The following is a 57,671-nucleotide window of genomic DNA, read 5'->3' as shown; positions in this document are numbered from 1 at the left end:
CAATCAGGCGGAACGACTCCGTCCGCATAATATCCAGCAAGAGATCATGAATCTCCGCATAATTTACCGTTAACGTCAAGTCATCCGTCTTCGCAGCTTTGCTCAAATCCATCTCCAGCTCCAGATCCACATAGAATCGTTGACCCAGCTTGCGCTCTTCCTCAAACACACCGTGGTAGCCGTAGTATTCCATGCGGCTCAGTATCATTTTATCCATCTCGTACTCCGCCCTTCCATCCTTTGTCCCGAAAAAAATTATATACGTGTAAGCTCCGTTGAAGCGTAAGTCATGGCATCACACATCTTCGCTGTCCGTTTCATATGCAACACGTCATGCACACGAACGATCTGGCAACCTTGCGCAATCCCGTAAGCCACCGTGGCGGCCGTTCCTTCCAGCACATCCTGTGCCGGGGCGCCAAGTGCGGTCTGGATAAACCTTTTGCGGGAGGTAGCCAGCAGCACCGGAAACCCAAGCCCTACAAGCTGATCGAGGGAGGCCATCACTTTCATGTTCTCGTCATAGTCCTTGGCAAACCCGATACCCGGGTCGAGCAAAATATGCTGATCCTGCACACCTGCAGCCCTTGCAATTTCGACACTTTCCAGCAAATCGCGCTTTACGTCCTCGATGAGATTGATGTAATTCCGATCGCGGCGATTGTGCATCAAAATCACGGGGCATCCGAGCTCTGCCGCTGTCTTGGGCATATCCGCATCGTCTTTAAAGCCCCAAATATCATTTATGATATGAGCGCCCGCTCCAATAGCCTGACGCGCAACTTCCGCTTTATACGTGTCAATTGATAATGGAATATGCGGCGCATGCCGATGGATGGCTTCTATAACCGGGATAACGCGGGCGAGCTCCTCTTCAGCTCCAACCGGCTCATGGCCTGGACGCGTCGATTCTCCGCCGATATCGATGATGTCAGCTCCCTCTTCCACCAGCTGAAGCGCGTGCTTGACCGCCCGCTCCATGTCGTGATAACGACCTCCGTCGGAGAACGAATCCGGCGTCACATTCAATATGCCCATAATGAGCGTGGATTGACCGAGCTTTAACACAGCATCCTTGCTCAGCCGATATTCACGTTCGTAAATCGTTGTTTTCATGCCTTTTGCCCTGCTTTCCTTCTATATGCGCTCAGTAATGTACGGGTTATCGGACCGACCAATCCTTGTCCAATGACTAGACTCTCACCTTCAGCTCCAATCAACGTCGTAACCGGAACAATCTCCTGTACAGAACCGGTCGTAAATATTTCATCCGCTCCAGTGAAAAACTCCCAGCTGTAACGGCCTTCTTCGACTTCCATCCCAAGATCGGCAGCCAATTCCAGCACCACGGCCCGGGTAATCCCCGGCAAAATGCCCGTACTTACGTCAGGCGTATATAAACGACCCGCTTTGACAAAAAAGACATTGCTGACAATGCCCTCTGCCACTTCCCCGGCCGCCGTTAGCATCAGCCCCTCTGTCGGACCGTCCGAGTGGCTGGGGTATTCGGCCAATTCCCGCTTTGCGAGTATATTGTTCATATAATGCAGAGATTTCAGCCGAACCGAGGATTCCGGCGTGTTCCGCGGAAGGGACAGCCGCCGCATGGCTCTGCCTTTCTCGTAGAGCATTTCGTTTGCGGCCGGAAGCTCTTTGGCGAATAAAATCTCGGAAGGCCTCAAATAATCGCCAGCAGGCAGACCGAGTAATCCCTCTCCTGCCGTTACGGTATATCGAATATAAGCATCCTGGAGACCATTGGCCTCCATCAGTTCCGTTATCCAGCGGCTGATCCTCTCAGCATCCGCCCTGTGGACGATCCCGAGCTCCCGGCAGCTGTCCATGAGCCGGCTCAAGTGCCGCTCTAATAAAAAAGGCTTCCCCTTATAAGTGCGGAAGGTCTCGAATAACCCCATTCCGTACAGAAGACCGTGATCCATTACAGGTATGACAGCCTCGGCAGCTTCAACGATGCCGCCGTTCATGCCAATATATTTCATGCTTTGGTGCCAGCTGTACGCTTCAAGAAATTGCGCAGCATTTGATGGCCATGGTCCGTAATGATGGATTCCGGATGGAACTGCACCCCTTCTATGGGATATTGTTTATGCCGAAGCCCCATGATTTCGCCCTCTTCGGTCCAGGCGGTAATCTCCAGCTCATCCGGCAAAGTTTCCTTCTCAACGATCAGCGAGTGATAGCGCGTTGCGGTGAACGGAACCGGTAAGCCTTCGAAGACCGAGCCGCCCGTATGCTGGATCGCGGATGTTTTCCCGTGCATAAGGCGCTCCGCACGAATCACGTTGCCGCCAAAGGCTTGCCCGATCGCCTGATGGCCGAGGCAGACGCCAAAGATCGGAATCACACCCTTGAAATGCGAAATAACATCCAGACTGATGCCGGCTTCATTCGGCGTGCACGGTCCCGGAGATATCAGGATATGGTCCGGGGCCAATGCCTCGATACCAGCGATGTCGATCTCATCATTCCGGTAAACCTTCACTTCTTCGCCGAGCTCACCCAAATATTGAACCAGGTTATACGTAAACGAATCATAATTATCGATGACAAGTATCATATTATTTCCCCCCTATATTCGCGGATACCACTGCCGCTTCTTCTTCACTGCATATCAGAGCGGCAATCAAAGCCTTTGCCTTGTTATGACACTCCCTGTATTCCCGGTACGGATCGGAGTCAATGACAATCCCCGCGCCCGTCTGGATGTAGCCGACCCCATCCTTCACGGCGAGGGTCCGAATAATAATGTTGAGCTCCATATCACCATTATAATCGATCCAGCCCATGGAGCCGGTATAGGGTCCCCGCGTCACGGGCTCCAGCTCTTCGATGATCTCCATGGTCCGGATTTTGGGTGCGCCTGTAATGGTGCCGCCGGGGAACGCTGCCGCAATGACATCATACGCATGTTTGCCCTCTGAAATCCGCCCTTCCACTTGCGACACCAGATGCATCACGTGAGAGTACCTTTCGACGGTCATCAGCTCCGGAACATGCACGGTCCCGTATGCGGCAATGCGGCCAATGTCATTACGCTCCAAATCGACCAGCATAATATGCTCCGCCCGTTCTTTCTCGCTGCCAAGCAGTTCTGCTTCCATTGCCGCATCCTCTTCCGGATTGCTTCCCCGGCGCCGAGTTCCCGCAATCGGTCGTGCAGATACGACATCGCCATCCAGCTTCACCAGCAATTCCGGTGAGCCGCTAGCCAAGCTGAAGCCCGGCGAGGATAAATACCCCATATACGGCGACGGATTCAGGATACGCAGCCACTCATAAATATCCGCGGGGTCCGCATGCAGCTGCAAATGACGGCGCAGAGACAAATTGACCTGAAATACATCACCCTGCCGAATATACTCTTGAATCGAGCGTACCGCCTGCTCGAACGCTTCCTGCGTAAAATCAATCTCCAGCCGATCCCAAATCTCGACATTCGGCCCGGACAGCTCCTGCGCTTTCTTCCATCGTTCCTGCCGCACGTGCTCATCTTCGGACTCCGAGCCGTTCCCTAAGACTGTTCCGAACATTTGATTCCATTGGGACAGCATCGATTCAGCCCTTACGACAGCCCGATCATATAACTCCTGCAATAGCTTCTCTTGATCGATTGAAAGCACCGAACCTCTGGATGCATCAACAGAAGCACCGGATACCGTCTTTTCCTCCGAAACTTCCCCGGTCCCGAATGCCCAAGGCAGAGGGACATGCACCGAGCAGTAGACGCTGTCATCTGCATGATCATAGATCCAGATCTCTTCTATGCGCATCCACATATAATCCAGGAACCCCGGCTCATCTTTGGCTATTTTTGGGAGCTGCTCAATCGATCGGATCACATCGTAGCTTAGAAAACCGGCGTAGCCACCGCGAAAGTCCGGCCATCCCGGTACACGGGGAGCCCGCCATTCTTTCATCCACTGCTCTAACAGATGCAGCGGCTTTCCCGTTACCTGCGTTCGCGAATCCCCCGACAGCTCAATGATCTCTCCATGGCTCCCCTTCCCCTGCAGAATGGACACCGGCCGCAATCCAAGATACGTATAGCGTCCACCCTTACCACTCTCCAGCACAAAGGCATACGGCGATGCCGCTTTCCATGCATGTCTCCATGACAGGGGTAACCCTCTTGTTGCTCCTTTATATTGAACCAGATAGGGAACGACGGACCAGCCCTCTTTAGCCCATGCCTGCCACTGGGCCAGCTCCACTCTTCTCTCCATGCCGATCCTCCCTTAGTCATCAAAAGCCTTACTGTTGCCTGTCAGTATACTGTATCCCGCTTCTCTTGAAAACCCTAAATAGAAGCTCGTCCAACAATAATTTTTGGAGCGGTCATCCCGTGGATTCCAATAAAGCGTTATCTTTGGGACTAGTATACGCAAAAAGCCCTCAATGCTATAAAAACACATTGAGGGCCCCTTCCTTGTCACGCATTATCTCACCCAGATGAGGTGAGACCATGCGCGCATATTACAATATCATCTTACTCGTTACTCGAAGTTATAGAGCGGCGTGCTCAGGTAACGTTCTCCGTTACTTGGGATCACGGCTACCACCCGCTTGCCTTTACCAAGCTCTTTGGCAACCTTCAATGCCGCGTATACAGCCGCACCGGAAGAAATGCCGCCAAGAACGCCTTCTTCCTTCGCCACACGGCGGGAGGTTTCAAAGGCATCGTCATTCTCGACATGAACGATTTCATCGTAGACTTCTTGGTTCAAAATTTCAGGAATGAAGTTTGCGCCAATACCCTGGATTTTGTGAGGACCTGGTTTGCCTCCGGCAAGGATTGGCGATGCAGCAGGCTCAACTGCAATGACCTTAATATCAGGGAATTGCTCTTTCAGCACTTCGCCCGCCCCTGTAATCGTTCCGCCTGTTCCGATACCTGCCACGAACGCATCCAAGGAACCGCCGATGGATTGGATCGCTTCAACGATTTCCGGACCTGTTGTTTCACGGTGGATTTTCACGTTGGCTTGGTTATTGAATTGATCGGCCATAAAGAATCCCGCATTTTCCTTCAGAATTTCTTCCGCCTTCTTAACCGCACCGTTCATTCCTTCCGATCCCGGTGTCAGTACCAGTTCCGCGCCATAGGCACGCAGCAGGTTGCGGCGCTCCAAGCTCATGGTTTCAGGCATAACGATAACCGCTTTGTAGCCTTTGGCAGCTGCCACCATAGCTAGACCAATACCGGTATTACCGCTTGTTGCTTCAATAATGGTATCGCCCGGCTTCAAACGTCCGTCCTTCTCCGCTTCTTCCACAATGCTGATCGCGATCCGGTCTTTAACGCTTGCACCCGGGTTCTGGTATTCCAGCTTCAGATAAATCTCTGCGCTATCCTCCGGTACGATCCGATTCAAACGGACGAGTGGAGTTCCACCGATTAATTCTGTCACATTGTTTACGACTTTTGCCATGAATGAAGCCCTCCTCTAAATATGAATCTGGATAAACTAGTAAATCCATAATGGTGTTATACATTCTAATGTCGAATCATTAAATTTGTGGTGTCTGGATGTTGAAAGAAAAGCAGAGCCAGCATATAGACTCTAATTCTTGATAATTGAGGTTGCTGATATCCGAGTAAAAAGGTAGGTTTTTATACCTTCATCTTATCAACGTTACGTGTCATTGTCAATATCCCACATCTCGAAAATCAACATTTCTAGGTGGATTTTCCTGCGCCTCCCGAACGAGGAAAAGCGATTTCGCCTCTAGTCATGCACGCTATGAAACCCACCATTCCCATTAATAAAACCTTTTGCAACCTTCAACGCAAAAAAAGCTCCTGCAGCCACATCTTACTCCGCCACAGCAGCTTTCTTCATGTTCTTCTTCTATTTACAACGTGACCGTACCAGCGCTAATCCGGGCCTCGTATTTCTCGCGAAGCTGACGCTCCAGTTCGGATAAAGACACCGACTGCTCTAGGGCCAGTTGCTTACGAACCGCCTCGCGGACACTTTCCTCGCTCGGGGCCTGAGGCTCGATAATTTCCTTCACATAAACAATGGCATAGGTGTCTGTGAGCGAGATCGGCCCCGCAATATCCCCGGGCTCAAGCGTTGAAGCTGCATTCAGCAGTGCCGGCGGCAAGAAGGGATCATCCTCCTCGACCAAGCCGATCTGCCCGCCGTCTTCGCGAGTATACTCATCGAGAGATACCTGAGCCGCGAGATCCGCAAAAGCTTCTCCATTCTCCAGCCGATCCATGACCCGTTCTGCCTCATCTTCCGAAGCGACCTCGATCATGGATAAATTCAACTGTTTCTTGGGGCGAAATTGGTCAGGGTACTGTTCCAGATACGAATCGATCTGCTGCTCTTCGATGTGTACGTCGGAAGTCGCAATTTTCTCAAGCAGCAGCCGATACATCGTCTCTGTCTTTAATTCACTCTCCGTAATGCCAAGCTGATCTTCCATTTCCGATAAGAAACGTTCCTTAGAACCGTAGCTGTGGCTCATGACTTCGATTTCTGCATCGACTTCCGCCGGCATAACATCAATATCCTTCGCTTTGGCCTCCAGAGCCACGGCGTGCCGATTCAGCATGGTCATCAGCATTTCGCGGCCATAACGCTTCTTTAGCTCGTCAACCCACTCGTCTTCGGTAATCGCCCTGTCCTGGATGGATGCAACTGGTTGGGAGCCATCTTTCCAAGGTGGTGAAGCCTCTTGCGATAAATTCCCGGAAAACAGCATCCAGCCGCCCATACCCAATACGCATGCTGTCAAGACAATGACGGTCGCCCACAATCCCTTCTCTTGTCTCGTCATCACGGTCGCTCATCCCAACGTTAAGATTTGGCCCGCTCTAGCACGGATTTTAGCTGTTCTCTATCGAACGTATATTTTTCATTGCAAAAATGACAAGAAACTTCGGCCTTGCCATCCTCTTCGATCATCTGCTCAAGCTCTGCCTGTCCCAAGCTGATCAAAGCCCGCTCCACCCGCTCATGCGAGCAGTCACAGCTGAAGTACACGTCCATTTCCTCCAAAATGGTCACATCCGGAACTACTCGTTTCAGGATGTCTTCCAGTTCCAGTCCTTCTTCCAGCATCTCGGTGATCGGTGGAATCTTGCTCAGCGCAAGCTCAAGCTCCGTAATCTCATCCTCGGTAACGCCAGGGAGAAGCTGAACGATGAAGCCGCCCGCATTTGCCACGGAATAATCCGGTGAAACCAGCACACCTAGGCTTACCGCCGAGTTGGTCTGTTCGGATACGGCAAAATAGTATGTGAAGTCTTCAGCGAGCTCGCCCGAAATAATCGGTACACTGCCACGGTAAGGCTCCTTCAACCCGAAATCCTTGATCACATCAATATGGCCGGTGGTCCCTACAGCAGCGGCAACATCCATCTTACCCGGACGGATATTCGTCAGCTCCACATGCGGATTTTTGACATATCCGCGGACCTCGCCGTTGGCATTACTCTCCGCCGCAATCAAACCGATCGGTCCGTCGCCTCGCACTTGAATGCTAAGACGCTCGTCTCCTTTCAGCATAGCTCCCATCATCGCTGCTGCTGACACGGTGCGGCCCAAAGCGGCTGTGACGACAGGAAACGTATCATGTCTTTGGCGAAGCTCTTCAACCAAATCGGCTGTCCGAACGGCAAATGTCCGTACTTTCCCGTTTAATGCTGTTCCCCGCAGCAAACGGTCTTTTTGATTACCCATCTTGAGGCCTCCTTGTCTTTCTAGTTGTTTGTAATATCTAACGGTTTTATAGCGGTTCTAGTTACGCTCATAAATAATACGCAAGCCTTCTAATGTCAGAAGAGGAGAAATCTCTTCAATGGACTCCGTTTCGCTGGCAATCAGCTCGGCCATTCCCCCGGTAGCGATAACCTTAACATTGTCCGTACCCATCTCGGCTTTTATACGCTTGACCAGGCCATCAACTTGTCCCGCATAACCAAAAACGATGCCGGCCTGCATGGCATGTACGGTATTGCGCCCAATTACTTTTTTCGGCTTTTCGAGCTCTACGCGAGGAAGCTTGGAAGCACGCTGTACCAGAGCCTCAGTAGCAATGCCAATACCAGGCACAATCACTCCGCCAAGATAATTGCCTGCCTCATCAATGCAATCAAACGTCGTCGCCGTACCGAAATCCACCACAATCAGCGGCCCCCCGTACTGCTCGACGGCTGCTACTGCATTCACGATCCGGTCAGCGCCAACCTCGCGCGGATTCTCATACCGCAGATTCAGTCCTGTTTTGATCCCCGGTCCTACGATCAGGGGCGCCTTGCCAATATATTTATTGCACATCTCCTCGACAACACGTACAAGAGGAGGAACTACGGAAGAAACAATTACGCCTTCTATTTGGCTTACCAATATATTGGACATTTGAAACAAATTGTGAATCAACACACCGTATTCATCCACGGTGGACTGACGCGATGTACTGATTCGAAAATCATGCAGCAGCTTCTTCCCCTGATACACACCCAGTACAATGTTGGTATTCCCTACATCCACAACTAGAATCAACCTTCTGTCCCTCCTTTCTTCGCATTCAGATCCAGACTGATATCGAGACTATGGAAAGAATAAGTCAGCCGTCCAACGGATATCACGTCGACCCCGGTCTCGGCAATCCCGCGCACGGTCTCCAGCGTCACGTTCCCCGATGCTTCGACGCGAACATGAGGAGCCTTGGCCTTGATTCTTCGAACAGACTCCGCCATCATGTCATGACTCATGTTATCCAGCATAATAATATCTGCGCCTGCAGCCAGTGCTTCCTCCACCTGCGCCAAGCTCTCGGTTTCAACTTCTATCGTCATGGTATGTGGAATATGGGCTCTTGCCCGGCTGACCGCTTGCGCGATTCCTCCTGCACCCTTAATGTGATTATCCTTAATCATAACGGCATCGTACAGACCGAAACGATGGTTCGCGCCGCCGCCAACCCGAACGGCATACTTCTCAAGCATTCGGTGGCCGGGTGTCGTTTTGCGGGTGTCCACCAATCTTGTCGGCAATCCCTCAAGTACATCAACAAAAGAACGTGTTCTTGTTGCAATACCCGACAGCCGCTGAAGCAAATTCAAAGCGAGGCGCTCGCCTGTCAAAATACGGTGAGTGCTTCCTTCCACTTCGGCGAGAACCGTCCCTTTTTCAACCTCGTCCCCATCCCGAACCAATGCCGTAAAAGTTAGCGACGGATCAACCGTTTCGAATACCAGCTCTGCTACCGGCATACCTGCCACGATTCCAGCCTCCTTGGCATGGATAACGCCCTTGGATTCATGACCCGGCTCAATGGTGGTGAGAGTCGTAATGTCCCCCGACCCAATATCCTCCTGCAGCCAAGTCCGTATACTTTGGAGAAGGCCATCGTTGTATCCGTTAAACATCATCGCTTAATTCCTCCGTCATTTCTTGATCCCGTGTATGGACAATATGTTTCTGCCATACGCTGTCATTCCGCTCCGGGAAATCCTCACGGTAGTGGGCTCCCCGGCTTTCTTCACGACCCAGCGCACCCTGCACCACGAGTAAGGATGCTGTGAGCATGTTGGCAAACTCGTATTCCTCACGCTTGGAGAGCATCGATTGGAACAATGGCAGCTGACGGCTGAGCTCTTCTGCTGCTCTTAATAGAGTATCCCTATTTCTCCGAAGTCCTGCATAACGTACCATCACCTTCTGAAGCTTCAAGCGCTTTTCCACCATCGCTTGGGACGGAGCGTCCTTGCGACCGAGATGGAATGATACATGAAGTGGATCTCCTGAGGGTTCCGGCAGACTCTTAATGCGCTCGACAATACGACTGCCGTACACAATCGCCTCCGACAGCGAATTGCTGGCCAAACGGTTCGCCCCGTGAACACCGGTAGACGATACCTCTCCGCAAGCAAATAAACGCTTCACGCTGCTCTCGCCATGCAGATTGGTTTTGATGCCCCCCATCATATAATGCGCAGCCGGGGAGACCGGAATCCAATCTGACGATAAATCGAGTCCATATTGCATGCAGGTTTCATAAATCGTTGGGAATCGATGTTTGACCATCTCCGGCAACTCATGGGTAATATCCAGATAAACAAAGGTAGACCCCGTTGCTTCCATCTCACTGACAATGGCCCGCGCTACAATATCCCGCGGCGCCAGCTCCTGCAAATCATGGTATTTGGGCATGAACCGTTCCCCTCGTATATTCCGAAGAACAGCCCCTTCACCGCGAACCGCCTCTGATATAAGGAATCGGGGCGCCCCCGGATAACTAAGCGCCGTCGGGTGGAACTGTATAAACTCCATATCCCGAATTTCTGCGCCTGCCCGATAAGCCATGGCAACGCCATCCGCTGTGGCAACCTCCGGATTGGTCGTATACCGGTACAATTGACCGGCGCCGCCGGAACACATCACCGTCGCCCGTCCACGTACGAATACCCGTTTGCCGTCCGGCATCTGTACTAAAACGCCATGGCACTCTCCCTGCTCGGTAATCAGGTCAATGACAAAATGATCGTCCCACACCTCTACATTGTGAAGCATTTCAACCTGAATGGAAAGGGCACGCACGATTTCATATCCGGTAGCATCCCCGTTGGCATGAAGGATCCGGCGATGACTGTGCGCGCCTTCTTGGGTCAGTGCGAGCTCGCCATTCTCCACATCAAACATCGTACCGAGCCGAATCAGCTCTTGAACACCAACCGGACCCTCGTTGACAAGCACATCCACCGCGGCAGAAGAACATAGGCCCGCCCCTGCCAGGAGGGTGTCCTGCCGGTGGTAGGCCGGAGAGTCATCCTCGGCTGTTACGGCTGCAATCCCCCCCTGTGCATAACGCGTGTTGCTTTCGAGCAGCGATTTCTTCGTAATCAATAGCACATTCTGAGTCGCGCTTGCCATGATCGCCGTATATAAACCCGCAATGCCTGAACCGATCACGATGACATCCGTCTCAATGACCGGAAGATCGTTCAGCTCAAAATCAATTAAATACTGCGGTATCACGATGCCTCACCTGTCTTTTCACGAAAGAGTAGCGCATGCTACTTAACTTGTAACATGCGCTCTAATGAAGTTCTGGCTTTCTCTGCAACGACCGGCGGCACATAAATTTGCGGCTTCATCGTTTCCAACGCTTTAACCAGCTTTTTGAGGTTATTCACTTTCATATTCGGACACACCAGGAACTTCGTAGCGAAGTGGAACGATTTATCCGGGCTATCCAATCGAAGCTGATATCCGGTTCCATCCTCGGTGCCCACGATAAACTCCTTGGCAGATGAATTTTTGCAATACTCCAGGATAGCGGTGGTACTCCCTACAAAATCGCCCATCGCAACAACCTCTGGACGGCATTCCGGATGCACCACAAATTCCGCATGAGGATATTTGGCCTTCATCTCGACAACATCCTTAACCGTCAGCATGTCATGCGTGTTGCAATACCCTTCCCAGATAATGAGCTTCTTGTCGGTATGCTGCTGAACATAATGTCCCAGGTTTTTATCAGGCACCCATATAATTTCATCCGAATCCACCGACTGAATCACTTTCACGGCATTGGATGACGTACAGCAGATATCCGTTTCGGCTTTGATCTCAGCTGATGAATTGATGTATGTGACCACTTTCGCATTCGGATGCTGCGCTTTCAGCTTCCGCAGTCCGTCAACGTTCACCATATCCGCCATAGGGCAGCCAGCCCGCTCATCAGGTATAAGAACCGTCTTGCCCGGTGCCAGAATTTTAGCGCTCTCGCCCATAAAATGCACACCGCAAAATACGATGACCTCAGCATCGGTTTGTGCTGCCTTCTGCGCGAGAAGGAAGGAATCCCCCCGGAAATCAGCGACCTCTTGTATTTCGTCCCGTTGATAATAATGAGCCAAAATGATTGCATTACGTTCCTTCTTCAATTGCATTAACCGCTCACGCAGTTCACGGTTCTGTTCTGCCTTACGCTCCAGTGCCAAAGCTTCCATGATCGACCCTCTCCCTTTATGTAGTCCGGCGGTTCGCCGCTGATGACCATGTGACTTTCAGGATGGTTTCCACCTTTGTGAAAGGATGCGCATCCTTATTTAACAACTAATGTACACGTTCGTTCTGCCCCCTGTCAATGTGATAGAAAGCACAAAAAGAACCGGAAAACGAATTATCGTTCTCCGGTTCTTCAATTTTATTCGGTATTCGATGTTTTATCAGCGAATATTACGTTAAGCTGCTGTTACCGTTGTCCGATCCGCCTGGAGGATCCTTGCGCTCGGAATCTTTGCGCTCCGGCCCTGGATCATTCGAATCCATCGGGTTGTTCGGAATTTCTTCCGTGGAAGTCGGCTGCTCGCCGTCTTCTTTCCCTTGGATACGAACTTTCACGTCGCCAATGTTATCGATGATCGGTTCACCATTCTCGGTAGAACCTTCTCCTTCACCGTCGCCACTGCCGTTGCCTTCAGCTGATCCGGTCTCAATGAGATTCTTGATTTGCTCAAGCTCCAGCGTTTCCATCTCGAGGAGCGTGTTCGCAATCAGGTGAACCTCTTTAGCATGCTTATTCAGGATCTCTTTACATTTCTCATAGCAATCATTAATGAATCGCTGCATTTCCTGATCGATCTCATAAGCAATTCGATCACTATAGTTCTGCTCATGTCCGATATCACGTCCAAGGAACACTTGTCCTTGGGATGTACCGAACTGCATCGGTCCGAGCTTCTCACTCATACCGTATTCCACAACCATGCTGCGGATAATGCCTGTCGCTTGTTGGAAGTCACTGTATGCTCCGGTTCCGATTTCACCGATGAACAGCTCCTCAGCAACACGGCCGCCAAGCAAACCAGTTACGCGATCCAGCAATTCCTGCTTCGTCACGAGCATCCGATCTTCCTTCGGCATCATGATGACATACCCACCGGCACGGCCACGAGGAATAATTGTTACCTTATGCACCGTATCCGCATGCTCGAGGAAGTAACCCACAATGGTGTGACCTGCTTCATGGTAAGCTACGATACGTTTCTCACGGTCACTGATCACGCGGCTGCGTTTCTCCGTACCGACGATAACACGGTCAATCGCCTCATCCACTTCTCGCATGGAGATATCTTTACGGTTGCGGCGAGCCGCAAGCAAGGCAGCCTCGTTCAGGAGATTCTCCAGATCGGCGCCTGTAAAACCGGTTGTACGTTTGGCGATGATGTCAAGTTTAACATCCTTCGTCAATGGTTTGTTGCGTGCATGCACCTTCAGTACGGCTTCACGGCCCTTCACATCCGGGCGATCTACGGTAATCTGACGGTCAAAACGTCCCGGACGAAGAAGCGCCGGGTCCAAAATGTCCGGGCGGTTGGTCGCAGCAACGATGATAATGCCTTCGTTCGCTCCGAAACCGTCCATTTCAACCAGCAACTGGTTGAGTGTCTGCTCACGCTCGTCATGACCGCCGCCAAGTCCGGCGCCACGCTGACGACCCACAGCATCAATCTCATCAATGAAGATGATACATGGTGCATTCTTCTTCGCGTTCTCGAACAAGTCTCGTACACGAGAAGCACCGACACCGACAAACATCTCAACAAAGTCGGAACCGGAAATACTAAAGAATGGCACTCCTGCTTCACCAGCAACGGCACGAGCCAGGAGCGTCTTACCCGTTCCCGGAGGACCGACAAGCAGAACGCCCTTCGGAATGCGAGCGCCAACCGTGTTAAACTTGCGCGGATCTTTCAAGAAGTCAACAACTTCAACAAGTTCCTGCTTCTCTTCATCTGCTCCGGCTACATCTTCAAATGTAATCCGTTTCTTCTCTTCATTATATAAGCGGGCTTTGCTCTTACCAAAGTTCATCACTTTGCCGCCGCCGCCTTGGGCCTGATTAAACAGGAAGAAGAACAGAACAAACATAATGATGAGCGGAATAAAGGATGAAAGCAATGTCAGCCAAATGCTTTGGCCTTCCATTGGCTGCACGGACAGTTTGACGTTGTTGCTGTCACTGGCTGCAGTCAGCTCTTGCATCGCTGCATCCGTGGCAGGAATATAGGTTGAGAAATTCTCCGATTTTTTCTCTTCGGTAATCTCCCTATACTTACCGGTCACCAGATAAGCGTAACCGTCAAATTGTACCGTCATTTCCTCTATGTTGTTAGCTTTGACTTCCTGCCGCAGTTGATTATAACTAGGGGCATCGGCTTGCTCGCCGCCATTAGTAACGAATTGTACTATGCCCACCACGACTAAAAATAGAATCAAATAAAAACCAGAATTCCGGATGAACCGACTCATCCCCTACCTCCTCTCAAGACACATAAGATATTTTACCACAGCCTGTCTGGCCATCTCAACAAAGGGCCCTGAACTGTGATAGCAGCCCATTGGCGCGGTTTAACTGCTGTAGATTTCCGGCTTCAAAATCCCGATGTAGGGGAGGTTCCGGTAATGCTCGGCATAATCGAGTCCGTATCCGACAACAAAAGCATCCGGCAGCACGAATCCGGTGTAATCGGCCTGCAAATCCACCGTACGGCGTGCCGGCTTGTCAAACAGCGTGACAACGCACACCGAGTTTGCCTTGCGGCTCTTCAGAAGCTCAATCAAATGGCTCAGCGTAAGACCGCTGTCGATAATATCCTCCACAATCAGCACATCCCTGCCTTCAACGGATGCGTCCAGATCTTTAATGATCTTCACCACGCCGGAGGATTTGGTTGATGCCCCATAGCTGGATACAGCCATGAAATCCAACTCAAGAGGTACTGTTATGGATTTAACCAAGTCGGCCATAAAAATAAATGCACCTTTAAGAACGCAAATAACGAGTGGATTGCGTCCCACATATTCGGCGCTGAGTTTGGAACCAAGTTCCTTAATCTTTGCGTGAATCTCTTCTTCACTGATGAGTATTTCCTGAATGTCATTCTGCAACTTAAGTGGACCTCCTACGTTTATACTATGAAAGCGTGAAACGGGCCATTCTTCGTTTTACACTTGCCTTAAGCATCCGATAGCTCCATCCGGAGAACTCGTGATGTGTGCCGCCCGCAAGCGGCGTGAACGGAACGTCGTACACCTGGAATCCACACGATGCTGCCGGAACCGTCACAAAGAATAGGAATCCGGGCACGGACAGACGGTGGGATTTTCTCATCAATGAGAATATCTTTCACCTTTTTGCTTCCGTTTAATCCCATGATCTTCATCTTGTCCCCCGGCTGTCTGTTACGCAAGGTTAAAGGAAACCTCAGCTCATCCGCATCAAAATCCGCCACAAAGGCTGATGGTCTGGAGCCGCTCCGGCTTTCGCTTCCTGTCATTGACGACAATTTCAGCATTTTTCCGATTTCCTTAACATACTGCTGCGAAACATCAGGAGAATCAAGAATGTATATGTACTGTCCCTGTTCATTCGGAGGCTTAGGCCAAAACTGGATCACTCCATACTCACGAACACAGGTAATGCCGTCACCCAGATCCAGACGCCAGTTGCTTCGCTGATCGTTAAGAATGCCATGGCGCACCGTTTCAATCTTGACAAAATCGGTGTTTTCCTGGTCTGAGGGCAGGTAATTTAATATTAGTTTAATCAAACGCCGTTGTAAAGCGACATGTAAGCCCAAAAAGGAAGGCGCGTCGAAAGCGAGCCTCCCATCGTTCTCCTGTACCATACTCCGAAATTGCTTCGCAGCTTCAAGCTCCACAAAATCATCCTCCTGCTGGACTATCTCGGCCAGCTGATTGAGTGAGGAGGAGAACTGACCATTATATCGTTCCAGAAAAGGCAATACTTCCAGGCGAATCGCATTACGGCGGTACTTCGTCTGTAGATTGCTATGATCCACCGCATACTGGAAACCGCATTCGTGGCACAGCTCTACGATATCCGCCTTGTACATACGAAGGAACGGGCGGATAAGTTCCACTTTTTTTTCCGTGCGCTTAAATTTTATTCCGGCAAGTCCGGACAAGCCGCTTCCGCGCAGAAGCCTCATGAGTACCGTCTCAGCTTGGTCGTCAGCATGATGAGCCAGAGCCACGGAGCGCGCATTGTATTTATGAGCCGTTTGCAGCAGAAATTCATAACGCTTCTCTCTTGCAGCCTCCTGCCCACCCTTGCCGCTCTCTTCCATATAAGCAGGAATATCGATGAACGCCGTTTCTAATGGAAGTCCGAGCCGCTCCACCAGTTCACGCACCATCTCCGCCTCTTGGTCCGATTCTTTCCGAAACCCATGATGCACATGGGCGCAGATCAATCGGAGCGGTGTCCGGTGCAAAGAAATTTCATGCAGCACGTGCAGGAGCGCAACGGAATCAGGCCCGCCGGAAACAGCGACCACGATGCTATCACCTTCTGACCACAGATCAAACTCTGCGGCTGTACGCTCGACATGGTTGACGAATGTCCGTAAATAATCCTGTTTCACTTCCAGGTCCCCTTTATGAACTCCCAGTAACAAGGTAACAACTTCATGAGCGGAAGAAAAAATAAACAGCAAGGGCCATGATGAGTAACGACAAACCAAACGCGTTCTTCAGCCAACGCGGAGTTCGTCCTGGATTAGGACGCACGTTCCTGCCCGAACCTTCGTATATTCGTTTTCTCCACTCGTTCAACGCTTCCCGTGAATCCGCGAAATCCCCCGATAAAGCCTTGTTCAGCCAAACAGCGTATGGTTTGAACACAAGGTTTCTTCGCAGCACCAGCTGCAGATCTGCAACACTACGGGTCTGGGGAAGCTGACAAGACGCCTCCCGTAATGATTTCTCATCCAGCAGGCCGATACACATCACGGCAAACGAGAACAAATCATAGGTTACGTCGCCAGTCCGGCTTCCGGCATTCCAGTATCCCCGATCATACCATTCCGTAAATTGCTTTACGCTGCGTCCGAAAGGGCTGACGCCTCCGTAATCGATCAGTTCCACTCTTCCGTATGCCGAGACCATCACATTATCCGGCTTCAAATCACCGAATGCATAACCGGATGCATGCAGAACGGACAGCTTCTCGAGCAGCTTCAGTCCGATCAATCCGATCCAGTCGGCACCGCGTTTGCGAATAAAATGATGCAGCGGACTCCCCTCAATGTAACGCATAACATAGAAGGACACTTCGCCGCTGCCGTCATGATGATCGTCCGCCTCCACGAGATACGGGTCCGGCATCTGTTCTTTTAACGCATTCAGCACATTAATTTCGGATTGAAGATCCAGAGCGTCATACCCTACTTTTAAAGCATAACGCCCGCGTACTCCTGCCCGGTGAACCAGATACACCTTGCCGTTAGCCCCTTTGCCGAGCATACGTTCCACGATGTACCGGCTGTTCCGCCACTTGCCTTTAATTACGGTTCCTGGCGGATAACCCGGGTTAGACAACGTAGTCACCGAGCATCCCTTCCTCTTGGCTGGAATGACCCTGCCATGATTGATTACCTTCTAGTGTACCATATCGGTAAAATTCAATCACCTTTAACAAGGCAGGTCCAGTCGGCGTCGCCCCTCTCATCTGCAGGCGGCTGAACATTCCCCGGGCACCGTCAAGATCTGAGGTCCAATTCACGTCCATCACGATATCCTCGCCGCTGTGTTTTCCAGGAAAATGGAATACGGACAATTCGCTTGAGCCTGCGCGCGCTTTCAAACTCAGCATCAAATCACGTATCGCTTCCTCAACGGCAGCCAGCTTGGGTTTCATGCTTGCACTTGCATCGATTAACAGCGCGACTTGCAGGGATGATGTCTCAGCCAGCTCATCCACCACTTCCACGACCTGCGAACGCTTGTCCGGCGGAAGCTCCTCCAGCGACCCGCCCCCCAGAATATGCTGTATCTCCTTATTTACCGCTTGTTGGATCGTCTGAACCACCGTTTTCCGAGTCATCATCTGTATCGTCTGCGCCAGCTGTGGTGTGCCTACGATCCGGTGTATGCCTCCTCCCGCTTTGGCTATCTCCTGAATTTCCAATCCCCCAAGCTCGCCGATCGTCCCGTAATCAAGAACCCCCACCACATTCACGACAATACCATCCTGGAGCGCATGGGCTGCGGCCAGAACTGGACTGGCCCCAACGTTAGAGCACCCGTCCGTAATCAGTAGAATTTGCTTCATAATAAATGATCGCCTCCGTCTCATCCATTCCTATCGATTTGACTTCTATCTCTATCATTTCCACATTCAAGAGAGTTCAAACGATATATAGGAAGAATAGACGTAAAAAGATTTACCACATCCGGGGGCCTCCATTTCCCGGGTAATCGCTTGATTTATCTAACGCATCAGCTAACCGTTCGCGGCCGCTCCATTCGGGCAAAGCCCGGAACATGCACATTCGACCATTCCGGGTGGAAGTGATCCACACGCCCGACCACCACCGTCATATCATCATGAATTTGATTCTGCTGGTAGCGAATGACCTTCTCCAACAAACAATCGGCAATTTCCTGCGGATCCTCACTGTTCACTTCCTGAATCATCCGTTTCATCCATAGCTCCTTGTTTACCGCATAACCCGGCGCATCATATATGCCATCCGTCATCATGATGAGAACATCACCGGCCTGCAGCTGTAATGACACCAGGTCCACTTCGATATCCTGAATGATCCCAATCGGAAGATTGCTGGCCGAGACCGGTATGACATCATTCCCTCGTTTGATAAAGCTTGGCGTCGAACCGATCTTCATAAAGGTGGTCTGAGCCGTATATTGATCGATTAGGGCCATATCGACCGTGGCATAGATTTCATCCGGCGAGCGCAGCATCAGAATCGAGTTGACCGATTTGATCGCCAGCTTCTCATCCATCCCGGATTGAAGCAGCTGTTCTAATATATTCAGAGCCGAGCTGCTCTCGAGCCGTGCCCTTTCCCCGTTGCCCATACCATCACTAAGCGCTACCGCAAACGTCCCGTTGCCCAGCTCGACCGTACTGAAGCTGTCACCTGATAAAATATCCCCTCCCTTAGCCGCTGCGGCTACGCCCGTCATAATTTCATATGTTTTCGCTGAGCCGAATCGCACGGTGGCCAATCCATCCCTTGGATGGATCAAGGTCTCTTCCATTACGGCGATATGCTCCCCGAGAATGTCGGACAGCAGAGGTCCGATAATCTTCCTGCATTCGTCATAACCCCGGGTGTATGCATGAACGATCTCAATCTCGACCTGCCCGGAGTCCAAACTGATGATATCGATGCCTTGAACCGATAAGCCCAGCTGCTGAAGCGCTTCCCGAATCTGTTCTTCCTGAATGTGCATGGTCTGGCTTTCCCGCTTAATCTCTCGGGCCAAGTCTTCCATGACCTGCGAAACCCCGGATAATTGTTCCGCTACCAGATGACGGCTATCGTATATTTGGCGTTTCCACTGCATATCATGTTGGTAAAGATGATACTGCTGCTTGAGGATGCCGAGCACCTCCTCCTTCTTGGCACAGATCCGGCTCCATTCCGGCGGCAGATCGTCTGCTTCCATCTCAGGATTCTCCTCGATCGAGGTCATCATATCGGTCATATATTTATAAGTCTGGTAAAATTTCATGTCCCAGCACTGGTTCCGTTTAAAGCATGTGGCACAGCTTCCCTCCGCCACGGCATTCATGAAATGATTCATCTCCTCCGTTTGTTTGCCTGGAGGCTGTATAACCCCGGACGTCTGTCCGAAGCTTTGCGAGAGCTGCCGGAACACCCGGGAAAATTGGGTCACACGGTCCGCTGTAAGATCCCGGACCCGCTTGGCGTATTCATGCTGTGAACGGGTATGATCCTGCGTGCCAGGCACATATTTGCCTATAGCCTGCATCACGCTCTTGGGCGTAATGAGGAATAACACGATAGCCGCGCAGGTTTCCCAAGTGGAGATCATCACCTCTCCAGGATTGCTGAAATAGATGGAGAGAATGGTTGCCCCCAGCAGCATTCCCAGCGAAACACCGCCTTTCTTCCCTTCCTTCAGCATACCGGCGAGCATCCCGGAAAAGGCGAGCAAACTCATCTGGGAGAATGCCGAAATGTTGGCAAGACTGAGGATGAGGCCCGTTACTACGCCAACCGAGGCGCCTAGCGGAGCTCCCCCGACTAGGGCAAACAGCAGAATTAAGTATCGGGATAAGACATGCTCTACCGACAGGGATTGGATCGTCCAGCCAACGGCACCTGTCATGACCGACGCCAGCAAAATGATAATGCATAGAATTTCTTCATTTCGAAGAGCATGCGTTTTTTTACGAAGCGTCAGCACCGGAATCGCTTGGATAAAGACCAATGTCAGGACAAAGCTGAGCACGGCGTTCAGGGTGAGCATCATCATGGAATACCAGGTAATGCTCGGTCCGATGAGAACACTGAACAGATTCACGAAGAAGGTGGAGACAAATACCATTAGCGGCGCATACGACAATTCTGCCCGATCATAGGTCTCCAATCCCCGCATCATAAAGTAAAAGATCAAGATTTCTGCCGGTACCATCCATGCCACCGGAAAGGACGCAAATAAACTTCCTGCAACGATCGCTGCGCCTACCGGCAGCAAAACATCGCGACGCATAAAGGCAATGACTGCAAAATAAGCGACTGCAAATGGAGACAGCTCTCCCAGAATCATAGCTCGTCCGAGTAGAAAACCCATGAAGGTTAGCAGGATCATCCACTTCTTAGCGGCCAGGAAGTGGATGGGACGCTGTAGAAAAGGCAGCTGCCCTAACCGTTCTGTTACACGGGCACGAATGGAACCCGCTCCCCCTTTGACTGCCTCAGTACCCGGAAACATCACCAGATTTCTTTTATCCATTACGCTGGCACCCCATTCTTCACGAATTTGTTGGTCCCATTATAAAACCCCTGTTCAGGAAAGTTTGTCAGAACACCGGACAAGCCCCAAAGAAATTTCCGACAAAATCAACGTGTCTTGCGAACGTTCGGGAAAAGAGCGTTCATCCCCCACGCCCAGCGGTGTTTACACGCCTCAACTCTGGAGCATTCTTGCGGATCATTTCCCGAATTGAGGCGGACAGGCCGTGCTCATTCCACACGGAAGCGCCGTAAATTGCGTAGGAACCTGTCGTACCCTTGGATGCAACGACAAAAAAACCGCAGAAGGCGATTTCCCTCTGCGGTCAGTTTATATTTTATCGAATTACATACGTTTGGCTCCGCGTCCCCCGCGTTTGCCTTCCGTATTCTTCTTAAGCGAAGAGATTCGTTCTTCACTGTCTTTTAGGAAGCGTGACATTTTATCCTCAAATGAAGGCTTGTTGGCCGCAGGCTTAAACGGGCGTCCGCCGCGTTCACGGTTGAATCCTCCACCACCGCCACCTCCGAATCGTTCTCCGCCGCCGCCACTGCGTTCCGGTCTCGGTGCGCGGGGTGGACGACTTTCGGAAGCCGGCTTGTCGACAGCCTGCTTGATCGAAAGACCGATCTTGCCGTCCTTGTCGACATTAATCACCTTCACGGTAACGACATCGTTGATCTTCAAATGATCGTTGACATCCTTAACGTAGTTGTCGGCGATCTCCGAGATGTGAACGAGACCCGTGACACCTCCTGACAGATCCACAAATGCTCCAAAATGCGTTATGCCTGTCACCTTGCCCTCTAACTTGGTGCCCACTTCAATTGCCATAGAATAAAATGATCCTCCCTTAAAAATATACAGTCCGATTTATAAATCGCGCTGCGGTGATTTGATTATACGATAATGACCTAAACAAGGTCAACAGACGTCTGTCATGCCTAATTACGGCTCTTCGCCCGAATTTTGGGGCTGAATGATCGGCGTCTCATTTGGCAGATACAGTCCAAACTTCTTGCGGGCAATCTGCCCGATATATTCAGGGTCCTTCAATCGCTCCACTTCATGAGTAATCTGGATTAGCGACTGTTCAACGGACTTATAATCCTCTTGCTTTTGAGCTAGCGCTTCGTTCTGATTACGGATGCGGTCATTCTGGGACCAGAGCGTTGAACCTGCCCAGATCAAAAACAGCGCCATCATCGCCACAAACATTCTTTTACGCCGGCGTGCGCCTTTGTTCTTTGTCTTGGTTTGTTGGGGAGCCTGCTTCGATGGATCAGCAAATCTTCCCATGACCATACCTCCTAAAACCAGCGCTTCCACGCCTTGATAACCTTGTCCGCGAATTGCTTGCACCATGCCGGCAGCCTGACTCTGGATGTGATCGGTCTCAGCATCCATTTCAAAAGTCGCCAAAAAGGCATGAGGCATTTAAGGACTAAACGCAACAGCGACAGGAGAAACTTCCATAGAAACCTTAACAATCCTAAGATGAGCATCAGGATTCCTTTGATCGGATTCCACAATAAGATACGGAACAGCTTGTACAAAAAGGACAACAAGCCTTTTGTCACTTGAATTAACATTACCACAAAACGCTGGGTTATGACACTCCATAATAAAAAATAGATCCAAACCCCTATAAACAGGCCCACAAACACATAAAAACGCAGTTGACCGTCATTGGTCACATACAACATGCGAAAAATGAAGAAGGCTGCCGCAATCCAGTAAAGGAAGTCCAGGGTATGCTTGGACCATTGCGGGAAACGGAGCTGCCCTGCCAGCACCCGGTAGCTGTCGAAGGCGACTCCCATCGCTGCTCCGGAGAAGAGCATCCAGAGCAGCGTGATCCATTGTACGCTGGGGTTCATTTAAACAGCTTACCTAGCAGACTCTTGTTCTTGGTCTGCGAACCGGGATTCAAATAAATCAGTGAGTGCACCTGACCTTCAATCGACAAAAGCCCCTCTTCCAGGCTGAGATTTTTAATATGTAAATTTTGCCCCCGAATGGTGAGATGCCCAAGCTCGGTTTGAAGCAGAAATTCTTCACTGTCAAAGCTCTCCACATTTTGGACACCCGTAATGTCCAGCAGCTTCCGGTTCTGCATCCGCAGGTCATGAAACTTGCCCTTCCCTTGGTCGATCATGGCATGTACCCCTCCTTTTAACAATAGCTTATGGGAAGGCGCCTGTCTTTAGAACCGGAAGAAGAGCAACCGCTTCAGGAATGATCGTGACGCTGCAAGGAATGCACGGAGAAAGAACGCGAGCGGGAGGTCCAATGTTTATACACCCATGATAAACATAAAAACGTCCCCCACACCATATGGTGAGAGGGACGTTTGATAGAACGGCTCGGGCTGCTTACCAGTCCAATCCGCGATCTTTAACGATCGGTTCTTCCTTGACCAAGGTATAGAGGCTGGTCGCCTCATCTTTACGGGTTGTCTCGGTAAGACGCTCGACCCGGACGGTCACCAGCTTCTGACCAAATTGGACGGTGATCTCATCGCCCAATTTAACCGTGCTGCTCGGCTTGGCCTCACGGCCATTGATCAGCACCCGACCTTGATCCGATACATCTTTCGCTACGGTACGCCGCTTGATTAACCTCGATACTTTCAGGAATTTATCGACACGCATTATTTTACGGCTTCTTTAAGCTTGTTACCTGCCTTGAACGCAGGAACGTTGGATTCTGGAATTTCGATTGTATTACCTGTTTGCGGGTTGCGGCCTGTACGTCCAGCGCGCTTGCGAGTTTCGAATGTACCAAAGCCGATCAATTGAACTTTATCGCCATTAGCCAAAGCTTCAGTAATTTCACCAAGGAAGCCGTTCAAGACGTTCTCTACGTCTTTTTTTGTCAATCCACTTTTACCGGAAATGTTGTTGATCAGATCTGTTTTGTTCATGAATTAAATCCTCCCAATTATCAGAAAAATATAAGATTTTACGGTTATTCGGTTAAACCGCCTTGCAATCTGCAAGATTTCACCATTAATGATTATTCTGGATTCCTTGCGGAATTCCTGCCGCAAATCCCTATTTTTTTATTTTTTACGTGAAAAGTTGCCTTTTTCACACATCGATACCGCCGCTTTGTGTCGATCCCGATTTAGCTGCCTGCCATAGGGCTTCCATCTCGTCCAGGGTACTTTCCTTCAAGGTTTTCCCCTGGGCGGCAAGCTGCTCCTCTATGTAGCTGAAGCGGCTGACAAACTTCCGGTTCGTTCTCGAAAGAGCCTCTTCCGGGTCCGTCCCGATAAATCTTGCCGCATTGGAGACCGCGAACAGCAGATCGCCGAGCTCAAGCGCCGTATCCTCATCAGACTGGCCCTCGGTCACCGCCTGCCTCAGTTCACCGAGTTCCTCTTCAATCTTCTGGAACACGCCTTCGATGCTATCCCAATCGAAACCAACCTTGGATGTCTTCTTCTGGAGCTTGTACGCCTTCATCAAGGCGGGAAGATCCCGCGGGATGCCATCCAGTGCCGAGGCTTTCTCTGGGGAGAGCCCTTTGCGGCGCTTCTCTTCCGCTTTCATCTGCTCCCAGTTCTGCAGGGCAGATTCCGCATCTTTGGCGCTGCTCTCGCCAAAGACATGCGGGTGACGGAAGATCAGCTTGTCATTCAGCGCTTGAATGACATCATACACCGTAAAGGTACCGAGCTCCTCTTCCATCTGAGAATGCAGCATAATCTGCAGCAGCAGATCCCCGAGTTCTTCCTGCATATGCTCAGGATCATCCTCATCAATCGTCTCTAATACCTCATAGGTTTCTTCGATCAGATTTTTGCGGATGGATTCATGGGTCTGCTCACGGTCCCATGGACAGCCCTCAGGACTGCGCAGAATGCCAACGATCTCATGGAGTCTGGCAAACGTTCGCTGTCGAAGCAGGCTGTCATCGCTTCGGGGTACGTAGACCAGCGACAGATTCCCATATCCGTCGATGCGATCAAGCTCGTAGAGCGGCACGCGCTGGATCACTTCCTCGCCCTCAACGCCCAGCGCATGGCCGACAATGACCGGATATTCGTCCGGATACAGTTCCATCAGCGCCAGTTTAACTTCCGAAGCGGTAAACATGTCATACACCTGGCCGATCAGGGTATGGAGCTGCGGCTGGATGACACTTGCACGTAGCTCAGCCGCATCGAGAAGCTGGAAGCCCTCAATGGGATCGAAACCAAGGCGAACGAAGGCCTCGTCCAGAAAGCTCTCACCGCCGAGCACCGTAAGCGTCACATTTTCTCCCGGGCAGCGCTCCCGTAATAACCGAACCGTTGCCTCCGCTACCATCGGATGCCCGGGCACCGCGTAGACAAGCTCACGATCATCCTCGGCAGCCTTAGCCAAGTTGATTAGCGCGGATGCAATGGATTCGTACACCTCGGGAAAGGTGTCATGCGCTTCATACACATGGTCAAACGATTCCGGGTGAATCTGGAACTCATTCAACGCAGCGATGACGGGATGAGATAATGTACGCACATACACCTTCGATGCCCGCTGCATGGTTTTTATGATACCTATCGTCAATCGATCAGGGTTGCCAGAACCCAAGCCGACCACCGTAATGGATGCACTCATACGCTACTTCCTTTCGTCTTCGTCCGCCTTGTCGACGTCATTATCGTACACTACTATATCACAGAAGATCAAACATCTCACGTCGGCCCGGGTCAGCGCAGCACGCGCAGGGCACGCAAGAAGGCCGCCAGCGGGCTTCCGACCTTCGGCAACATTCGAAGCTCCTCCTCGGTGAGGAGCTTCGTGAGCGCGGCGCCGATAAGGAAGGCGCCGCAGCCAGCCGCGACGCCGCTCAGGCTCGCAGCCGCGTGTGTGAGGCGGCCCGGGGCGAGGCCAGCAGCCGCCAGGATGCCGCCGGCTGCCTCACCTGCGCCCCAGGCGGCCAGTGCCACCGCGGCGAGGACCGGCAGCGTCCTCGCGAACATGCCGCCGACGTCAAGGCGAGCGCCGGCGCTTCGCGAGAGCAGCGCGAGGTTAAGCGCGGCGGCGGTCAGATGCGCAGCCACGCCGGCGATGGCTGCGCCGGTAATGCCGAACTGCGGCACCAACAGCAGGTTGAGCAGCAGCTTGAGCCCAGCCGCAGCCAGCAGATGAACCGCCGGTGCTTTTACAATGCCGATGCCTTGAAGCAGCGCAGCCGTTATCGTGCTTAGCGTACCCCCAGCAGCGGTAAAGGCAATCACCTGCATCGTCACCGTCCCTGCAGCATCCTCGTACAGCATGACGTTAATCGGCTCAGCCAGCACTGCCAAGCCTACGGAGGCCGTCATCCCGATCAGCCAAAACCAACGGAGGGCCATGCGGGTTTGGCTTGCAACCCGGGCGGACTCTCCTTTGAACTTGGCCTCCGCCAGCGCAGGGATAAACAGAACCGACAACGAAGTAGCCAGCATCGTAACCAACTGGACAAGCGGCAATCCGCGGTTATAGACCCCAAACTCCGCCATGGCCGTTGCTTCGCCCAGTCCACCGGATGTCAATAACCGGGGCACCGTGAAGGTATCCACCAGTCCAATCAGCGGAACAGCGAGCAGACTAAGACAGACGGGGATTCCATAAGCAAGCAGGCGGCCAAGTAGAACACCTGCTCCCTCTCTAGTTACATCGGCACGCATCCCCGTTTCGTTCATACCCGCCGCTCCGAATCCTTGACTTACTTCTCCTTGTATTTCACCCCGAGTTGACCGGATATGCTTGCGCCAGTATAGTCCCATCACCAATAGACCGGCGGCGCCACCGGCAGCAGATCCGAGCAGCGCTCCGGCGGCAATTACGTCAGGATCGGCACCGGCACGGATCATGTAGAGCAGCAGCACAATCATGACCCCAACACGGACAACCTGCTCCGTAATCTGGGAGATTGCCGTTGGCACCATATTGTGCAGCCCTTGAAAATAACCGCGCAGGACCGACATCCAAGGCACGAATGCCAGCGCCAACGCACCTGCGCGGAGGGCGGGCACAACCTGACTGCTTCCGATCCACATCCCGATCCACGGAGCACAGACATACATCAGGAAGCCGAGAATTAGACCGAACAGCACCAACGAGACGGAAGACAGGCGCAGCAGGCGATGGCCGTCCTCAGTGCGCCCTTCGGCCTCATATTCTGCCACATATTTGGAGACCGCCGCGGGGAAGCCAACCGCCGCTATCGTAATGATCATCATATAGAACGGATAAACCGTATTGTAGATGCCAAAGACGGCATCCCCACCCATATTTTGCAGCGGTATTTTTTGCAGCGTGCCAATCAGCTTGGACAGAAGCGCGGCCGCACTGAGAATAAACGCTCCCTGTAGAAGCCTTGCCCCTGTTTGATCTGGTTTCATATCCTCTTCCAATCCCCTAGTTTCTTTTTTTCGTATCACAGGCCAAACATCTGCGCAGATGCTGCCATGTGTACCTCCATTATAACCAAGGGTGGGAGAGGGGTACAAAAAGGAGAAACCGGACAACAAAAACTCCCAGCTGCCGATTGACCCTGTGATCAACGTTCAGCGGGAGTCTCCATCCAAGGATTCATGTCCTCGTCTTATTGTTCCATTTGCTTGCCGAGGAAGCCTGCGGCGGTTTCAGACATCTTCACTTCCATCTCACCCATGTTCACGGATTCGTCCTTGTTCATCAGCACGACACTGCCAATCGGGTCGCCTCCAGCAATGATAGGCGCAGCGACAAAAGCGGATAAAGTTTCCGGATTGTCTTTGCTGATCTCATACGTACCACTGTTGCTTTCCAGCACCGTCTTGCGATTTTCCATGCAGTTTTCCAGAAGGTTGCCGATCGGCTTGTCCAAATACTCCTTCTTGGAGCCGCCTGCTACGGCGATAAATGTATCACGGTCCGATATGATCGTGATGTGACCTGTGCTCTCATAAAGGGACTCTGCGTATTCCTTCGCAAAATCGCCCAATTCACCGATCGGTGAATATTTCTTCAGAATGACTTCTCCATCCCGGTCAACGAAAATTTCCAGCGGGTCACCTTCGCGAATCCGCAGTGTGCGTCTAATTTCTTTTGGAATGACCACGCGCCCGAGGTCATCAATACGGCGGACGATACCAGTAGCTTTCATGTCACTTGTTGCCCCACTTTCATAAGAAGATTTTTCAACTACTGTTCCATTCGGGAAGAGGATGTCCCCAGGTATATAAGAGTTAATGTCTGACCATAGTATTCATCCATTCCCAATTCCTTATACATCATCTACCCTCTGTTGGTTGCGAAATCCAAAAATAAATATCATTCGAAAGAGACGGATGTCAGGGGAGAAAAAATCCATAACGCGCTATTTCGCACGTTATGGATTCGAAGATCCCACCATTTGATCATGCGCTAGCCGTAACATCCGGCATTATCCGCAGCGCATTACAATATCAATCGCCCAGTCCTTGTCCGGGGGCTTATTTACCCGTGTCTTCCTTGCCTGCATCCGGTGTTTGATCACCTTCCGCAGGTTTGTCCGTGGTACCGTCTTTCTTCTGGTCTCCCGTACCTTCGGCAGGCTTGTCCGCGTTCTCACTCTTCGGAAGATTCATGCTCTCAATCAGGTCGTTGAGCTCATTCTGCATAAAGTTGTCGATCTTCGCCGAGGCAAGTTCATTTCGAATGCCTTCCTTTTGATCGGCAGGCAGCTTGTCGTAAGACACTTCCTCGCGCTTCTCTACTTTCATGACATGGTAACCGTAATCAGTTTCTACCGGATCGCTGATCTTATTAAGCTCAAGCGTCAGTGCCTTTTCCTTGAACTGCGGTACCCAAGTGCCTGCCGGTTTGTTCTCATACAGGCCTCCGCTGTTCTTAGAGCCCGGATCCTCGGAGTATTTCTTAGCGACCGCAGCAAAGTCCTCGCCTTTATTTAGCTTGGACTGTACTTCCTTGGCAATTTTGAGCGCCTCGCCTTCTGCTCTTTCCTTGCCTTCGGCATCCTTAAAACCAATCAGGACATGACGAACGCTAATGTTGGTGTAATCCTTCTTGTTCGCCTCGAATTCCTTCTTGATATTCTCTTCGGTTACCTGATTCTTCTCATATTCCATAACGGTCATGACGCGAAGCATATAATTTTTGAGATCGTCTTCCGTCAATTTCTGCGATTCTAGAGCAGCTTTAAACTGCTCCTCGCCCATTCCGCTCTTCTGCTGCTTTAACAAATCATCCGCTTGCTTCCCGGCAGCTTCCTTCGCTTTATCGTCAGCTTTGGCGTACAGGTATTCATAGGCTACCCCCTGTTTCGCCAAATACTCTTTAAATTCATCCATTTGTAAAAATTGGGCGTATTCCGGGGACATGAACTGAATCATGCGCTGTTCCAGATCAAATTCCTTCTCGGTAATCTCTCCACCCTTATATTTGACAATAACTTTGCTATTATCATTTTCGGTTCCCTTAGTCTTGTCGTTTCCGCACGCAGCGATCATCGACATGGATAGTACTGCTGTGATGGATACCATAAACATCTTCCATGCCTTGTTATTTCTTGACGGCATTTTGTAGTTCTCCCTTCAGGTTGAATGGCCCTTTTGCGGCCTCCAGGAATTGCTCCAGCAATTCTAACAGTTGTTGATCGGAAAGTCCCTTGCCTTTGATTCGAATGGCCATCGTCGGCCCTTGTTCAAATTGTACACGTCTTTCGAACATATTTCCAATTTGCGCAAGTCCTGCTGTATCAACCGCCTTATCCTGCCCTTCATAAAACTGCAGCAGCACATCATCGCCGCGCTGGATAATGGAGTCGATCCCGTACGTACGACCATATACCTTCAAGCGGGATACAGCAAGCAGGTTACTTACCGCAAGCGGCAGCTCACCAAAGCGGTCAAGCAGCTCATCCTCAAGCTCAGCCGATTCGTCGATAGACGAAACGACAGCCACTTTTTTATAAATTTCGATCTTCTGGATGCTGTCATAAATGTAATCAGACGGCAAGTAAGCATCAATCCCCAGATCGATGGAGGTGTTCCAGTCCTTCGATGGCAATGGCGGCTCGCCCAGCATGCTGACTTTGCGTTTTTGTATCTCCTCCGCCAGCATCTGTGAATACAGGTCGAACCCGACGGAAGCAATAAAGCCATGCTGCTCCGCTCCGAGTAGGTTGCCCGCGCCGCGAATCGACAGGTCCCGCATCGCAATCTTGAATCCGGAGCCAAGCTCCGTAAATTCTTTAATGGACTGCAGCCGCTTCTCGGCCACTTCGGTCAGCACCTTATCCCGCTGGTACGTGAAATAAGCATAAGCGATCCGGTTGGAACGTCCGACCCGTCCGCGCAGCTGATACAGCTGAGAGAGGCCCATTTTGTCCGCATCATGCACGATAAGCGTATTTACATTCGGGATATCCACACCCGTCTCAATAATGCTCGTACTAACCAATACATCGTATTCGCCGTCTAGGAAGTCGAGAATGGTCTTCTCCAGTTCCGTTTCCGACATTTGCCCGTGTCCCACACCCACTCGGGCCTCCGGTACCAGCATGGATATCTGGGCTGCCATCTCCTGAATGCCCTGAACCCGATTGTAGAGATAGTAAACTTGACCGCCCCGGGCCAGCTCTCGCTCGATGGCTTCCCGCACCAGGGTCTGGCTATGCTCTACGACATAAGTCTGCACTGGAAAACGGTTCTCCGGCGGTGTCTCGATCACGGACAAATCCCGAACGCCGAGCATCGACATATGCAGTGTACGCGGAATCGGCGTTGCCGTCAGCGTCAGCACGTCGACATTGGTCTTCAGCTTCTTCAATTTCTCCTTATGGGTTACGCCAAACCGCTGCTCCTCATCCACAATCAGCAGTCCCAGATCCTTGAACACAATATCCTGCGACAGCAATCGGTGCGTCCCGATCAGAATATCAACAGAGCCCTGCTTTACTTTCTTGATCGTCTCATTCTGCTCCTTACGGCTCCGGAAACGGCTCAGCACCTGAATGTTGATCGGATAATTGGCAAAACGCTCCCGGAACGTCTCGTAATGCTGCTGGGCCAAAATCGTCGTCGGTACCAGCACCGCAACCTGCTTCCCTTCGATCGCTGCTTTAAACGCAGCGCGAACGGCCACTTCCGTTTTCCCGTAACCGACATCACCGCACAGCAGCCGATCCATCGGCCGGTTCTGCTCCATGTCTTTTTTGATTTCGGTAATCGCTCGAAGCTGATCGGGTGTTTCATCATATGGGAACATGTCCTCGAATTCCTGCTGCTCCGACGTATCTTTCTCAAATCCGTACCCAGGCGCAGTCTGACGCTCGGCATACAGCTTGATCAGATCATCGGCGATATCCTGAACGGAAGAGCGAACCTTGTTCTTAACCCGCGTCCATTCATTTCCGCCCAGCTTGTAAACCTTCGGCTCCTTGTCTTCGGAACCGACATATTTCTGAATGAGATCGATCTGCTCAATCGGAACGGACAGCTTATCGCCCCCGGCATACAGAATATGCATGTAGTCCTTATGGATTCCGTTGATTTCGAGCGTCCCGATCCCCATATATTTCCCGATACCATGGTTTTGATGCACCACATAATCGCCGACTTTGAGCTCCGTATAACTCTTGATGCGCTCGGCGTTGTCCATATTCTTTGTGGTTTTGCGTGTTTTGCGCTGCTTCGAGGAGAACATCTCGCTCTCTGTAATAATGGCAGCATGAACCGAAGGCATCTCGAAGCCATTCTGCAGATGCCCCTCAAACATAACCGGTTCTTCGATGCCATAGTCCAGCAGTACCCGCCGCATGCGGTCCATCCGCTCCGCATCGCCTGCCAGCATCATGACCTGAACGCCCGACTTCTTCCAGCGCTCCATCTCAGCCTTGAGCACGTTCATCTGGCCATGGAAATCCTGCATGCCGCGCGTAATCACATTGACGATATTCTGCGGCTGCATTCTTGGCACCTGACGCAGGAAGATCGAGATCAGTAGACTTTGATAGGGATGCTGATAGATCAGTTCTTCCGTATCCAGTGAAAGCGGCAGATCCGGCAGCGATTTGCCATTCTGCATCAGATGCAAATTCCATTCCGCTTCATCCCGCTCCAACTGCTTGACTGTTTCTAACAGACGAGCAGGCTCATCCATAATCAGAATCGTATCCTTCGGCATGTAATCATATAAATTGGTCTTCTCCGGATACAACAGGGAGATATATTTATAGATTTCAGGGAAATATATCCGCTCGCGCAGCATCTCAACTTCCCGGTGCATTTCATCCCGCAGACGAAGCTTGGCCTGACGATCACTCATGCGCTCGAGCTGCATCTCCAGCAGACGGACCACCGTATCCGCTGTACGGCTGAGCCGCTCTGAATCTGCAATAATTTCCTTGCATGGTGTAATTGTGACTTCCCGGACCTTGTCAATCGAACGCTGATCCGCTGGGTCGAAGGTACGAATCGAGTCGATATCCTCATCAAACAGTTCGATGCGGTACGCCATGGTCGTTGTCATCGGATAAAAATCGATGATACCGCCGCGGACACTCATCTCGCCGCGGCTCTCGACGCGCTCCACCCGTTCATATCCCATCTCGATCATCTGGTTCAGGAAGGAATCCAGCACGAGTGTCCCGCCGTCATGAAGCACAATTCGTGCATCAGACATCACTTCGGGAGCGGGAAGCAGGCGACGCACGCCGGAAAATGGAACAACGACAATACCCCGGAAGCCTCTTGCACAACGGACGAGTACATCAATCCGCTGCGCCAGAGTCTCGGGGCTTGAAACGGCCGACTCGGCCGCTACCAGTTCATTCGCCGGGTATAACAATACTTGGTCCGGTGAGAGCGCTTCCTGTAAATCATCCGCAATTTTCTGGGCTGAAAACATATTATGAGTGACAACGAGCAGCGGGCGCTGCTGGTCCTGGTGCAATGCGGCCATTAAGATCTGCCTGGACGACCCAGAAAGACCGGAGATCAATTGCTCCCTCATGCCGGCTTGGACGCCAGCAGTTATGGATTTGAAGTCCGAATCCTTCGAAAATACATCAATAAGTGCTTGTAACAAAAGGGGCACCTCTCTTATGCAAAAGAAATGAATTTCCTAGACTCTATTTCTCATGGAATTTTAGACGATTGCCAAAAAATTATAACCGAAAAGAAGCCTTGAGCAAAACTGCCAAGGCTAGAGCAGCGGCAGAGCCTGCCGCTGTATGTCTTCTACCAAAAAAACGTCGTGTACCCCATTATACGCTCATTGCAGGGGATTTGCCAAAAGGCTAAGTTCCGGATGGGCTTCGAGGGCTTCTCTGCAATGATCGCAGGTTACCCGGACCATTACTTCTCCGTTAAAATCATAGGCTATTATATCCTTGCGTTCCTCAGGGGTCAAGGAATCAAATCCGAGACGAGCATCGGATACGTAATTGGAATCGATGCGGCCCTGAAACGCCCGACAGTGTCTGCAAACATAGGTTATCGCCATCATATGCCTCCTGAAGGTCGTGTATACCTTCAGTATGCCCGGATTTTCCTCGTTTAAGACTTCGATGTTACGGTTGCCCTATGACTTAGGAATCATCTCTTTGGATACTTCCATTCTATGATGCTTTTCTAAGACTTGTTAAACTTCGCCATCGTCTGTTCAAAGGTATGATCCAGACTGAATTCCAGCGCGTCACAGGTCTCCTCTACCATGCTCTGCAGCTGTTCGCGTTCCTTCTTCGGAAAAGTACCAAGCACATAATCCACAATCGCATAACCCGGCTCAGGCCTCGATATGCCCATACGAACACGGTTGAAGCTCTGAGTCCCGGTATGCTGAATAATGGATTTAATGCCATTATGTCCTCCAGCACTGCCCTGATACCGCAGGCGGATCTTACCGACGACGGTATCCAAATCATCATAGACCACAATCATGTCCTCAAGACTCACTTTATAATAATCCATATAAGCACGCACGGCCTCGCCCGAAAGATTCATGAACGTCATCGGTTTGATCAGGACGGTTTTGGTACCGCCAATCATCCCTTCGGCGATGACCGATTTGCATTTATTCTGGTTGAACTTCATGCCGTGTCGCTCTGCCAGTGCATCCAGCGCCATGAATCCAACATTATGGCGTGTCTTCTCATAATTTGAACCGGGGTTGCCCAGTCCGACAATCCATTTCATCACAGGTTGATTCCTTTCACGATTTATACTTTCTTCTTTGCGCATTTCTGAGTACAATATGAACAAAACCTATCGGCGTTATGCCTCATAAGAAGGTGAATCGGCATTGAAAGCTTTCGAACAGAAATTAACGCACCACAGCCATTTTCAATACCATATGAAGCATGGCATCCCTGTTCAAATCTATGAACTGGGTTGTCACATAGACGTGGGTCTGATCACGGCAGTCGACGCCTATTTTGTCGAGCTTGAGGGAACGCTGTACAACCGGAGTACGTTCACTTTTATCTCTAGGCCCGGATATTAACAAGCTTGCGCTCTATTAACAGGCTGAACTTATGAAAACGTTTTCTTTCCGGCTGTTCATCTGCTCTTGCTAACCAAAGCAGCAAAGTCTTTATAGCCGACAAGGGTTACATCTCCTCATGAGGAGATGTAACCCTGCCTTTACACGGTTTATTATTCTATTTCAAACAATTTACTAATCGACAATTCCTCATGAACCCGGATGATGGCTTCACCCATCAACGGAGCAACCGACAACACCGTCAGCTTGCTGCTCGGGTTCGGATTGGTGATCGGAATGGTGTCTGTTACAACAACTTCCTTCAGCGGGGAGTTTTCCAGTCGCTCATGGGCAGGGCCCGAGAGAACCGGATGTGTACAGCACGCGTAGACTTCCTTCACGCCGCCTTCCATCAACGCATTGGCACCCAGCACAATCGTACCGGCGGTATCGATAATGTCATCAATCAGAATAGCGGTCTTGCCTTCGATATTTCCGATAATGTTCATGACTTCACTGACATTCGGCTCCGGTCGGCGTTTATCGATAATAGCCAGCGGCGCATTCAGGAAATCAGCAAGCTTTCTCGCGCGAACCACACCGCCGTGATCCGGAGATACAACGACCGGGTTCTCGATCTGCTTTGAACGGAAATATTGGGCAAGAATCGGTACGCCGAGCAGATGATCCACCGGAATATCGAAAAATCCCTGAATCTGCATCGCATGCAGGTCCATCGTAATGACGCGATGAGCTCCTGCTTTTTCGATCAGGTTCGCAACCAGCTTAGCGGTGATCGGATCCCGCGAACGCGCTTTGCGGTCTTGACGGGCATATCCGTAATACGGAATAACCACGTTGATGCTCTTCGCGGATGCCCGCTTGAGCGCATCCACCATAACCAGCAGCTCCATCAGGTTATCATTCACCGGCAAACAAGTGGACTGCACAATATAAACATGGCAGCCCCGTACGCTTTCGGAGAGCTTTACTTGAATCTCGCCGTCGCTAAAGCTGGTTGTATGCGATTCCCCCATCGGAATGCCGATATAATCGGCGATCTGATGGGCAAGTTTAGGATTGGAATTACACGTGAATATTTTTAATTTAGAATCAAGATAAGTCATAGAATAAAAACCCTCCGTGCTGGTTCGTTGAATTAGGTATCCGATCACCGCTTCATATCTTGGTTAAGGAAGCAGGGATAATTACGATTTCTTGTTCTTCTTGGCGATGGCGCGTGCCCGGATCTTCTCTGCGTACCCTGGCTTGTTCTCCTGACGCTGTCTGGCGATGGCCAGATCATTGTCCGAAACGGAATGCGTAATGGTAGAGCCTGCAACAACGAATGCGCCCTTGCCCACCTTCACCGGTGCAATCAAATTCACATTACTGCCGATAAATGCATCATCTTCAATTTCGGTAATGGACTTATTATAACCATCATAGTTGACTGTAATCGCACCACAGCCGATATTAACGTTTTTGCCGACTTTGGCATCACCAACATAACTGAGATGGGATACTTTAGAGCCGTTGTCAATCGTGGCGTTCTTCACTTCGACGAAGTCGCCCACCTTTACATCGTCCCCCAGCTTGGCGCCTGGACGAAGATAAGCAAACGGTCCTACGGAGGTCCGGGAGCCGACTTCAGCGCTGCCGAGCACCGAATGTATGACGCTGGCGCCATCCGCGATAGCAGAGTCCTCGATTTCGGTATCCGGTCCGATCACGCAATCTTCACCGATCACCGTATTCCCTTTCAGGACGGTACCGGGATAGAGTACTGTATCTGAACCAATCTTAACATCAGCTCCGATATAGGTTGAAGCCGGGTCAATGATCGTAACACCGTTCAACATGTGCATGCGATTGATGCGCTCTCTCATGAAGCCTTCGGCTTCCGACAGCGCTAGGCGATCGTTAACGCCAATCGATTCGGCGTAATCATCCGTCTGATAAGCAAGCACGGTCTCGCCGGCTTGTTTCAAAATGCCGATGCAATCGGTCAGGTAATATTCCTGCTGCGCATTCTGGTTGGTTACATTATCCAGTGCAGCGAATAGCTTTTTATTGTCAAAACAATAGGTACCGGTATTAATTTCAGTGACTGCGTCCTCTTCCGGACTGCAATCCTTCTGCTCAACAATCCGAAGTGCGCTGCCATCCTCGCCTCGAATGACCCGGCCGTAGCCTTTCGGGTTATCCATATGCGCGGTAAGCACCGTAGCGGCCGCATTGTTGCTTTCATGAAGCTTCAAAAGATTCTCCAGTGTCTCGGACGTCACCAGCGGAGTATCCCCGCAAATGACAATCGTGGATCCTTCTTCACCGCCAAGTAATTCCTTGGCTTGCTTCACAGCGTGACCCGTTCCGAGCTGCTGCTCCTGCAGTACATACTCGGCTGCGTCTTGCAGATAAGCCCGAACCGTTTCCGCACCATGGCCTACGACCACAACACTGCGTTCACAGTTTACCTGCTGTACAGTTTGTAATACATGTCCGACCATCGGCTTGCCACAAACAGGATGCAGCACTTTATATAGTTTGGATTTCATACGTTTGCCCTGCCCAGCGGCGAGCACAATAGCAAATCTTTTCAAGGGCCATGCCTCCTCCTCTTGAACTCACTACTGAATATATATCATTCTACAAAAAAAGAAAAGAGAGCCACAGGTATGGCTCTCTTTTCCTTGAACCCCAATTGTAAATCTTAAGCGCCTTCTTCAATCACTTCTTCTTCAGTAGCCGCTCGCTCATACTCGGCCAATACAGCCGATTGAATTTTCTCGCGAGTACCGGAAGAAATGGGATGGGCAATGTCGCGGAATTCTCCATCAGGAGTGCGTTTGCTCGGCATTGCAACAAACATTCCATTGTTTCCGTCGATGACGCGAATGTCGTGAACGACAAATTCATTATCGATGGTAATGGATGCGATTGCCTTCATTCTCCCCTCAGAGTTAACACGGCGGAGTCTGACATCCGTAATTTGCATATGTGTTCACCACCTTTTTCCATCAGAGACTTGGTGTATAATTCCACACAGCAAACCAGAAATCCTTCTTTTTTCTAATACAAAATGTCCTAAAAACAGGAATTTTTTTTAGAATGTGATATTTTCGACAGACTTCGGGCTAATTCGAATGAAAACGCTATTATATCGACAAATATCGCGACTCTATTTTTCGAAGTAATTACCAGGGTTTACGGTAATTCTCTTCGTTTTGGAGTCCACATCGCTTAAGATGGCTAGTGAAATATAGTCCTCCAGAAGTCTTTCCTCGGTTTCCACCGCTCCTGACTCTACCAGCACACCGACACCTGCGACTTCAGCATTAAATTCACCAAGCAGATCGACCATTCCCTGAATGGTGCCGCCTGCCTTCATAAAATCATCCACGATCAGCACGCGAGAGCGTTCCTTGAGCGCCCGGCGCGATAATGACATGGTATGGATGCTCTTATGTGAGCCCGATACATAATTGATGCTTACGGCCGATCCTTCCGTCACTTGATGGTCCCGGCGAACTAGTACGACCGGCAGGTTCAATTGTGCCGCTGTCGCATAGGCCAGCGGAATTCCTTTGGTTTCCACGGTCATGACCACATCGATATCCCGGTCGGCGAACGCCGTGGCAATGATCTTGCCCGCCTCGTTCATCAGCGAAGGTTGTCCGAGCAGATCAGACATGTACAAATAACCGCCCGGCAGAATCCGATCCGATTGCTGAAGCTGCTGGCACAGCTCCTCCGCAAATCGCAAAGCATGATCTTTGCGCAGCTTCGGAATGTATCGGACTCCTCCCGCTGCGCCGGCTAGCGTCTGAAGCTCTCCGAGCCCCTCGCTCTCGAACACGTCCTTAATGATCGCCAAGTCCTCACTGATGGATGACTTGGCTGCTCCATATCGCTCAGCGAACGTTGTCAGCGGAATCAGCGTATGCGGTTTAGATAGTAAATATTGGGTCATATCGACCAATCGTTCGCTTCGTTTTAATTTTTTCACCTAGGGTTCCTCGCTAAATCCGAATATTATATGTTAAATATAACACCTTTGTACGTATTTATACAACTTTGTTTGAAATTCGACCCCGAATTGTCAAACATAACCGTTTCTAAGTCAGTAGGCGAACGGCATACACTTCCTTACAGAATCCCCGCAGGCCATTGTAAATCCGGGCTACCTTGGATTCCTTGGAGACGAGACCGAAGACCGTTGGACCGCTTCCGGACATGAGCGCACCGTCAGCTCCCAATTTCAGCATTCCTTCCTTCAGCTGCTGAACTTCCGGGTGCATCTTCAAGGTAACCTCCTCCAGCACGTTACCCAGCGATTGGCACATCTGCTGGAAGCTGCCTTGCGTAAGCGCCTCGATCATGCGCTCTGCCGATGGATGGCGCTGAATTTGCTCGCTGCGCAAACGGCCGTACACTTCCGCCGTCGACACATTGATCGGGGGCTTCGCCACGATCACCCAGCACTGCGGCGGGTTTGGGATCGGCGTGAGTACCTCGCCGCGCCCTGTAGCCAGTGCGGTGCCGCCGGTTACACAGAACGGCACATCCGAGCCGAGCTCTGCGCCCAGCGCGAGCAGCTCCTCCTGGGGGATACCCAGTCCCCAGAGGCGGTTCAAGCCGCGCAGTGTTGCCGCTGCATCACTGCTGCCTCCTGCGAGTCCAGCGGCAACGGGAATTTTTTTGTCCAGGTGAATATGCACACCCTTTTTCACGTCATAGCGCTCTTTGATTAGTCTTGCTGCCTGAAAGGCCAAATTCTTCTCGTCCAGCGGTATGTACCCTGCCTGTGAGGTGATGATGATGGTGTCCCGCTTCTGTTCGGACATTTCGAGCCGATCGGCGAGGTCGATCATCGTCATGACCATCTCTACCTCATGGAAGCCGTCAGGACGTTTATGAAGTACATCCAGCATCAAATTGATTTTGGCCGGTGCTTTTTCGTATATTTTCAAGAACGTTCACCTATCCTTAGCTTTTCCCATATGCTTGAACTTAACATATTCGAGGAAAAACATCTAATGCCTCTATATTAACAAACTCAGGCTTTGAAGTCATGGGACCGTTTGATGGGGGTAAACAAACAGGGGCTTCCGCTTAACCGGAAGCCCCTGCCGCGTTATGGTCTTTCTCTTACAGATCGGATTTGCTGGCTGCCCGCTCGGCGAGCTCAATCGCCCGCTTTACCATGTTGCCGGCATCCTTGGCCTTAATGCCTCCCCAGCCTTCTTTTTCCACGGTATCGTAGAACCCCAATTCCTTAGCCAATTCGGTCTTCAATTGATCGGACATAATGCTTCGTCTTCTCCTGCTCATCAATCCCGCCTCCTTGGAAAATGTATTGAGTATGGCATGAACAGCATCCGGCGCGATGCAGTGGCCTTTTACGAACCCCTGCTAGCTTAACCTCCTTCACCGCATATGAAACGAATGAAGAAGGCCTCGCGCAGCCTTAGTATATGTTCAACCCCCGCTTGTCATTCCCCGGATCGATGGCAACAAAAAACAGTCTCCCTGTTAGTGGAGACTGCTCTCTCATGACATATCGTTATGACTTGATATAGGTGATTCGCATCTCGTTGTCATCACCGGTTACCATGATTTCCACGGTTTCGGTCAGAATATCGGCATAACTGTAGGACACACGTTTAAAAGTTTGCTGGTCTTGATCCAGCTTCACAATGAAAACAGAAGGGTACGTTTCTTCCAAAACACCAGTACGCTCGACGGTCTTCCGACGGCCACCGTTAGCCCGAAGCGTAATTTTTTGCCCTAAATGGGCATCGAGACTGCGTTTGATTTCCAACAGCGCGTTTTTAGCCATTGTCGACGACCACCTCTTTCCTTGTCCATTATACAAAAGATTCAGTCATTTGTCAATTCAAAAACATTAATTATATCAGCATCAAAAATATATTGTCAACGTATTTTTTTTGACCCTGTATTTCTCGTGTGCATTTGCTTTAATATGCGCTAAATTGACAAGCTTTATGTATTTTTTTTGACAACTTTCTTAAAGAATTGAAACAAAAAATAAAAAAACCCCAACTTGTGGGGTTCTTCTCGGTTCTTTCTCCAACGGCCGATACGCCTCTTTTAGAACGCAATATGAGCTAACTGACCGAAGGCGTAACCTTCAACGTGGACAAATCCTGCAGCTTGGGCAGACCGATCCGGTAGCTGCCTCTCGTCTCGATTCCGCCCACGCCCTGGCTGCCGCTGATCGTATGATGAACGACATCATGGATGTTGACGGTATCCCTGACTGACGTATAGGCTGCCTTAGCGGCAACGTAGACGGGATCCAGCGCATGGATGAGGATTCGCCCTGGCGAGCTGGCAAAATTGGCTCCCGCCTGCAGCAGCGCTTCAAAATGCGATTGGCACGCTCCGGCCACGATGATCAGGGAATCCAAATTCCGCTCATATTGACGCGCTACCTGAATGGCCGTGACGAAGTTGTGTGAATTCTTATAGCTGTCCAGGCTATATAAATCGTATGGCTGTCGTCTCTTCAGAACTCCATCATGACCTGTAATCACCACGATATCAGGTCTTACCCGCGGAAGAAGACGATATAATGAATCGGCCATCCCCGACTCATTGATATAATGGCCTTCCGCTGGGACCCGAAGCTGATTGTACAAGGTCAAACTCTTCTTCAGGTATTGGGGATCCCCATCCAAATGCAGCACCTTGCCTGGGACGTCAAAATATCCTTTATCCGCAAGCTGGCCGCCTTCGATATTGCGCAGGCTGGCCAGTTGACGCTCGCTCTGCTCCTGTCTGTGCTTCTGCAGGCGGTCCAGCGACTCATTGGCTTTGATCTGTGCCTGCTTTGTTCGTTCGCTTAAGGTGGGATGCGGGACCGTGACCAGATCATCAACGGGAGCATCGGCCAGTAACCGGAATTCCGTCCCTTTGATGACGATATTATTATTTTGCCGCATGCCTTCTACCCGGAACGTTACATCGCCGCCGTAGGATTTACGAACGACCAAGTCTCCCAAGTTCATCACAACATCACCCCTACCCTATGGTATGGGCCACTGTGACTATTGGTTCTTGCGAAACATCAATTTATCGCGTTGAGACCTTCGCGGGCCCTATGGGCTCTCTAATGGCTGTATTAACGAATATCCGCGTTGTACAATATGTTGCTGAGCCGGGCATACTCTTCAATACTAAGGGTCTCACCGCGCCGTGAAGGCTCGATGCCCGCCTCCTGGAGCAGCTGCTCCAGCCGTTCACGGCCTTCTCCCGGAAAGAACCGGCTCTTCAGATTGTTGGCAATCGTCTTCCTCCGCTGTGCAAAAGACGCCTGGACCACCTCGAAGAAGAATCCTTCATCTTCTACGCTGACAGGAGGCTGTTCCCGGACCGCCAAGCGAATCACGGCCGAAGCGACATTCGGCTGCGGGATAAACACCGTATGCGGCACAATACAGACCAGCTTAGGCTCACTATAATATTGAACGGCAATGCTAAGGCTGCCGTAATCCTTACTTCCCGGCGCCGCTGCCATCCGCTCTGCCACTTCTTTCTGAATCATTACTACGATATTCTCCAGCGGCAGCTTTTCCTCCAGCAACTTCATGAGAATCGGCGTCGTCACATAATACGGCAGATTCGCAACCACACTTACCTTCGATACGCCCGCAAAATCCTGACGGAACAGCTCATGAAGATCCACCTTCAGTACATCCCCATGATGCACCTTCACATTCTCATAGGGCTCCAGGACCTCCCTCAGGATGGGAATCAGGCGCTGATCAATTTCGACCGCGGTGACGGTCCCTGCCGTCTGTGCCAGCTTCTCCGTTAATGCACCGATACCAGGGCCGATCTCAAGCGCTCCCTTATCTTCATCCAGTCCTGCAGCTTCCACAATTTTATACAGAATATTCTGATCAATAAGGAAGTTTTGCCCCAGACTCTTCTTGAAGGAGAATCCATGCCGTGAGATGATCTCCTTCGTCCGTCTCGGTGTTGATATATCCTCGATCCGATTCATTGGCTTACGCCCCCTTCTTCCAGCTGTGCAAGTGCGGCCAGAAATTCTTCACGCGATATTTGAAACATGGCCAGTCGTTTATGGAACTGCTTGCTGTTGCAATAACCGATCCCCAGCAGATTACCCATCGTCATACGCCTTGCCGCCGCCTCCGGGTGAGCCGATAATCCGGCCTCCAGCATGTCCTCCAGACTGATCAGGCTCTCTCCACCCTCGAAGGAGGTATGGACCCGCTCCAGCGCACGCCGTATCGCCTCTGGCGAGGCATTCTCCACGCCGATATCCCCTTTGCGGGTAGCATCCGCTTCCGGAATAAAGGCATGCTTACAGCCGGGTACGCCCTGATCCACGATTTTGCGGATCCGCTCCCCTGCATGGTCAGGATCCGTTAATATGATGACGCCTCTGCGCTCCTGAGCAAGCGCTATGCGTTTCAGGATTTGCTTGTTGATCGCTGATCCGCCCGTTTCGATCGTATCCGCTTCTACGGCCCGTTTAATGGCAACGGTATCGTCTCTGCCTTCCACAACAATCACTTCTTTAATCATGCGTTTGTTCTCTTCCTTCCCAAGCAAAGCCACGCTTGTACAACTTTAGATTCAACCATCTTAGCTCTATATACTCCGTTCTTAACAAAACAAAAGAAGAGGAAATATTCCCTCTTCTTCATCATTATATATTATAAGCTAAATAGTATAGCATTAGAATGGCATTGTAAATTGGAATTCATGCGTCTAGTTCAATTCAGGTTTAACCGGACCGATCACATAAACGGTGCGGCCGCTCTTCCGGCCAAAACTCGTGGCTGATTTGAGTGAATCATAATAAACATCGATTTTGTTGCCTTTGATGGCCCCGCCCGTATCTTCTGCACGACGGAAGCCAATGCCTTCGATATAGACCCACCATCCGATCGGGATGATATTAGGGTCAACGGCGATGGTGCGCCCTTCTGTAACGCGTGTGCCGGATGCAGTGCGTGTACCGATTCCTTGTTGCTCAGAAGAATACGCCGTCATCGACACATTGTTCAATACCTTGTTGTATTTAAAATCAACGCCTGCCCGAGAAACCACGTTGTTCTCAACAGCCTTGGCGGTCGTTACTTTCTTCGTGCCGGACAATTTGGCCGGTGTGGCTTTCACATCGGTGGCTGCCGCCTGAACAATGACGGGCTTCTCCACCTTTTTCGTGCCTACGGCAATAATTTTATCTTTCGTTCTGCGCTCGACTTTTTGGGAGACCTTCGTCTTCGAAACCAGCTTGCCATTGTGGTAGACCTTCTCATAATGGTTCACCATGAGACCGGACTCGCCCCGCTGAATCACGCGGTTATCCCCTCTTTCAAGCGATGGGTCGGCTGTTTTGATCACACGGAATTCCCGGTCTTCCGTCTCCTTAACTTTTTGTTTCGTGACGCGAACGACATGGATATTCATATTGCTGGTCAGCTTCGTATTCTGTGCCGGTTGTACTATATCTTCACCCTGGATCGTAATACCAGCCTCTTTAAGTACATGATCAACCGTATCCTGGGATGTAAATATGGTTTTAGTTGTGCTGCCTACTGTAACTTTAACTGGAATTGCCCGTTCAATGATGATCCGATCTCCATCCTGGATCGCACCGTTTAAAGGCATCGAAATCTGATCCTGAGGACTCAACGTGATCGCTTGCTCATCCAGCAATTCCTGCAGCAATGATCCACGTGTTTCTACTGTGGTGACACGACCATCGACGACAAGCTGAACCTCCTTGCCTGCCTGATCATGTACGACCAACGATATGAGAAGTGATACCGTAACGGCACCCATGGCACCGAGCAACATCAGTTGACGCAAATTGTCATGCTTCCATCTCAATGCGTAAGACATGCTGGATGATTGTGATTCATGGGTTTCTTCAGGTTGAAAAATGCCCACTATTCCATCCTCCTTCATAGTCCCGCCGTCTAGGTAAACGCATGAATGCATTTGACGTGACTATAGCAATTTTTCTCACAAGGCGCCCTGCTATCTATCTACACCCTGCGTCAATTCCCGTCATTTCGTCCATCTACCACCACCCCTTGTTTACCAAGAGTATGATGATCCCTTCTCCATTATTCAAAAATAAAAGAAAGCCAATGAAAGAGTACTAGAGGCTCTAACGTGGCTTCCTGATGATTAGAATCATGGAAATGGTATGCACGAGATTTCCCCTCTTATTTCGCTTACGGAGTTAGCTGTCGGGTTCGGACGTAAGAGAGACGCCCTAGATCCGGATACCCGCTCATGGCGAGATCCTTCAAATTCACCCCAAAGACCCGAAAAAGAAATCAAATACAGCTGCGTGCATTCAGACCAATATGCACGGCGGTATCGGTTCCCCCGTTCTCCAGAATTCCGGAGATTAAGCGAGACGGTTCATGAAATATTCGGCTACGATCTGCACATCGCAGCTTCTTATCACTGAAAAGATGATATCCTGTTTACATGCAGGTTGTAAAGCAACATTCAACCACATTTTCTCATGTAAAAGGTTAAAATATTGTAATATTGACGCCTTTTCTGATTAAAAAACTTTAATTAATCGCGATTGCTCCCTTTTTCATCGCTTTTGCTCTCTTTTTCGTTAAATACCAAATCGTTCCAGTGCATTTTTGGTGGTAATTTGGGCCAATTCCTCATAAGACAACCCTCTAATCTCGGCTGCGGTCTCCGCCACCAATTTCACATAAGCGGTCTCATTTCGTTTCCCACGGAAGGGATGAGGCGTCAGGTAAGGGGAGTCCGTTTCGATCAATAATCGATCCAGCGGAACCTGCGCCAATACCTCTTTGGGCTGCTTTGCATTCTTGAAGGTAATCGGCCCGCCAAATGAAATATGGAATCCCATATCGAGACATATTTTGGCCGTTTCCCAGCTTCCGGAGAAGGAATGCATGACACCGCCCACTTCGGAGGCCTTTTCCTCCCGTAAAATTTTGATGATATCTTCATGCGCATCCCGATTATGAATGACAATCGGCATGTTCAGTTCCCGGGCAAGTCCGATCTGACGCCGAAGCACTCGGTGCTGCACTTCTTTCGGAGACGTATCCCAATGATAGTCCAGGCCGATCTCTCCAATAGCCACCACTTTCTCATGACTGCATAAAGAGGCGATCCAATCCAGGTCCTGATCCTCCATGGTAATCGCATCTACAGGATGCCAGCCCACTGCCGCATATATAAAATCATAAGTCTCTGCCAGCTTCATCGTAGTCGGGATCGTCTCCCGGTTAAATCCGATATTGATCATCCGGGTCACGCCGGCTTCAAGCGCCCGCTGAATTGCTTCCTCCCGGTCTTCGTCGAATTGGGGAGCGTCCATATGAGTGTGCGTGTCGAACAACATAAGATCCACACTCTCCTTCCTGTCGTTTCTGTGTCGTATATCTTCCATTAGCTGGGTAAATTGCAGATGTACCAAGCATTGACTATTCCTCTAGGTTAATGTTGTTGTTTAAAAACACCGGCTATCTTCTCCGGCATCTGAGCCAGCAGCGGAGTCACTTTCTCTTCCGGATAATAAAGATGGTACCGTCCTTTATGAATACCGCTGATCGAGCGTACAATATCGGATACCTCCGAGATTTCCTTCAGCTCATCATGCCGATCCAGAAGCAGAATCTGTTTCTCGTTAAGCGGCATATCGGAATGAACTTTATCATAAGGAAGATCGGTTGGAAAATCAATCTCCAGGTCATATTCCGGATGTAATCCCACGGCACGGAACGCTTGGCGTATCCCGTCGATGGTTTCCAGATCAATATTGTCGATTTCTACATATTTGTAGAGCTTTCGGTGCATGAAACGACCGCATAATTCGCTAAGAAGCTTGTCTTCCTCCTCCGTCCATTGCAGAAAGGCCGTTTGGATCAGGGCTTCATCCAGACGCAGGTATTGATTCACGTCAATATGGCCCGCAAACAACGCAGGAAGCGGTTCGACCATGAACCGAAAAGCATATCCGCTGTCATGCAGTTCCTTTGCCCGACGAAAGATTTGGCGCAGGATGATCTCGGAGCTTCGGGTGACGGGATGAAAATATACCTGCCAGTACATCTGATACCGTGACATCAGGTAATCCTCCACTGCGTGCATGCCCGATTCCTTCACAACGACCCGATCGCGGTATGGCCGCAGCATCCGCAAGATCCGGTCAATATCAATCGTTCCATAATTAACTCCCGTATAATACGCATCCCTTAGCAAATAATCCATCCGGTCTGCATCCAGCGGACTAGTGACCAGATTTATCACAATCGGCTTATCGTAGGTTTTGTTAATCACGGAAGCCACTTTCTCGGGGAAATCCGCTCCGAGCTCTCGCAGTACCTGATTGACGCAAGTATCCCCGAGCAGGATCCGGCATGTCCAATCCTCGTGATTCATATGAAAAGCTTCTTCTATAGAATGAGAAAAAGGGCCATGCCCCAAATCATGCAGCAGAGCCGCGCAGAGCGCAACTTGCCTTTCCTCGGCAGGCCAATCGGAATACCCCCTCCGTTCGAATTGAGAGATGATTCTTCTCGTAATTTCATAGACTCCCAGTGAATGGGAGAATCGGCTGTGTTCGGCCCCGTGAAAGGTCAGAAAAGAGGTCCCAAGCTGTCTAACCCGGCGGAGCCGCTGGAATTCCGGGGTATCGATTAATCGCCAGATGATGTCGTCTTGCACATGAATATAATTGTGGACGGGATCCTTAAACACTTTTTCTTCCGAAATTGGTGAATGCATTCCATCTCAACTCCTTATCGTTTCGATTGGGTTTTAGCCGATAAACACTTCTTTTGACATCTGATGTCGAACCATGTCGAATAAGGGAAAATTACGCTTTCCAAATCGACAAATCAAAAAACGCAGCAATAATTGGTTCTATTATGGTAATTACGTTGCTATATAAGGGTTTTGTTCACTATACTTTCGTAAATAGGTTCCGATTTTTCAAAAATATAGGTTGACTGTTTTGGGAATCGTTGGTACTATAAATAACATAAAAACTAGAACTATGTCGAATTATGACTTTTTTAAATTATGGCGAGAGGGGCATTTATAAGTTATGATGAAATCAACAGGAATTGTAAGGAAAGTCGATGAGCTTGGACGGGTCGTCATTCCGATCGAATTACGCCGTACGCTCGGAATTGGTGAGAAAGATGCATTGGAGATTTATGTAGACGGCGAACGCATCATGCTTAAGAAATATGAGCCTGCCTGCATCTTCTGTGGTAACGCTGAGAATGTCACTTACTTCAAAGGTAAAATTGTTTGCCATGAATGTATCTCGGAAATCCCTACACCTGTGACAAATTAAGATTTTTAGTATATAATAGCATTATTACATTTTGTTAATTCTAACCTTTTTCATATCTCCTTGGTGCCTTCCTCGGCTATGAACCCGGCCGCAGGAGGGTCTTTTTTTGAGATTAAAGACAATTTATAAGTTTTCAGCGAAGCGTAAGCCATTCTTTAGTCTCATTTATTGGTTTTGGGGCCCCGCAAAGTATTTGGAATAAGCATCGAAGCATAGGCTCCACTTTGTGGGGCTATTTTGTTATCCCCCTGCACCAAGTTAAGTATTATCACTACTCCGTCAGGAGCGCATTATAGATATCCCGCTTCGATACACCGCGATCACCCGCGGTTTTTTTCATGGCATCCTTGCGGCTTAGTCCTTCCCGCTCATAATGTTCCACATGCTCCTCCAGCGAAAGCTCCTGCCACCAGGCATTTTTCTCCTTCAGCTCCTCTTCTGCACTACCGGCTTCCACCACCAAACAATATTCCCCCAACGGCGGATGTTCCGCGAGCCAGTCCAGGCATTCGGAAATGCTCCCGCGCAAGAATTCCTCATAGCGTTTAGTCAGTTCACGAGCCAAGGTCACCTTCCGATTTCCCAGTACCTCCTGCAAGATCTCCAGCGTCTTTTTCACGCGATGCGGAGATTCATAAAATAATAGCGTTCCCTGCGCCGATTGCAAAGCTTGCAGCTGCTCAACGATATCTTTACGCTCCCGCGGCAAAAAGCCGATAAACGTGAATCGTTCGGTCGGCAAACCCGATACGATTAAGGCAGAAAGAGCGGCATTGGCCCCCGGGATCGGAATAACCGAAATTCCCGCCTCAATCGCAAGTGAAACCAGATCACTGCCAGGGTCCGAAATCGCCGGCAGACCGGCGTCGCTGACGAGTGCCACATTTTTTCCTTCTATTATATAACGTATAATTTCAGGTCCGCTGGCCGCCTTATTATGCTCGTGATAACTAAACAGCGGCTTAGCCGGAATTTCGAAATGGGTCAACAGCTTGCGTGACTGCCGTGTATCCTCTGCCGCAATAATATCGCATTCCTGGAGGATGCGTACAGCGCGATAGGTCATGTCCTCCAAATTACCAATCGGTGTTGCCACCAAATACAGAGAACCCGGGCTTCCCTCTCCCTGATCGGCATAACTCTGTTGCACAAGATTTCTCATTCTTTCATCTCATCCTTATGTGTTCCATAGTAAATTTCCATAAAATCCGGTCCGTAGTTTCCTTGCTCATCATATACGATCAGTGGGGGCTTCAGCCGAACCTCGGGCTTCCCGTCCCGAATACCCTCGATAAGCACCATGTTTGCTTCCATATTCACGCGCGGATGGACAAATCGAATGACTTTGGGTTCGATCCGGTATTTGCTCATCAAGGTGATGATCTCCGCTAGTCGTAGGGGCTTGTGGACCATGCTCATCTTTCCGCCTTGTCGAAGCAGCTTTGCACAGGATTCAATCACTTCCTCGAGCGTACAGTGGATTTCATGCCTGGCAATCGCCTGGTGCTCATTCAGCTTCAAGTCGCTGCCATTCATCGGCATATAAGGCGGGTTGACCGTAATCAGGTCGTACGCTCCATATCCTTGTTCCTTGTATAGTTCCCGCAGATCGCCCTCATGGATCGTGATCTGGTCCTGGAGATTATTCATCTCGACGCTCCGTCTGGCCATGTCCGCAAGTCTGGGCTGAATCTCAATCCCCTCGATCAGTGCACCTGTACGAGTCGACAGCAGGATTGGAACAACCCCGTTTCCCGTGCACATATCCAAAATACGGCCCCTGCGCGGTATGCTGGCAAACCTGGCGAGCAGGACGGCGTCCATGGAAAAGCTGAATACCTCCTCACTCTGGATGATGCCAAGCTCATGGGTGAGCAGATCATCAATCCGCTCGGATGATTGCAATAACACTTCTTTCAATTTCATAGTTTCAACCCTTTATCTCCAAAATTCCAAACACGCGTTTTTGGTGTATCGGCTCTCTACATAGTACCTGATAAAATGAAATACACAAAAGGCTGCTCTTCACATTGCATGACAAGCAGCCGGTATTTGTTCAATCGCGATCCTTACAGTATAACCTTTCCATTCTAGAAAAAAACCGTAGGCAGTTTCTCCTACGGCTTCTTATTTATTCAAAAAAGACAAGCAGAACAGGCAATCCCCTTCCGTCCGCAGATGTCCATAATAGACATTGCAGATGTGGAAGCCTTCATGATACAGCCGGGCCAGGTTATCATACCCCTCGCCGACCACATCTTCATGTTCCTCATCCTTCACATGAGGCTGAGGTTGTAAAGCCACTGGGTTTTCCAATTCTGCCGGATTGACTTCCCGCTTTAAAATTTTCCGGAGCTGTTCATTTTCAAGACTGAGGCGATGGTTCTCTTCCAGCAGTTCCTTGATGACCAGCTTAAGTCCACCCAGTTCACTGTGTATATTTCCCATCTGTGTTTCCAACTCTTGAATGAGCACAAAAATGTTTTTCTTCTCCAAGTCTACACCCCGAAAATAAACATTCTATTGGACTATTTGATGACAACGTCGTCCATTGGAAGTTCCTTAACCTTTCCAATTTCAAACAGTTGAACATGAACCGTCCGCTTATCCGCATTCAGTCCGACTACTTTGCCTTCTCCAAGCGAAGTAACGACCATTTTCCCAGCGGATGGAAGCTCTTCTTTCACGCTTTCATAATTATCATGCTCAAACTTCAGGCAGCACATCAATCTTCCGCATAGCCCAGAAATTTTAGTCGGATTGAGCGATAGGCTTTGATCCTTTGCCATCTTGATCGATACCGGCTCAAAATCACCAAGCCATGAGGAACAGCACAGTACGCGTCCGCAAGGTCCAAGACCGCCGAGCATTTTCGCTTCATCACGAACTCCAATCTGGCGAAGTTCGATTCTTGTACGGAATATACTGGCCAGATCCTTGACCAGTTCACGGAAATCCACACGGCCTTCGGCCGTGAAGTAGAAAATGATTTTGTTGCGGTCAAACGTAAATTCCACATCAACCAGTTTCATTTTCAGTTCGTGATCCCGAATTTTATTTAAACAGGTGGTGAATGCATCCTTGGCCGCTTGTTTGTTCTCTTCAACCACACGGGCATCAGAATCACCCGCGATCCGAATGACCTTCTTGAGTGGAAGGACAACGTCCGATTCACCGACCTCCTTCTTTCCTATCACAACTTGACCATACTCAATGCCTCTCGCGGTTTCCACAATGACGGATTGTTCCTTCTCCACGGGCAAGTCGAGCGGATCAAAGTAATATATTTTGCCCGCTTTCTTAAAACGGACACCTACTACACTGTACAAAAATAAACCCCCTTGTGCCTGTACATAATGGCCATTCTGCGGGCCTGGGGGTGTGCTCACGCCGGAGTGTTACCGCCCAAACCCATCAATAACTGCTCTAAACTGAGCTGTCCATTGACATTATAGCGTAACTTCTTCTGACACTCTGCGGCCAAATCCATGTATGACACCCACTGTGCTGTGCTGCGGGCTGATGCATGACCAGAGATATACTCTGCCTGATCTATGAAAACGAGAGACTCTTTCCTTCCATACTGGACATGGATCATGTCCTTAAACCATAAATGAAACATACTGAACAATAGGTCCAGATGATCAGAGAGCTCGGTTTTGAACACTTTTTGACTCGCTGTGATAATTGCTGAGCCACTGCGGTTCAAAGACTCCTTCCCTAATTGTAACACTAGGTTTCTAATTTCTGCAAACCAATTCTCACTCAATATTTTCCTGCAGTCATCAAGTCCTGACGAAAGATGAACTGCGCAGCGTACAAGTGCGGCAGGATAACCTTCCCCTACAAGAACCTTCTCCATCATCTGCGGATCCAAAGCCCGGAACGGAACCTGCTGGGATCTCGATTGAATGGTAGGCAGAAGGGCTTGTCCATTCTCGGCAATCAGAATAGCTACAGCCGGCGCCTGGGGTTCCTCCAGAAATTTCAGCAGACTGTTGGCTGCCTGCGTGGTCATCTTCTCCGCCCGGTCAATAATATAGACTTTGGGATTTCGATTCTCCGATCGATAGGAGAATATACGCTGAAGATCACGGATCTGATCAATCTTAATGCTGGCTCCATCAGGCTCAACCAACGTCAGATCGGGATGATTTCCATGATCTACCTTGCGGCATTCCAAACACTGCCCGCAGGCATCGTCTTCAAGTTCCGTACAAAACAATGCCTTGGCAAACGTAAGCGCCGTCTGCATCTGTCCGGCACCATGGGGGCCGCTAAACAGATAGGCATGACTGACCGCATTACGGCGCAAGGCATTTTGCAGCAGTTGCTTCGCAGTCTCTTGACCTACGATATCATTAAAAGACATAAGTCCTCACTTTCTATCAATCCTCATGATCCTCCATGACTTAGCAGTCATGAATCACGATACGCTTCCTTGCTTCTTGCGACTAGAATACAAGATTGATCAGCATGCCTCGAATTTCTCCAACCTTGTTCAATAGATCAATTCTCCCCTGCTCCGTATCCAGCAGTTCATCCGCCATCGCGAGCAGCGCAGAATCGACTTCATCAATTACATTATAACGCTTGCCGCGTCCCCGGCGGTCCCAGCCGCGCGTTTCCTTCATTTTTACACCGCGACGCACCGTTTCCTCCAGGAATCGGCGAACCATCAATTTATACGCTTTTAGCTCCCGAACGGTCATCACTTTTGCCAAGCGATCGCCTTGCATTGCAATTTCACGCATTTGACGACTCAGCTCTTCATGGGTCGCGCGTTCTCCCTGCTGCTGCATCATATCCGAGAACGATCGCTGCTGAATCGGTCTGGCGTTGCCATCCGGCACCGTGAGTTCACTTTTCATGGGCCGAAAGCCCGGATTGATTTTCATCTGATCCACCGCCTTTTGCGTATTCTTTGCATCTAATAAAACGGAGGCACCTGGTACGTTCATATCGAACAAACCTATGCCTCACGTGAACGTACCTTGAAATGGTTTGCTTGTCAAGCGATTCATCGATAATTATCGATAAATTGGGTGATTTTCCGGAATCCATCGAGATCATCCATCTATTAAAATCATCTCCCGAGTGCGGCGATCTACGGTAACTATTTTTATTATGATACAGAAGTGCTTCAGAAGACTTTGGTTACAGGAGAACACAGCCGTCAAATATCCCAATAAAAACATCCGTTACGTAACTATCGCAGATCCAGAAAATGAATTTAGAAATGCTCGAATCGTTCTACAGGGAGGACAAACACCGTTGCGCCACCAACCTGTACTTCGACCGGAAGCGGCAAATAGGAATCGGTTGTACCACTCATTGGGGTTACCGGAGTGACCAGCTGTTCACGAACCTTACAGCTTGTGCGAATGACGCTGAGCACACTTTCAACCTGTGAATCGTCTACCCCGATCATAAAGGTGGTGTTCCCCGCCTTCAAGAAGCCGCCTGTACTTGCAAGCTTTGTTGCCCGAAAATTAGCTTTGACCAATGCGGCGGAGAGACGGTTGCTATCTTTATCCTGGACAATCGCAACAATCAATTTCATGGTAAACCCTCCTTGTTTATTTGGACATCATATGTCCTTAACACTACTTATTTGACAAACAATCTCAAAAATCCTTTAATATCGCGTCTTCCAAGTGACGAATCATTTCTCTTTCCACCTGAGCCGGCGTCTTGGAAGCATCCACAATGCGAATTCGATCCGGATTACGCTCTGCTACCAATAGATAGCCTTCCCTAACCTTCTCGTGAAATGCCATGTTCTCCATATCCAGCCGATTTAATTCCCGTTCTGCATTCGCCGTGATCCGTGACATGCCAATCTTCGGCTCCACATCGAACAACAGCGTTAGATCCGGCATGCGGGTATCGATCGCAAATTGATTGATGTTCCATACTTCCTCCATGCCCAGTCCGCGTGCATATCCCTGGTAAACCAGACTGCTGTCCACGAATCGGTCACACAGCACAGTCAAGCCCTGACTCAAAGCTGGCTCCACCTTCTCCACAAGATGCTGGCGGCGAGCTGCCGCATACAACAATGCTTCTGTGCGTGCATCCATCGCGGTATGCTCTGGATCGAGAATAATGGAGCGGATCTTCTCTGCAATCTCAATGCCGCCGGGCTCGCGTGTAATCAGATACGGGATCGAATGATTCTGCATAAAAGCGGCGAGTCTGCCCATCATGGTCGTTTTACCGGATCCGTCTCCTCCTTCGATGGTAATAAATAGTGGTCTGCGATTATTCATAGCGTATCCTGCTTTCATCATTTGTTGATCGTGGAGCTCGATATTATACGCTCCGGTATATTTACCCGCATATAGTGGAGTCTCTTCCTTCACGTTTCCTTATAAACGACAATGGTTTGCAGCGCTGGATCGGATATCCCCTGGCATTTCGCCCCTGCATTCCTTAATTCCATGAGCCTCTGTTTCATTCCCGCTGAGATGTCTTCACCTGGGTATAAGATCGGTATACCTGGCGGATAGGGAATAACCATCTCCGCTGCCTTACGCCCAGCACTCTTCTCTAACGGCACCGATTCTAACCTCTCCCTGTCAATCGGCTTCAGTGAGAAAGGAATTGGGGCCGAATAAGGAATCTTCGGGAGCAAATTGTTCCACGTGGAAACATCGGAGACTGGTCTTGCTTCAGTTAACAACTTAGCATCGACATCGAAATGGATAGAATCCATATTCTTGTGGGCTACTCGCGGCTCATAACTCATGAAATCCCCCTGATCCCGCAATGTCCGGATCAGTAATTCCGTGCTCTCTGCCGTAGTGCCTGATTCGGTTCCGATCCCTTCTGTCTTCTCCCCCTGCTCTACAATATGCACAAGAGCCCATAAGACGTGATTCGCATCTTCCCGAGTGGATCCCAGCGTAAACAATAAGACGACGTGCAACTCGTCGCTCATCTCCGGCACACAGCCGCGCGCCTCTAGCTCGCGCTGGAGTGCATACCCGCTCAGGGACCCGGTGCGGTCATATATGACCGCCTTGAACGGGTCTTGGCGGGTATACGCCGCTGCGGCTGTGCCCGCGGCGTGGCCCCCGGGCTGCCGCGGCTGCAGCAGCCCGAAGCGCGGCAGCTTCGCGAGGCCGCGCCGGAAGGCCTCCACGGCGGCCAGGCCAGCCGTGAAGGCGTCTGCGCCCTGCGTGTGCAGCAGGCGCCGCGCCAAGTCCAGCGAAGCCATGAGCGGGTACGAGGGGCTGGAGCTCTGCACCATGGCCAGCCGCTGGCGCAGCAGGCTGCGGTCGAGCAGTCCGCCCTGTACATGCAGCATGGCTCCCATCGTCATGGCGGCTAACATCTTGTGTGTGGATTGAACCACACCATCCGCGCCGCATGACAAAGCGTTCATCGGCAGCTGAGGGTGCTGTCCATAATGAGCTCCATGCGCTTCATCCACGAGTAGTGGAATGCCGAACTCATGGCAAGCTTTCGCGAGCGGCCTTAAGTCGCTCCCCATCCCGTAGTAGTTCGGCATCGTGATGATCGCCCCCCGGGCCTCTGGATAAGCCTCAAGAGCCGCTACGAGTGTAGCTGCAGAGGGAGCAACGGCTAAACCGCTCTGCTTGTCCAGCTCCGGTTGAAGAAACACCGCCCTTGCACCGGCCAGCATCAATCCGTTCAACACGGACTTATGTACGTTCCGCTGTACAAGCACGATATCGCCAGGTTCACGGCAAACCGTCAGAACTAGTGCCAAATTGCCGGCTGTACTCCCGCCCACCAGGAAGAAGCTTTCCTCTGCACCAAAACAATCTGCGGCCAGTTCCTGTGCTTCCTGAATAACGCCTTCAGGATGAAATAAATCATCGGTTCCGGTAATTTCCGTCACATCAATGCGCATGGCCTCTCGCAGCATCTCCGTAGTCTTACCTTCTCCTGTATATGCCCTGCCATTTTTATGACCAGGTACATGAAAAGATGAAGCCCCACGTTCTCGATACAACATTAAAGCCTCTGCTAGTGGGGCACGCTCTCTATGTGTAGTCATCGATATATCCCTTCGGATTACATTCTCTAACCTATTTTAACGCAATTTGAAACCTACGCCTACGTCTCCATGCACGGAAAGTCCCCTCTAAACAAAAAAAGGCCTTTTATTCAGGCCCATTTGACGCGTGTACCCGCGCCTATGCATTTTTCGGCATGGCAATTTGTTTTAATTGACGGATGAAAAAATGATATTTGGCATCTTCCGCGCTGGTATGAACGATTTCGGATTCACATTCCTCGCATACGAATTGCGAAACAATGGTAATCCCCTCTGTCTTCGTCTGATTGCATATGATACACACGTGTTCGGTCAATTCTTCCATAACCATCCCACCTTGATCCTTTTCCTATTAGTATGACACAGTTTCTATTATTTTAAACCTTTTCATAGGATATCGGTCTACGCTTTATGTATATGTACCCCTTGGTGGCCTTGTGTCTGTACCTTTTTTTTCAGCTTAATAAAAATATGATTTTGTCCGATAAAAACATAAAAGACTTAAATTTCCCGTCTATCGTAATTTACTTCTACTTAAAGGGGGACAGTATAGCCCAATGGCAGATCCACATGGTCAAGCCACCTTTTATCACTATCGATTAATTAAGAAAATCCAACTTTCCAAAAGCTTGCTCATCCTCTACTTAACTCTGCCTTGGCTTGCTGCGGCTGCAGGGACATTTTGGGTGTCACCGTATTTCCTGCTCTATCTGCTAATCGCCTTTCCGCTTATGTTATGGATCCAATATGTCGTTGGGCACACCGTGCTCGTCCTATTGGGAACAAGCTACCGGAAACGTTGGCGCTTCCGTCTGAGGTTGCCTTGGCTTGGTTATATACCGGATCAACACGTCAGCCGTCGCGTATTTAATTTAGTGCAGTTCTATACCTGTTGGGTAGGGATTGTCTTAAGCGCTATCATGGCCTTCTGGTCACCGCTGCCTTTTGCCATCACGCTTCTGGTCTGGCATCTATGGTTTCTTCTCCCGCGCGGCTATACCATGCTGCGTCTGAGCGGCCAGCGTAAAGATGGCATGTTGAAAATGAATGAGCAGGACATCTCCTACTACCTGCAATAATGTTAGGGTCCTGCGTCCATCACTACATAGCGCTGTTTCATCAATGAATAAAGACCTCATTCCGAAGTCGGGAAGAGGTCTTTATTCATTGGCTTTATTGCTTTCTAATCCTTGTATGGCTTGTTTTTTAAGCTGAGTCGGAACCGTAATTATAAGAAAATCGTCATGTACCGATAGGTGGACGATACTTTTCCCTTTTTCAAATACTAACGAAGAACCGTTATCTTCAACTTCCTTCTGCTTCCATCCCCAGGACTCAATCTCTTCCAAGTAAGCTTCAGGAATGCTGTCGCTTTCCTTCAAGCCAGGAAGCGCATACCGTACATAATCCAAGTCACTATTGCCTGTTGTTTGCTCCGTTTTATTTGCTTCCTTCGGAACCGGGAATGACTTCACATTCGCCGCGCCGTCAAAGGTTTTCCAGCTTGGTTCGGTGGATGCCCCACATCCGGATCCGATCAACAATATCGTAACCGCACAGATCATCTCTGCCACATGCAGACCACGTTTAAACAACATGTAATTGTCCTCCTTCCCCCACAATAACCGGTCTCCAGATGAGTATTCGTAGTTGGTTGGTTAATGGAGAGCCTTCCAATCAGGCCTTATTTCCTACAGCCTGCGCAAATCGGTAATCACTACCCGATTTTGCCTAATTCTATTATACTGATTTTTGGCATGGTATCGGTAACAAAATCTTCATCTGTTTACGTCAATTTTATGATCATGTTATATAACAGAGAAGCTGCTGACATCACGCTGCAGCATATATCCTTAGTCGGACAATCTCTAAATCTGCATTTCATCTAAATATCCAAAAATACAATTCTCATAAAAAACAAATAAAAACCACCATCGATTACATCGACAGTGGTTTTTCGCTTGGCGACGTCCTACTCTCCCGGGACCCTTCGGTCCAAGTACCATCGGCGCTGGAAGGCTTAA

Annotated in this window: 58 protein-coding genes and 1 riboswitch (1 of these 59 running past the window's edge); of the genes, 3 read left to right on the top strand and 55 right to left on the bottom strand. The window is 50.2% G+C overall.

Annotation, left to right across the window (positions count from 1 at the left end; genetic code table 11):
* The 31 genes from folB to pth all read right to left on the bottom strand — a co-directional run.
* Window positions 1-217: the 5' portion of a dihydroneopterin aldolase gene (gene folB, locus CRG97_RS00290; protein ID WP_006207454.1), read on the bottom strand. Its footprint begins 146 nt before the window's first position; only the first 217 of its 363 coding nucleotides appear in the window; its start codon is at window positions 215-217; the stop codon falls past the left edge of the window.
* A gap of 38 nt (window positions 218-255) precedes the next feature.
* Complete coding sequence (gene folP / locus CRG97_RS00285) at window positions 256-1,116, bottom strand: dihydropteroate synthase (protein ID WP_098741241.1); 861 nt, start codon at window positions 1,114-1,116, stop codon at window positions 256-258.
* Complete coding sequence (locus CRG97_RS00280; protein ID WP_098741240.1) at window positions 1,113-2,000, bottom strand: aminotransferase class IV; 888 nt, start codon at window positions 1,998-2,000, stop codon at window positions 1,113-1,115. Before CRG97_RS00280 ends, folP begins: the two co-directional genes overlap by 4 nt.
* Window positions 1,997-2,578: an aminodeoxychorismate/anthranilate synthase component II gene (gene pabA, locus CRG97_RS00275; protein WP_098741239.1), complete on the bottom strand. Its 582-nt coding sequence runs from the start codon at window positions 2,576-2,578 to the stop codon at window positions 1,997-1,999. Before pabA ends, CRG97_RS00280 begins: the two co-directional genes overlap by 4 nt.
* 1 nt (window position 2,579) lies before the next feature.
* Complete coding sequence (locus CRG97_RS00270; RefSeq protein WP_098741238.1) at window positions 2,580-4,244, bottom strand: anthranilate synthase component I family protein; 1,665 nt, start codon at window positions 4,242-4,244, stop codon at window positions 2,580-2,582.
* A gap of 270 nt (window positions 4,245-4,514) precedes the next feature.
* Window positions 4,515-5,450: a cysteine synthase A gene (gene cysK / locus CRG97_RS00265; protein WP_076326688.1), complete on the bottom strand. Its 936-nt coding sequence runs from the start codon at window positions 5,448-5,450 to the stop codon at window positions 4,515-4,517.
* 424 nt (window positions 5,451-5,874) lie between these two features.
* Window positions 5,875-6,810: a peptidylprolyl isomerase gene (locus CRG97_RS00260; RefSeq protein ID WP_098741237.1), complete on the bottom strand. Its 936-nt coding sequence runs from the start codon at window positions 6,808-6,810 to the stop codon at window positions 5,875-5,877.
* A gap of 20 nt (window positions 6,811-6,830) precedes the next feature.
* Window positions 6,831-7,715, bottom strand: coding sequence for an Hsp33 family molecular chaperone HslO (gene hslO, locus CRG97_RS00255; RefSeq protein ID WP_098741236.1), 885 nt, complete (start codon window positions 7,713-7,715; stop codon window positions 6,831-6,833).
* A 57-nt stretch (window positions 7,716-7,772) separates the two neighbouring features.
* A complete protein-coding gene (locus CRG97_RS00250; protein WP_098741235.1) occupies window positions 7,773-8,537 on the bottom strand; it encodes a type III pantothenate kinase in 765 nt (254 codons plus the stop codon).
* A complete protein-coding gene (gene nadC, locus CRG97_RS00245; RefSeq protein WP_098741234.1) occupies window positions 8,534-9,409 on the bottom strand; it encodes a carboxylating nicotinate-nucleotide diphosphorylase in 876 nt (291 codons plus the stop codon). Before nadC ends, CRG97_RS00250 begins: the two co-directional genes overlap by 4 nt.
* On the bottom strand, window positions 9,399-11,015 hold the full coding sequence (gene nadB, locus CRG97_RS00240; protein ID WP_098741233.1) for an L-aspartate oxidase: 1,617 nt from the start codon (window positions 11,013-11,015) through the stop codon (window positions 9,399-9,401). The genes nadC and nadB overlap by 11 nt, the downstream gene beginning before the upstream one ends.
* A gap of 38 nt (window positions 11,016-11,053) precedes the next feature.
* A complete protein-coding gene (gene nadA, locus CRG97_RS00235) occupies window positions 11,054-11,992 on the bottom strand; it encodes a quinolinate synthase NadA (RefSeq protein WP_098741232.1) in 939 nt (312 codons plus the stop codon).
* 229 nt (window positions 11,993-12,221) lie between these two features.
* Window positions 12,222-14,297, bottom strand: a complete 2,076-nt coding sequence (ftsH, locus tag CRG97_RS00230) for an ATP-dependent zinc metalloprotease FtsH (RefSeq protein WP_098741231.1) — start codon at window positions 14,295-14,297, stop codon at window positions 12,222-12,224.
* A 99-nt stretch (window positions 14,298-14,396) separates the two neighbouring features.
* A complete protein-coding gene (hpt, locus tag CRG97_RS00225; protein WP_071221070.1) occupies window positions 14,397-14,936 on the bottom strand; it encodes a hypoxanthine phosphoribosyltransferase in 540 nt (179 codons plus the stop codon).
* A 68-nt stretch (window positions 14,937-15,004) separates the two neighbouring features.
* A complete protein-coding gene (gene tilS / locus CRG97_RS00220; RefSeq protein ID WP_098741230.1) occupies window positions 15,005-16,435 on the bottom strand; it encodes a tRNA lysidine(34) synthetase TilS in 1,431 nt (476 codons plus the stop codon).
* Between the two features lie 43 nt (window positions 16,436-16,478).
* Entirely contained in the window at window positions 16,479-17,399 is a 921-nt protein-coding gene (locus tag CRG97_RS00215) for a serine/threonine protein kinase (protein ID WP_098741229.1), read from the bottom strand.
* A complete protein-coding gene (locus CRG97_RS00210) occupies window positions 17,383-18,123 on the bottom strand; it encodes a vWA domain-containing protein (RefSeq protein ID WP_076326532.1) in 741 nt (246 codons plus the stop codon). Before CRG97_RS00210 ends, CRG97_RS00215 begins: the two co-directional genes overlap by 17 nt.
* A 167-nt stretch (window positions 18,124-18,290) precedes the next feature.
* Entirely contained in the window at window positions 18,291-20,801 is a 2,511-nt protein-coding gene (gene spoIIE, locus CRG97_RS00205) for a stage II sporulation protein E (RefSeq protein ID WP_098741228.1), read from the bottom strand.
* Window positions 20,802-21,146: 345 nt separating this feature from the next.
* Complete coding sequence (locus CRG97_RS00200; RefSeq protein WP_009591896.1) at window positions 21,147-21,635, bottom strand: S1 domain-containing RNA-binding protein; 489 nt, start codon at window positions 21,633-21,635, stop codon at window positions 21,147-21,149.
* Between the two features lie 114 nt (window positions 21,636-21,749).
* Window positions 21,750-22,100: an FtsB family cell division protein gene (locus CRG97_RS00195; RefSeq protein ID WP_098741227.1), complete on the bottom strand. Its 351-nt coding sequence runs from the start codon at window positions 22,098-22,100 to the stop codon at window positions 21,750-21,752.
* Between the two features lie 11 nt (window positions 22,101-22,111).
* The gene (gene yabQ, locus CRG97_RS00190; RefSeq protein ID WP_098741226.1) at window positions 22,112-22,681 is read right to left on the bottom strand and encodes a spore cortex biosynthesis protein YabQ; all 570 of its coding nucleotides are present in this window, start codon (window positions 22,679-22,681) and stop codon (window positions 22,112-22,114) included.
* Window positions 22,678-22,959 (bottom strand): sporulation protein YabP, encoded by a 282-nt coding sequence (yabP, locus tag CRG97_RS00185; protein WP_009591926.1) that lies wholly within the window; start codon window positions 22,957-22,959, stop codon window positions 22,678-22,680. The genes yabQ and yabP overlap by 4 nt, the downstream gene beginning before the upstream one ends.
* A 217-nt stretch (window positions 22,960-23,176) precedes the next feature.
* The gene (locus tag CRG97_RS00180) at window positions 23,177-23,455 is read right to left on the bottom strand and encodes an RNA-binding S4 domain-containing protein (protein WP_076326537.1); all 279 of its coding nucleotides are present in this window, start codon (window positions 23,453-23,455) and stop codon (window positions 23,177-23,179) included.
* The gene (locus CRG97_RS00175) at window positions 23,455-23,727 is read right to left on the bottom strand and encodes an HU family DNA-binding protein (protein WP_009591918.1); all 273 of its coding nucleotides are present in this window, start codon (window positions 23,725-23,727) and stop codon (window positions 23,455-23,457) included. Before CRG97_RS00175 ends, CRG97_RS00180 begins: the two co-directional genes overlap by 1 nt.
* Window positions 23,728-23,893: 166 nt before the next feature.
* Window positions 23,894-25,408, bottom strand: a complete 1,515-nt coding sequence (yabN, locus tag CRG97_RS00170; protein WP_098741225.1) for a bifunctional methyltransferase/pyrophosphohydrolase YabN — start codon at window positions 25,406-25,408, stop codon at window positions 23,894-23,896.
* A gap of 92 nt (window positions 25,409-25,500) precedes the next feature.
* Window positions 25,501-27,180 carry a putative polysaccharide biosynthesis protein gene (locus CRG97_RS00165; protein ID WP_098741224.1) on the bottom strand — a complete coding sequence of 560 codons (1,680 nt, stop codon included), beginning with the start codon at window positions 27,178-27,180 and terminating at the stop codon, window positions 25,501-25,503.
* 203 nt (window positions 27,181-27,383) lie between these two features.
* Window positions 27,384-27,926 carry a stage V sporulation protein T gene (spoVT, locus tag CRG97_RS00160; protein ID WP_098741223.1) on the bottom strand — a complete coding sequence of 181 codons (543 nt, stop codon included), beginning with the start codon at window positions 27,924-27,926 and terminating at the stop codon, window positions 27,384-27,386.
* A gap of 328 nt (window positions 27,927-28,254) precedes the next feature.
* Window positions 28,255-29,340, bottom strand: coding sequence for a peptidylprolyl isomerase (locus tag CRG97_RS00155; RefSeq protein ID WP_098741222.1), 1,086 nt, complete (start codon window positions 29,338-29,340; stop codon window positions 28,255-28,257).
* Window positions 29,324-32,851 carry a transcription-repair coupling factor gene (gene mfd, locus CRG97_RS00150; protein ID WP_098741221.1) on the bottom strand — a complete coding sequence of 1,176 codons (3,528 nt, stop codon included), beginning with the start codon at window positions 32,849-32,851 and terminating at the stop codon, window positions 29,324-29,326. The genes CRG97_RS00155 and mfd overlap by 17 nt, the downstream gene beginning before the upstream one ends.
* A gap of 186 nt (window positions 32,852-33,037) precedes the next feature.
* Window positions 33,038-33,268, bottom strand: coding sequence for an anti-sigma-F factor Fin family protein (locus CRG97_RS00145; RefSeq protein ID WP_098741220.1), 231 nt, complete (start codon window positions 33,266-33,268; stop codon window positions 33,038-33,040).
* Between the two features lie 128 nt (window positions 33,269-33,396).
* Window positions 33,397-33,960: an aminoacyl-tRNA hydrolase gene (gene pth / locus CRG97_RS00140; RefSeq protein ID WP_076326543.1), complete on the bottom strand. Its 564-nt coding sequence runs from the start codon at window positions 33,958-33,960 to the stop codon at window positions 33,397-33,399.
* Between the two features lie 106 nt (window positions 33,961-34,066).
* Between pth and CRG97_RS00135 the strand changes: the two genes are divergently transcribed.
* Complete coding sequence (locus CRG97_RS00135; RefSeq protein WP_098741219.1) at window positions 34,067-34,267, top strand: hypothetical protein; 201 nt, start codon at window positions 34,067-34,069, stop codon at window positions 34,265-34,267.
* A 152-nt stretch (window positions 34,268-34,419) separates the two neighbouring features.
* Here CRG97_RS00135 and CRG97_RS00130 read toward each other — a convergent pair whose 3' ends face one another.
* The 13 genes from CRG97_RS00130 to CRG97_RS00070 form a co-directional block, all read right to left on the bottom strand.
* Window positions 34,420-35,373: a ribose-phosphate diphosphokinase gene (locus CRG97_RS00130; protein WP_006207421.1), complete on the bottom strand. Its 954-nt coding sequence runs from the start codon at window positions 35,371-35,373 to the stop codon at window positions 34,420-34,422.
* An 81-nt stretch (window positions 35,374-35,454) separates the two neighbouring features.
* Entirely contained in the window at window positions 35,455-36,849 is a 1,395-nt protein-coding gene (gene glmU, locus CRG97_RS00125; RefSeq protein WP_098741218.1) for a bifunctional UDP-N-acetylglucosamine diphosphorylase/glucosamine-1-phosphate N-acetyltransferase GlmU, read from the bottom strand.
* 110 nt (window positions 36,850-36,959) lie between these two features.
* Entirely contained in the window at window positions 36,960-37,244 is a 285-nt protein-coding gene (spoVG, locus tag CRG97_RS00120) for a septation regulator SpoVG (protein ID WP_006207419.1), read from the bottom strand.
* Window positions 37,245-37,427: 183 nt separating this feature from the next.
* Window positions 37,428-38,255 carry a pur operon repressor gene (gene purR, locus CRG97_RS00115; RefSeq protein WP_071221086.1) on the bottom strand — a complete coding sequence of 276 codons (828 nt, stop codon included), beginning with the start codon at window positions 38,253-38,255 and terminating at the stop codon, window positions 37,428-37,430.
* A gap of 109 nt (window positions 38,256-38,364) precedes the next feature.
* Window positions 38,365-39,219, bottom strand: a complete 855-nt coding sequence (gene ispE / locus CRG97_RS00110; protein WP_098741217.1) for a 4-(cytidine 5'-diphospho)-2-C-methyl-D-erythritol kinase — start codon at window positions 39,217-39,219, stop codon at window positions 38,365-38,367.
* A gap of 178 nt (window positions 39,220-39,397) precedes the next feature.
* The gene (locus CRG97_RS00105; protein ID WP_076326546.1) at window positions 39,398-39,580 is read right to left on the bottom strand and encodes a small, acid-soluble spore protein, alpha/beta type; all 183 of its coding nucleotides are present in this window, start codon (window positions 39,578-39,580) and stop codon (window positions 39,398-39,400) included.
* Window positions 39,581-39,812: 232 nt separating this feature from the next.
* Window positions 39,813-40,088 (bottom strand): biofilm formation stimulator Veg, encoded by a 276-nt coding sequence (gene veg / locus CRG97_RS00100; protein WP_006207415.1) that lies wholly within the window; start codon window positions 40,086-40,088, stop codon window positions 39,813-39,815.
* 289 nt (window positions 40,089-40,377) lie between these two features.
* Window positions 40,378-41,280, bottom strand: coding sequence for a sporulation peptidase YabG (gene yabG, locus CRG97_RS00095; protein WP_098741216.1), 903 nt, complete (start codon window positions 41,278-41,280; stop codon window positions 40,378-40,380).
* A gap of 113 nt (window positions 41,281-41,393) precedes the next feature.
* Window positions 41,394-42,278, bottom strand: coding sequence for a 16S rRNA (adenine(1518)-N(6)/adenine(1519)-N(6))-dimethyltransferase RsmA (gene rsmA / locus CRG97_RS00090; RefSeq protein WP_098741215.1), 885 nt, complete (start codon window positions 42,276-42,278; stop codon window positions 41,394-41,396).
* A complete protein-coding gene (gene rnmV / locus CRG97_RS00085; RefSeq protein WP_098741214.1) occupies window positions 42,275-42,826 on the bottom strand; it encodes a ribonuclease M5 in 552 nt (183 codons plus the stop codon). Before rnmV ends, rsmA begins: the two co-directional genes overlap by 4 nt.
* A 186-nt stretch (window positions 42,827-43,012) precedes the next feature.
* Window positions 43,013-44,200 carry a 3D domain-containing protein gene (locus tag CRG97_RS00080; protein ID WP_098741213.1) on the bottom strand — a complete coding sequence of 396 codons (1,188 nt, stop codon included), beginning with the start codon at window positions 44,198-44,200 and terminating at the stop codon, window positions 43,013-43,015.
* Window positions 44,201-44,471: 271 nt separating this feature from the next.
* Window positions 44,472-44,686, bottom strand: a riboswitch (cyclic di-AMP (ydaO/yuaA leader).
* Between the two features lie 205 nt (window positions 44,687-44,891).
* On the bottom strand, window positions 44,892-45,656 hold the full coding sequence (locus tag CRG97_RS00075) for a TatD family hydrolase (protein ID WP_098741212.1): 765 nt from the start codon (window positions 45,654-45,656) through the stop codon (window positions 44,892-44,894).
* Window positions 45,657-45,751: 95 nt separating this feature from the next.
* Window positions 45,752-47,041: an HD domain-containing protein gene (locus tag CRG97_RS00070; RefSeq protein ID WP_098741211.1), complete on the bottom strand. Its 1,290-nt coding sequence runs from the start codon at window positions 47,039-47,041 to the stop codon at window positions 45,752-45,754.
* A gap of 322 nt (window positions 47,042-47,363) precedes the next feature.
* Here CRG97_RS00070 and CRG97_RS00065 point away from each other — a divergent pair, with 322 nt between their 5' ends.
* Window positions 47,364-47,618, top strand: a complete 255-nt coding sequence (locus tag CRG97_RS00065) for an AbrB/MazE/SpoVT family DNA-binding domain-containing protein (RefSeq protein WP_006207408.1) — start codon at window positions 47,364-47,366, stop codon at window positions 47,616-47,618.
* Between the two features lie 271 nt (window positions 47,619-47,889).
* On the opposite strand, the gene rsmI is transcribed toward CRG97_RS00065, so the two are convergent.
* From rsmI to CRG97_RS00015, 10 genes are all read right to left on the bottom strand, one after another.
* On the bottom strand, window positions 47,890-48,780 hold the full coding sequence (gene rsmI, locus CRG97_RS00060) for a 16S rRNA (cytidine(1402)-2'-O)-methyltransferase (RefSeq protein WP_098741210.1): 891 nt from the start codon (window positions 48,778-48,780) through the stop codon (window positions 47,890-47,892).
* Window positions 48,777-49,544 (bottom strand): tRNA1(Val) (adenine(37)-N6)-methyltransferase, encoded by a 768-nt coding sequence (locus tag CRG97_RS00055; RefSeq protein WP_098741209.1) that lies wholly within the window; start codon window positions 49,542-49,544, stop codon window positions 48,777-48,779. Before CRG97_RS00055 ends, rsmI begins: the two co-directional genes overlap by 4 nt.
* A 201-nt stretch (window positions 49,545-49,745) precedes the next feature.
* Window positions 49,746-50,114, bottom strand: a complete 369-nt coding sequence (gene yabA / locus CRG97_RS00050; RefSeq protein WP_098741208.1) for a DNA replication initiation control protein YabA — start codon at window positions 50,112-50,114, stop codon at window positions 49,746-49,748.
* Window positions 50,115-50,146: 32 nt separating this feature from the next.
* Window positions 50,147-50,947, bottom strand: coding sequence for a PSP1 domain-containing protein (locus tag CRG97_RS00045; RefSeq protein ID WP_071221096.1), 801 nt, complete (start codon window positions 50,945-50,947; stop codon window positions 50,147-50,149).
* A gap of 56 nt (window positions 50,948-51,003) precedes the next feature.
* A complete protein-coding gene (gene holB / locus CRG97_RS00040) occupies window positions 51,004-51,990 on the bottom strand; it encodes a DNA polymerase III subunit delta' (RefSeq protein ID WP_098741207.1) in 987 nt (328 codons plus the stop codon).
* Window positions 51,991-52,072: 82 nt separating this feature from the next.
* The gene (locus CRG97_RS00035) at window positions 52,073-52,516 is read right to left on the bottom strand and encodes a YaaR family protein (protein ID WP_076326561.1); all 444 of its coding nucleotides are present in this window, start codon (window positions 52,514-52,516) and stop codon (window positions 52,073-52,075) included.
* 335 nt (window positions 52,517-52,851) lie between these two features.
* Window positions 52,852-53,181, bottom strand: coding sequence for a cyclic-di-AMP receptor (locus CRG97_RS00030; protein ID WP_006207400.1), 330 nt, complete (start codon window positions 53,179-53,181; stop codon window positions 52,852-52,854).
* 64 nt (window positions 53,182-53,245) lie between these two features.
* Complete coding sequence (tmk, locus tag CRG97_RS00025; RefSeq protein ID WP_098741247.1) at window positions 53,246-53,890, bottom strand: dTMP kinase; 645 nt, start codon at window positions 53,888-53,890, stop codon at window positions 53,246-53,248.
* Between the two features lie 89 nt (window positions 53,891-53,979).
* Window positions 53,980-55,647: an aminotransferase class I/II-fold pyridoxal phosphate-dependent enzyme gene (locus CRG97_RS00020; protein WP_098741206.1), complete on the bottom strand. Its 1,668-nt coding sequence runs from the start codon at window positions 55,645-55,647 to the stop codon at window positions 53,980-53,982.
* 139 nt (window positions 55,648-55,786) lie between these two features.
* Window positions 55,787-55,972: a sigma factor G inhibitor Gin gene (locus CRG97_RS00015; RefSeq protein WP_071221101.1), complete on the bottom strand. Its 186-nt coding sequence runs from the start codon at window positions 55,970-55,972 to the stop codon at window positions 55,787-55,789.
* A gap of 232 nt (window positions 55,973-56,204) precedes the next feature.
* Here CRG97_RS00015 and CRG97_RS00010 point away from each other — a divergent pair, with 232 nt between their 5' ends.
* Complete coding sequence (locus CRG97_RS00010) at window positions 56,205-56,726, top strand: hypothetical protein (RefSeq protein ID WP_098741205.1); 522 nt, start codon at window positions 56,205-56,207, stop codon at window positions 56,724-56,726.
* An 81-nt stretch (window positions 56,727-56,807) separates the two neighbouring features.
* On the opposite strand, the gene CRG97_RS00005 is transcribed toward CRG97_RS00010, so the two are convergent.
* Entirely contained in the window at window positions 56,808-57,245 is a 438-nt protein-coding gene (locus CRG97_RS00005; protein ID WP_098741204.1) for a hypothetical protein, read from the bottom strand.
* Window positions 57,246-57,671: the final 426 nt, after the last annotated feature.

Origin of the sequence: Paenibacillus sp. EZ-K15, assembly GCF_002573715.1 — a bacterium.
GTDB lineage: Bacteria > Bacillota > Bacilli > Paenibacillales > Paenibacillaceae > Paenibacillus_AQ.
This window is presented reverse-complemented; position numbering and strand designations above follow the sequence as displayed.

Coding starts and splice junctions, on each gene's coding strand:
- CRG97_RS00270 (WP_098741238.1), bottom strand. CDS start 4,244: ATGGAGAGAAGAGTGGAGCTGGCCCAGTGGCAGGCATGGGCTAAAGAG.
- rsmI (WP_098741210.1), bottom strand. CDS start 48,780: ATGAGAAATCTTGTGCAACAGAGTTATGCCGATCAGGGAGAGGGAAGC.
- CRG97_RS00065 (WP_006207408.1), top strand. CDS start 47,364: ATGATGAAATCAACAGGAATTGTAAGGAAAGTCGATGAGCTTGGACGG.
- rsmA (WP_098741215.1), bottom strand. CDS start 42,278: ATGAATCGGATCGAGGATATATCAACACCGAGACGGACGAAGGAGATC.
- spoVT (WP_098741223.1), bottom strand. CDS start 27,926: ATGAAAGCTACTGGTATCGTCCGCCGTATTGATGACCTCGGGCGCGTG.
- CRG97_RS00195 (WP_098741227.1), bottom strand. CDS start 22,100: ATGGGAAGATTTGCTGATCCATCGAAGCAGGCTCCCCAACAAACCAAG.
- yabG (WP_098741216.1), bottom strand. CDS start 41,280: ATGAACTTGGGAGACTTGGTCGTTCGTAAATCCTACGGCGGCGATGTA.
- CRG97_RS00175 (WP_009591918.1), bottom strand. CDS start 23,727: ATGAACAAAACAGATCTGATCAACAACATTTCCGGTAAAAGTGGATTG.
- CRG97_RS00180 (WP_076326537.1), bottom strand. CDS start 23,455: ATGCGTGTCGATAAATTCCTGAAAGTATCGAGGTTAATCAAGCGGCGT.
- CRG97_RS00145 (WP_098741220.1), bottom strand. CDS start 33,268: ATGGCGATAACCTATGTTTGCAGACACTGTCGGGCGTTTCAGGGCCGC.
- CRG97_RS00030 (WP_006207400.1), bottom strand. CDS start 53,181: ATGAAATTGATTGTTGCGATTGTCCAGGATAAAGATAGCAACCGTCTC.
- folP (WP_098741241.1), bottom strand. CDS start 1,116: ATGAAAACAACGATTTACGAACGTGAATATCGGCTGAGCAAGGATGCT.
- yabP (WP_009591926.1), bottom strand. CDS start 22,959: ATGATCGACCAAGGGAAGGGCAAGTTTCATGACCTGCGGATGCAGAAC.
- CRG97_RS00055 (WP_098741209.1), bottom strand. CDS start 49,544: ATGAAATTGAAAGAAGTGTTATTGCAATCATCCGAGCGGATTGATGAT.
- CRG97_RS00155 (WP_098741222.1), bottom strand. CDS start 29,340: ATGCCGTCAAGAAATAACAAGGCATGGAAGATGTTTATGGTATCCATC.
- CRG97_RS00165 (WP_098741224.1), bottom strand. CDS start 27,180: ATGAAACCAGATCAAACAGGGGCAAGGCTTCTACAGGGAGCGTTTATT.
- ftsH (WP_098741231.1), bottom strand. CDS start 14,297: ATGAGTCGGTTCATCCGGAATTCTGGTTTTTATTTGATTCTATTTTTA.
- CRG97_RS00015 (WP_071221101.1), bottom strand. CDS start 55,972: ATGGAAGAATTGACCGAACACGTGTGTATCATATGCAATCAGACGAAG.
- CRG97_RS00130 (WP_006207421.1), bottom strand. CDS start 35,373: ATGACTTATCTTGATTCTAAATTAAAAATATTCACGTGTAATTCCAAT.
- CRG97_RS00200 (WP_009591896.1), bottom strand. CDS start 21,635: ATGGCAATTGAAGTGGGCACCAAGTTAGAGGGCAAGGTGACAGGCATA.
- spoIIE (WP_098741228.1), bottom strand. CDS start 20,801: ATGGATAAAAGAAATCTGGTGATGTTTCCGGGTACTGAGGCAGTCAAA.
- rnmV (WP_098741214.1), bottom strand. CDS start 42,826: ATGATTAAAGAAGTGATTGTTGTGGAAGGCAGAGACGATACCGTTGCC.
- CRG97_RS00280 (WP_098741240.1), bottom strand. CDS start 2,000: ATGAAATATATTGGCATGAACGGCGGCATCGTTGAAGCTGCCGAGGCT.
- cysK (WP_076326688.1), bottom strand. CDS start 5,450: ATGGCAAAAGTCGTAAACAATGTGACAGAATTAATCGGTGGAACTCCA.
- pabA (WP_098741239.1), bottom strand. CDS start 2,578: ATGATACTTGTCATCGATAATTATGATTCGTTTACGTATAACCTGGTT.
- CRG97_RS00105 (WP_076326546.1), bottom strand. CDS start 39,580: ATGAGCAGGAGAAGACGAAGCATTATGTCCGATCAATTGAAGACCGAA.
- CRG97_RS00035 (WP_076326561.1), bottom strand. CDS start 52,516: ATGAAAATCAATCCGGGCTTTCGGCCCATGAAAAGTGAACTCACGGTG.
- nadA (WP_098741232.1), bottom strand. CDS start 11,992: ATGGAAGCTTTGGCACTGGAGCGTAAGGCAGAACAGAACCGTGAACTG.
- CRG97_RS00020 (WP_098741206.1), bottom strand. CDS start 55,647: ATGACTACACATAGAGAGCGTGCCCCACTAGCAGAGGCTTTAATGTTG.
- CRG97_RS00210 (WP_076326532.1), bottom strand. CDS start 18,123: ATGAAGCAAATTCTACTGATTACGGACGGGTGCTCTAACGTTGGGGCC.
- yabN (WP_098741225.1), bottom strand. CDS start 25,408: ATGAGTGCATCCATTACGGTGGTCGGCTTGGGTTCTGGCAACCCTGAT.
- CRG97_RS00260 (WP_098741237.1), bottom strand. CDS start 6,810: ATGACGAGACAAGAGAAGGGATTGTGGGCGACCGTCATTGTCTTGACA.
- CRG97_RS00075 (WP_098741212.1), bottom strand. CDS start 45,656: ATGTTGTTCGACACGCACACTCATATGGACGCTCCCCAATTCGACGAA.
- CRG97_RS00005 (WP_098741204.1), bottom strand. CDS start 57,245: ATGTTGTTTAAACGTGGTCTGCATGTGGCAGAGATGATCTGTGCGGTT.
- hslO (WP_098741236.1), bottom strand. CDS start 7,715: ATGGGTAATCAAAAAGACCGTTTGCTGCGGGGAACAGCATTAAACGGG.
- pth (WP_076326543.1), bottom strand. CDS start 33,960: ATGAAATGGATTGTCGGACTGGGCAACCCCGGTTCAAATTATGAGAAG.
- veg (WP_006207415.1), bottom strand. CDS start 40,088: ATGGCTAAAAACGCGCTGTTGGAAATCAAACGCAGTCTCGATGCCCAT.
- spoVG (WP_006207419.1), bottom strand. CDS start 37,244: ATGCAAATTACGGATGTCAGACTCCGCCGTGTTAACTCTGAGGGGAGA.
- nadC (WP_098741234.1), bottom strand. CDS start 9,409: ATGATGTTTAACGGATACAACGATGGCCTTCTCCAAAGTATACGGACT.
- CRG97_RS00070 (WP_098741211.1), bottom strand. CDS start 47,041: ATGCATTCACCAATTTCGGAAGAAAAAGTGTTTAAGGATCCCGTCCAC.
- yabQ (WP_098741226.1), bottom strand. CDS start 22,681: ATGAACCCCAGCGTACAATGGATCACGCTGCTCTGGATGCTCTTCTCC.
- tmk (WP_098741247.1), bottom strand. CDS start 53,890: ATGAATAATCGCAGACCACTATTTATTACCATCGAAGGAGGAGACGGA.
- CRG97_RS00010 (WP_098741205.1), top strand. CDS start 56,205: ATGGCAGATCCACATGGTCAAGCCACCTTTTATCACTATCGATTAATT.
- holB (WP_098741207.1), bottom strand. CDS start 51,990: ATGTCTTTTAATGATATCGTAGGTCAAGAGACTGCGAAGCAACTGCTG.